Source organism: Pseudomonas sp. Sample_11, from assembly GCF_004307505.1.
GTDB lineage: Bacteria > Pseudomonadota > Gammaproteobacteria > Pseudomonadales > Pseudomonadaceae > Aquipseudomonas > Aquipseudomonas atacamensis.
In genome coordinates, this window is record NZ_RCOD01000039.1 from 1 (window position 1) to 56,731 (window position 56,731).

At 60.6% G+C, this 56,731-nt stretch carries 56 protein-coding genes and 2 tRNA genes (1 of these 58 cut by a window edge); 49 read left to right on the plus strand and 9 right to left on the minus strand.

Annotation, left to right across the window (positions count from 1 at the left end):
• Nucleotides 1-155: 155 nt before the first annotated feature.
• Nucleotides 156-231, plus strand: a tRNA-Glu gene (locus D8U60_RS09465).
• 2 nt (nt 232-233) lie between these two features.
• A tRNA-Gly gene (locus D8U60_RS09470) sits at nt 234-309 on the plus strand.
• Between the two features lie 135 nt (nt 310-444).
• Here D8U60_RS09470 and D8U60_RS09475 read toward each other — a convergent pair.
• The 4 genes from D8U60_RS09475 to D8U60_RS09490 all read right to left on the minus strand — a co-directional run bounded on the left by D8U60_RS09475 (nt 445) and on the right by D8U60_RS09490 (nt 4,499).
• Nucleotides 445-2,184 carry a dipeptidase gene (locus tag D8U60_RS09475; RefSeq protein ID WP_130899990.1) on the minus strand — a complete coding sequence of 580 codons (1,740 nt, stop codon included), beginning with the start codon at nt 2,182-2,184 and terminating at the stop codon, nt 445-447.
• 187 nt (nt 2,185-2,371) lie between these two features.
• The gene (locus D8U60_RS09480; RefSeq protein WP_016773667.1) at nt 2,372-3,010 is read right to left on the minus strand and encodes a LysE family translocator; all 639 of its coding nucleotides are present in this window, start codon (nt 3,008-3,010) and stop codon (nt 2,372-2,374) included.
• A 1-nt stretch (nt 3,011) separates the two neighbouring features.
• Nucleotides 3,012-3,782 (minus strand): 2OG-Fe(II) oxygenase, encoded by a 771-nt coding sequence (locus tag D8U60_RS09485; RefSeq protein ID WP_122700212.1) that lies wholly within the window; start codon nt 3,780-3,782, stop codon nt 3,012-3,014.
• 90 nt (nt 3,783-3,872) lie between these two features.
• A complete protein-coding gene (locus D8U60_RS09490; protein ID WP_073472234.1) occupies nt 3,873-4,499 on the minus strand; it encodes a hypothetical protein in 627 nt (208 codons plus the stop codon).
• 89 nt (nt 4,500-4,588) lie between these two features.
• On the opposite strand from D8U60_RS09490, the gene D8U60_RS09495 reads away from it, so the two are divergent.
• Nucleotides 4,589-5,587, plus strand: coding sequence for a LysR family transcriptional regulator (locus D8U60_RS09495; RefSeq protein WP_024013940.1), 999 nt, complete (start codon nt 4,589-4,591; stop codon nt 5,585-5,587).
• A 643-nt stretch (nt 5,588-6,230) separates the two neighbouring features.
• Here the strand turns inward: D8U60_RS09495 and D8U60_RS09500 are convergent.
• Both D8U60_RS09500 and D8U60_RS09505 read right to left on the minus strand, forming a co-directional pair.
• On the minus strand, nt 6,231-6,638 hold the full coding sequence (locus tag D8U60_RS09500; RefSeq protein WP_122700209.1) for a PA2817 family protein: 408 nt from the start codon (nt 6,636-6,638) through the stop codon (nt 6,231-6,233).
• A 73-nt stretch (nt 6,639-6,711) separates the two neighbouring features.
• On the minus strand, nt 6,712-9,159 hold the full coding sequence (locus D8U60_RS09505; protein WP_130899991.1) for an acyl-CoA dehydrogenase: 2,448 nt from the start codon (nt 9,157-9,159) through the stop codon (nt 6,712-6,714).
• Nucleotides 9,160-9,406: 247 nt separating this feature from the next.
• On the opposite strand from D8U60_RS09505, the gene D8U60_RS09510 reads away from it, so the two are divergent.
• The 4 genes from D8U60_RS09510 (at nt 9,407) to D8U60_RS09525 (ending at nt 12,575) form a co-directional block, all read left to right on the plus strand.
• Nucleotides 9,407-10,066: a transglutaminase family protein gene (locus D8U60_RS09510; protein WP_122700207.1), complete on the plus strand. Its 660-nt coding sequence runs from the start codon at nt 9,407-9,409 to the stop codon at nt 10,064-10,066.
• 43 nt (nt 10,067-10,109) lie between these two features.
• Nucleotides 10,110-10,733, plus strand: a complete 624-nt coding sequence (locus D8U60_RS09515; protein WP_024013937.1) for a glutathione S-transferase — start codon at nt 10,110-10,112, stop codon at nt 10,731-10,733.
• Between the two features lie 133 nt (nt 10,734-10,866).
• A complete protein-coding gene (locus D8U60_RS09520) occupies nt 10,867-11,799 on the plus strand; it encodes an ABC transporter ATP-binding protein (protein WP_095181611.1) in 933 nt (310 codons plus the stop codon).
• Nucleotides 11,796-12,575: an ABC transporter permease gene (locus D8U60_RS09525; protein ID WP_056788203.1), complete on the plus strand. Its 780-nt coding sequence runs from the start codon at nt 11,796-11,798 to the stop codon at nt 12,573-12,575. The genes D8U60_RS09520 and D8U60_RS09525 overlap by 4 nt, the downstream gene beginning before the upstream one ends.
• A gap of 152 nt (nt 12,576-12,727) precedes the next feature.
• Here D8U60_RS09525 and D8U60_RS09535 read toward each other — a convergent pair whose 3' ends face one another.
• A complete protein-coding gene (locus tag D8U60_RS09535; RefSeq protein ID WP_016770668.1) occupies nt 12,728-13,246 on the minus strand; it encodes a DUF2062 domain-containing protein in 519 nt (172 codons plus the stop codon).
• A 136-nt stretch (nt 13,247-13,382) separates the two neighbouring features.
• Here D8U60_RS09535 and D8U60_RS09540 point away from each other — a divergent pair, with 136 nt between their 5' ends.
• The 12 genes from D8U60_RS09540 to D8U60_RS09595 all read left to right on the plus strand — a co-directional run bounded on the left by D8U60_RS09540 (nt 13,383) and on the right by D8U60_RS09595 (nt 24,901).
• Nucleotides 13,383-15,617 (plus strand): DNA internalization-related competence protein ComEC/Rec2, encoded by a 2,235-nt coding sequence (locus D8U60_RS09540; RefSeq protein ID WP_130899992.1) that lies wholly within the window; start codon nt 13,383-13,385, stop codon nt 15,615-15,617.
• Nucleotides 15,618-15,718: 101 nt separating this feature from the next.
• Nucleotides 15,719-16,354 (plus strand): MotA/TolQ/ExbB proton channel family protein, encoded by a 636-nt coding sequence (locus tag D8U60_RS09545; RefSeq protein ID WP_016771007.1) that lies wholly within the window; start codon nt 15,719-15,721, stop codon nt 16,352-16,354.
• Nucleotides 16,351-16,779, plus strand: a complete 429-nt coding sequence (locus D8U60_RS09550; protein ID WP_016771006.1) for a biopolymer transporter ExbD — start codon at nt 16,351-16,353, stop codon at nt 16,777-16,779. Before D8U60_RS09545 ends, D8U60_RS09550 begins: the two co-directional genes overlap by 4 nt.
• Nucleotides 16,779-17,789, plus strand: a complete 1,011-nt coding sequence (gene lpxK / locus D8U60_RS09555; RefSeq protein ID WP_122880418.1) for a tetraacyldisaccharide 4'-kinase — start codon at nt 16,779-16,781, stop codon at nt 17,787-17,789. Before D8U60_RS09550 ends, lpxK begins: the two co-directional genes overlap by 1 nt.
• Before the next feature lie 23 nt (nt 17,790-17,812).
• A complete protein-coding gene (locus tag D8U60_RS09560; protein WP_003179363.1) occupies nt 17,813-17,998 on the plus strand; it encodes a Trm112 family protein in 186 nt (61 codons plus the stop codon).
• Nucleotides 17,995-18,759 (plus strand): 3-deoxy-manno-octulosonate cytidylyltransferase, encoded by a 765-nt coding sequence (gene kdsB, locus D8U60_RS09565; RefSeq protein WP_071173223.1) that lies wholly within the window; start codon nt 17,995-17,997, stop codon nt 18,757-18,759. The genes D8U60_RS09560 and kdsB overlap by 4 nt, the downstream gene beginning before the upstream one ends.
• A complete protein-coding gene (locus tag D8U60_RS09570; RefSeq protein WP_073472251.1) occupies nt 18,759-19,223 on the plus strand; it encodes a low molecular weight protein-tyrosine-phosphatase in 465 nt (154 codons plus the stop codon). The genes kdsB and D8U60_RS09570 overlap by 1 nt, the downstream gene beginning before the upstream one ends.
• Nucleotides 19,220-20,239 carry a UDP-N-acetylmuramate dehydrogenase gene (murB, locus tag D8U60_RS09575; RefSeq protein WP_130899993.1) on the plus strand — a complete coding sequence of 340 codons (1,020 nt, stop codon included), beginning with the start codon at nt 19,220-19,222 and terminating at the stop codon, nt 20,237-20,239. The genes D8U60_RS09570 and murB overlap by 4 nt, the downstream gene beginning before the upstream one ends.
• Before the next feature lie 299 nt (nt 20,240-20,538).
• On the plus strand, nt 20,539-21,009 hold the full coding sequence (locus D8U60_RS09580; protein WP_073472255.1) for a (2Fe-2S)-binding protein: 471 nt from the start codon (nt 20,539-20,541) through the stop codon (nt 21,007-21,009).
• Nucleotides 21,006-23,327, plus strand: a complete 2,322-nt coding sequence (locus D8U60_RS09585; protein ID WP_130899994.1) for a xanthine dehydrogenase family protein molybdopterin-binding subunit — start codon at nt 21,006-21,008, stop codon at nt 23,325-23,327. The genes D8U60_RS09580 and D8U60_RS09585 overlap by 4 nt, the downstream gene beginning before the upstream one ends.
• On the plus strand, nt 23,328-24,308 hold the full coding sequence (locus D8U60_RS09590) for an XdhC family protein (RefSeq protein WP_016770998.1): 981 nt from the start codon (nt 23,328-23,330) through the stop codon (nt 24,306-24,308).
• Nucleotides 24,305-24,901 (plus strand): nucleotidyltransferase family protein, encoded by a 597-nt coding sequence (locus D8U60_RS09595; protein WP_130899995.1) that lies wholly within the window; start codon nt 24,305-24,307, stop codon nt 24,899-24,901. Before D8U60_RS09590 ends, D8U60_RS09595 begins: the two co-directional genes overlap by 4 nt.
• A 192-nt stretch (nt 24,902-25,093) precedes the next feature.
• On the opposite strand, the gene rne is transcribed toward D8U60_RS09595, so the two are convergent.
• Nucleotides 25,094-28,366: a ribonuclease E gene (rne, locus tag D8U60_RS09600; protein WP_130899996.1), complete on the minus strand. Its 3,273-nt coding sequence runs from the start codon at nt 28,364-28,366 to the stop codon at nt 25,094-25,096.
• Between the two features lie 699 nt (nt 28,367-29,065).
• Between rne and rluC the strand changes: the two genes are divergently transcribed.
• Genes rluC through sppA form a run of 3 tightly spaced genes read left to right on the plus strand, consistent with a single transcriptional unit; the run spans nt 29,066 to nt 31,688 of the window.
• On the plus strand, nt 29,066-30,025 hold the full coding sequence (gene rluC, locus D8U60_RS09610; protein ID WP_016770994.1) for a 23S rRNA pseudouridine(955/2504/2580) synthase RluC: 960 nt from the start codon (nt 29,066-29,068) through the stop codon (nt 30,023-30,025).
• Nucleotides 30,012-30,674, plus strand: a complete 663-nt coding sequence (locus D8U60_RS09615; protein WP_041479448.1) for an HAD-IA family hydrolase — start codon at nt 30,012-30,014, stop codon at nt 30,672-30,674. Before rluC ends, D8U60_RS09615 begins: the two co-directional genes overlap by 14 nt.
• A 24-nt stretch (nt 30,675-30,698) precedes the next feature.
• Nucleotides 30,699-31,688: a signal peptide peptidase SppA gene (gene sppA / locus D8U60_RS09620; RefSeq protein WP_076563808.1), complete on the plus strand. Its 990-nt coding sequence runs from the start codon at nt 30,699-30,701 to the stop codon at nt 31,686-31,688.
• A gap of 86 nt (nt 31,689-31,774) precedes the next feature.
• On the opposite strand, the gene D8U60_RS09625 is transcribed toward sppA, so the two are convergent.
• Entirely contained in the window at nt 31,775-32,353 is a 579-nt protein-coding gene (locus tag D8U60_RS09625) for a nucleoside triphosphate pyrophosphatase (protein WP_130899997.1), read from the minus strand.
• A gap of 105 nt (nt 32,354-32,458) precedes the next feature.
• Here D8U60_RS09625 and D8U60_RS09630 point away from each other — a divergent pair, with 105 nt between their 5' ends.
• The 27 genes from D8U60_RS09630 to D8U60_RS09760 all read left to right on the plus strand — a co-directional run.
• The gene (locus D8U60_RS09630; protein WP_003204262.1) at nt 32,459-32,986 is read left to right on the plus strand and encodes a YceD family protein; all 528 of its coding nucleotides are present in this window, start codon (nt 32,459-32,461) and stop codon (nt 32,984-32,986) included.
• A gap of 13 nt (nt 32,987-32,999) precedes the next feature.
• Nucleotides 33,000-33,182, plus strand: a complete 183-nt coding sequence (gene rpmF / locus D8U60_RS09635) for a 50S ribosomal protein L32 (RefSeq protein WP_003179396.1) — start codon at nt 33,000-33,002, stop codon at nt 33,180-33,182.
• A gap of 4 nt (nt 33,183-33,186) precedes the next feature.
• Nucleotides 33,187-34,197, plus strand: a complete 1,011-nt coding sequence (gene plsX / locus D8U60_RS09640) for a phosphate acyltransferase PlsX (protein WP_130899998.1) — start codon at nt 33,187-33,189, stop codon at nt 34,195-34,197.
• Nucleotides 34,198-34,320: 123 nt separating this feature from the next.
• Nucleotides 34,321-35,259, plus strand: a complete 939-nt coding sequence (fabD, locus tag D8U60_RS09645) for an ACP S-malonyltransferase (protein ID WP_024013921.1) — start codon at nt 34,321-34,323, stop codon at nt 35,257-35,259.
• 16 nt (nt 35,260-35,275) lie between these two features.
• On the plus strand, nt 35,276-36,019 hold the full coding sequence (gene fabG, locus D8U60_RS09650; RefSeq protein WP_016770989.1) for a 3-oxoacyl-ACP reductase FabG: 744 nt from the start codon (nt 35,276-35,278) through the stop codon (nt 36,017-36,019).
• Nucleotides 36,020-36,215: 196 nt separating this feature from the next.
• Complete coding sequence (gene acpP, locus D8U60_RS09655; RefSeq protein WP_003175607.1) at nt 36,216-36,452, plus strand: acyl carrier protein; 237 nt, start codon at nt 36,216-36,218, stop codon at nt 36,450-36,452.
• A 108-nt stretch (nt 36,453-36,560) separates the two neighbouring features.
• Nucleotides 36,561-37,805 carry a beta-ketoacyl-ACP synthase II gene (gene fabF, locus D8U60_RS09660; RefSeq protein WP_038860467.1) on the plus strand — a complete coding sequence of 415 codons (1,245 nt, stop codon included), beginning with the start codon at nt 36,561-36,563 and terminating at the stop codon, nt 37,803-37,805.
• Nucleotides 37,805-38,620, plus strand: a complete 816-nt coding sequence (gene pabC, locus D8U60_RS09665) for an aminodeoxychorismate lyase (RefSeq protein ID WP_130899999.1) — start codon at nt 37,805-37,807, stop codon at nt 38,618-38,620. The genes fabF and pabC overlap by 1 nt, the downstream gene beginning before the upstream one ends.
• Before the next feature lie 3 nt (nt 38,621-38,623).
• Nucleotides 38,624-39,805, plus strand: coding sequence for an endolytic transglycosylase MltG (gene mltG / locus D8U60_RS09670; protein ID WP_130900000.1), 1,182 nt, complete (start codon nt 38,624-38,626; stop codon nt 39,803-39,805).
• 19 nt (nt 39,806-39,824) lie between these two features.
• Nucleotides 39,825-40,457, plus strand: coding sequence for a dTMP kinase (gene tmk, locus D8U60_RS09675; protein ID WP_016770985.1), 633 nt, complete (start codon nt 39,825-39,827; stop codon nt 40,455-40,457).
• On the plus strand, nt 40,450-41,433 hold the full coding sequence (locus D8U60_RS09680) for a DNA polymerase III subunit delta' (protein ID WP_016770984.1): 984 nt from the start codon (nt 40,450-40,452) through the stop codon (nt 41,431-41,433). The genes tmk and D8U60_RS09680 overlap by 8 nt, the downstream gene beginning before the upstream one ends.
• Nucleotides 41,434-41,475: 42 nt before the next feature.
• A complete protein-coding gene (locus D8U60_RS09685) occupies nt 41,476-41,832 on the plus strand; it encodes a PilZ domain-containing protein (RefSeq protein WP_016770983.1) in 357 nt (118 codons plus the stop codon).
• Between the two features lie 15 nt (nt 41,833-41,847).
• Nucleotides 41,848-42,639: a TatD family hydrolase gene (locus tag D8U60_RS09690; protein WP_110645998.1), complete on the plus strand. Its 792-nt coding sequence runs from the start codon at nt 41,848-41,850 to the stop codon at nt 42,637-42,639.
• A 352-nt stretch (nt 42,640-42,991) separates the two neighbouring features.
• Nucleotides 42,992-43,630 carry a TetR/AcrR family transcriptional regulator gene (locus D8U60_RS09695; protein ID WP_016770981.1) on the plus strand — a complete coding sequence of 213 codons (639 nt, stop codon included), beginning with the start codon at nt 42,992-42,994 and terminating at the stop codon, nt 43,628-43,630.
• A gap of 138 nt (nt 43,631-43,768) precedes the next feature.
• A complete protein-coding gene (locus D8U60_RS09700; protein ID WP_076563802.1) occupies nt 43,769-44,737 on the plus strand; it encodes a radical SAM protein in 969 nt (322 codons plus the stop codon).
• Nucleotides 44,738-44,864: 127 nt separating this feature from the next.
• A complete protein-coding gene (locus D8U60_RS09705) occupies nt 44,865-45,470 on the plus strand; it encodes a DUF4823 domain-containing protein (protein WP_024013915.1) in 606 nt (201 codons plus the stop codon).
• A 14-nt stretch (nt 45,471-45,484) separates the two neighbouring features.
• Entirely contained in the window at nt 45,485-46,045 is a 561-nt protein-coding gene (locus tag D8U60_RS09710) for a DUF1285 domain-containing protein (protein WP_073472283.1), read from the plus strand.
• 193 nt (nt 46,046-46,238) lie between these two features.
• A complete protein-coding gene (locus D8U60_RS09715) occupies nt 46,239-46,955 on the plus strand; it encodes a FadR/GntR family transcriptional regulator (RefSeq protein ID WP_039760144.1) in 717 nt (238 codons plus the stop codon).
• A 46-nt stretch (nt 46,956-47,001) separates the two neighbouring features.
• Nucleotides 47,002-47,877 carry an SMP-30/gluconolactonase/LRE family protein gene (locus tag D8U60_RS09720; RefSeq protein WP_130900001.1) on the plus strand — a complete coding sequence of 292 codons (876 nt, stop codon included), beginning with the start codon at nt 47,002-47,004 and terminating at the stop codon, nt 47,875-47,877.
• A gap of 269 nt (nt 47,878-48,146) precedes the next feature.
• Complete coding sequence (locus D8U60_RS09725; protein ID WP_130900002.1) at nt 48,147-48,965, plus strand: SDR family oxidoreductase; 819 nt, start codon at nt 48,147-48,149, stop codon at nt 48,963-48,965.
• 137 nt (nt 48,966-49,102) lie between these two features.
• Complete coding sequence (locus D8U60_RS09730) at nt 49,103-50,107, plus strand: substrate-binding domain-containing protein (RefSeq protein ID WP_016770973.1); 1,005 nt, start codon at nt 49,103-49,105, stop codon at nt 50,105-50,107.
• Between the two features lie 53 nt (nt 50,108-50,160).
• Nucleotides 50,161-51,708: an L-arabinose ABC transporter ATP-binding protein AraG gene (gene araG, locus D8U60_RS09735; RefSeq protein WP_041479431.1), complete on the plus strand. Its 1,548-nt coding sequence runs from the start codon at nt 50,161-50,163 to the stop codon at nt 51,706-51,708.
• A 12-nt stretch (nt 51,709-51,720) separates the two neighbouring features.
• On the plus strand, nt 51,721-52,689 hold the full coding sequence (gene araH, locus D8U60_RS09740) for an L-arabinose ABC transporter permease AraH (RefSeq protein WP_038861078.1): 969 nt from the start codon (nt 51,721-51,723) through the stop codon (nt 52,687-52,689).
• Nucleotides 52,690-52,961: 272 nt separating this feature from the next.
• Nucleotides 52,962-53,675 carry a GntR family transcriptional regulator gene (locus tag D8U60_RS09745; RefSeq protein ID WP_130900003.1) on the plus strand — a complete coding sequence of 238 codons (714 nt, stop codon included), beginning with the start codon at nt 52,962-52,964 and terminating at the stop codon, nt 53,673-53,675.
• The gene (locus tag D8U60_RS09750; RefSeq protein ID WP_110646001.1) at nt 53,672-54,670 is read left to right on the plus strand and encodes an ADP-ribosylglycohydrolase family protein; all 999 of its coding nucleotides are present in this window, start codon (nt 53,672-53,674) and stop codon (nt 54,668-54,670) included. The genes D8U60_RS09745 and D8U60_RS09750 overlap by 4 nt, the downstream gene beginning before the upstream one ends.
• Before the next feature lie 202 nt (nt 54,671-54,872).
• Nucleotides 54,873-56,339, plus strand: coding sequence for a cytosine permease (locus tag D8U60_RS09755; RefSeq protein WP_130900004.1), 1,467 nt, complete (start codon nt 54,873-54,875; stop codon nt 56,337-56,339).
• Nucleotides 56,332-56,731 carry the beginning of a PfkB family carbohydrate kinase gene (locus D8U60_RS09760; protein WP_130900005.1) on the plus strand. The gene runs 530 nt beyond the window's last position, so 400 of the gene's 930 nt are visible here — the first part of the coding sequence; it begins with the start codon at nt 56,332-56,334; its stop codon lies off the right edge, out of view. The genes D8U60_RS09755 and D8U60_RS09760 overlap by 8 nt, the downstream gene beginning before the upstream one ends.

Sequence of the window (56,731 nt, forward strand, 5' to 3'; positions counted from 1 at the left end):
ACGACCTTGCCAAGGTCGGGGTCGCGAGTTCGAGTCTCGTTTCCCGCTCCAATTTTAAACAGCAGTGCTTTCGGGCGGTGCTGAGTGAAACCAGAACCAAGTCTTCGGATGCGGATCTGGACACCGAAACACACACCATGTGTTCCGGGTAGCGTGTCCCCTTCGTCTAGTGGCCTAGGACACCGCCCTTTCACGGCGGTAACAGGGGTTCGAGTCCCCTAGGGGACGCCAATGCGGGAATAGCTCAGTTGGTAGAGCACGACCTTGCCAAGGTCGGGGTCGCGAGTTCGAGTCTCGTTTCCCGCTCCAATTTCACAAAAACGCCGATCAGTGATGATCGGCGTTTTTGTTTGTGCGCGTTTTGTGGCGGCAATAAAAAAGGACCTTTTCACAGGTCCTTTTTTATTTTGCGCCCGGTCATCAATGATCGGGCTCAGGCCGTGCTTACAGCTTCGGCAACTGCCCGACACGCCCCATCATTTCCGTGACGATCTGCAGATCCAGCAGGAACTGATCGACGGTCTTGAATTCGCCATCGGTGTGGCCGGTGTACTTGGCTTCAGGTCGCGCCAGGCCGAATTGCACGCCGTTGGGCAATTCGTGAACCGAAGTCGCGCCGGCGGAAGTACCGAATTCCGACTTCATGCCGAGGTTTTCGCTGGCTACGGCAAGCAGCGCCTTGACCCACTCACCCTCGGGGTTGCGATACATCGGTTCAGCCACCGAGTAATCGAACGCCACGGCAACGTGAGTCTTCTTGCTCCAGGCGTCCAGTTTCTCGGCGATCTGAGTCTTGAGCTTTTCCGGGGATTTACCCTTCGGCACTCGCAGATTCACCGCCAGTTTGAAGGTTTTGTCATCCTCACCGACGTAGGTCAGCGAGGTGGTCAGTGGCCCCATGAACGAGTCGGAGAAGCCCACGCCGAGTTTTTTGCCCAGATAGTCCAGGCCCCAGTTGTCATCGGCATAACGCGCGGCATCGGTGAACTGGTTGTGCTTGAGCGCGACTTTGCCGTCCAGGCTGTTGATGAAGCTCAGCATCCGCGCGACCGGGTTGACGCCGGACTCTGGTTCGGAGGAGTGCGCAGAAACCCCCGTCACGGTCAGTTTGACGTCTTTGCCATCAACCTTTGCCGCGACTTCGAAATCGCCGCCGTTGGCCTTGGCATAAGCGTCGCCGGCTTTTTGCAAACTGGCGGCAAGCTCGGCTGGCTTGTCGGTTACCAGTGTGACCACCGAAGCGGACGGAATCTGGTTGGTCGCTTTGCCGCCAGTCATCGAAATGATTTCCGCGCCGTTGCCTTCACCTTTGCGTTTGGCGAAGTTGGCCATGACAGTGCCGTAACCTTTTTCGGCGATCACCACCGGATAACCGCCGTCCAGCGCCATGTTGTAGGTTGGCGTCGGGTTGCGTTCGAAGTAATAAGGAATGGCATCGCCGCTGGTTTCTTCAGTGGTGTCGACCAGCAACTTGAAGTTACGCGCCAGTGGCAGTTTCTCGTCCTTGATCACTTTCATGGCGTACAGCGCCACGACGATAGCGTTCTTGTCATCCTCGGTGCCACGACCGTACATGCGATCGCCAATCAGCGTGACTTTGAACGGGTCGAGTTTGGTGCCGTCCTTCAGCACCCAGTTTTCCGGCGTCACCGGCACCACATCGGCGTGGGCATGAATGCCAACGACTTCGTCGCCTTTGCCGTCCAGAGAAATTTCGTAGACACGGTTATCGATATTGCGGAACTTCAAACCGAAGGATTCGGCGAGTTTCTGGATCTCGCCGGCAATCTTGATGAATTCCGGGTTGTCGTGTTGCTCCACGCCGTCCTTGCGGAAGGTCGGGATCTCGACGAGTTGGCGCAGGGTTTCCAGCGCGGCCTTGCCATATTTCACGCGGGTATAAATGCCCAGCAGACGGTGAATTTCATTCTGCTGTTCGGCGTTCAGAGTCTTGTTGTCGAGGAAGGCGCTGATGGACGGGTTGAGCTTATCCGTCTTGGCCAGGTCGCTTTTCGCCAGGCTGCCAAGAAAGCTACGGAAGTCCGTCAGATTCTTGCCGTCGAAGGATTTCAGAATCGCTGCACTTTGCTCGGCAGTGATGTTGGCTTGTGCGGTGCTGGTAAACGCGGTGAGGCTGGCCATGACGAGCGTGGCAGCGGCCAGTTTTTTCAGGGAAAAGACCATGTAACAGGCATTCCTTTGCTAGAGATTGGGAAAATATGTCTGACGCTTGCGGCAGAAACATTTTGCAACCTACCACCATGAGCAGGTGAAGCGGGAGTCACAAACTTGATCTGTCGCACAGAAATGCAAAAGAGGCGCACAAATGAAAAAGTCCCGGCAACTGATGCCGGGACTTTTTTTGTGCGAGTTACATCGACAGCATCAGGCGTCCGGCAAACAGAATGAGGATGACGCCCATGCTGCGCTCGAACCAGTGTCCAAGGCGCATGAACAGCAGGCGCACTTTGTTGCTGGAGAAAAACAGCGCGACGATCACGAACCACAGCGCGTTGACGAAGCACATCCACAAGCCATAGAACGCCTGGATCTGCAGCGGTGTGCTGGCGCTGATGATCGTGGTGAAGATGGCCAGAAAAAACAGCGTGGCCTTGGGGTTGGTCGCGTTGGTCAGAAAACCGGTGCTGAATGCCTTGAACAGTGACTGTTCAACCAGCGGCTCATCGGCGGTTTTTTCGCCTTCGACGCTGCTCTTCGGTTTGCTGCGAATCAGGCTGACGCCCAGATAGAGGATGTAGGCCCCACCGACAACTTTGGCGACGGTGAGCAGCCACGGCGTGGTGTGCATCAAGGCGCCGACGCCGAGCAGGGTATACAGCACGTGCACGGAAATCCCCGCGCCGATGCCCAGCGCAGTGCAGATGCCGACGAGCCGACCGAAGCGCACGCTTTGGCGGATGGTCACGGCGAAGTCCGGGCCGGGTGCAACCACGGCGAGAAAGTGGATGGTGGCCAATGCGAGAAACTCGCCCAGGTAATTGGAAAGCATGTCAGCTCCAGAAAGTCAGAGGGGAGGCATTGCCGCGATAGCCGACAAAGAACGACAGGCTCAAACGCGGATCGGCCACGCCCGGAGTCACCGAGTGCATGCGCCGCGAATTGAACATGATGAAATCGCCGGGCTGCGGTCGTACTTCGAGGGCGGGCGGCCCCAGCAGCGACGGCTCGATGCCATAACTGTCGCCGCGCATTTCGTCGAATTGATCCGGGGTGATGTGGTCGTTCCACATCTGCAAGGCGCCACCCTCGGTGGGCATGTTCAGGTAGACGTTGCAGGCGAATTGCGCCTCGAGGCTGCGCGCCTGAAAACTGTCCGGGGCGTCCTTGGCGAAGATGTCGTGATGAGCAAGAAAGCACACGCCGGGTTTGACCACGCGCGACAAGCCGACATACATCTTGCGCCCGTAGAGATTTTCCAGATGCGCGCCCGCGGGCCAGGATTCGTCGAGCATGCAGCGCAACGTGTCGATCGGCGAAGAGTAGGGCGCGCAGCGCTGGCGCAGTTCGTCGATGTTGCGAGTGGCGCGTTCGAAGTAATCCTCGATCAGCAGCGGCTGGTTTTCCGCCTCGTAAAAGGCCATGCCGATGCGGCCGATGCTCGGTGCGTTGATGTAGCCTTCAAAGCCCGGGGCGAGGATCTTGTCGCCGATCTCGATCGCCAGCGGCTCGGGCAGAAAGCGTTTGACGCGGATGGCGAGGACTTCTTCGTTGGCCAGTTTTTTTATGCACGTCTCATCGAGACGCTCGACGTCTAGCATCATTTGTTTTAGGTCCATCTATCGATAGTCAACGGAACCGGCGAGTGCGGTTCCCCGGCGTCGGGCGCTGCGCGATGGCAGCGTCCGAAATGCTCAATCCACGCTGTAGTGGACGGACAGCGTGCCTTTCTTCTGCGAAAGCGACGCGATCGTGACTGTGCCCAGATCCTTCAGGCTGCGTACGTGGGTGCCACCGCAGCCATAGGCTGGCAGCTCACCGAAACTGATTTCCCGCGCGCCCTCGCGCAGTGAAGTCAGACGCGGCAGATCGTGTTCGATCCACTGCTCGATACCGGTTTGCACGGTTGGCGCATCGACTTCTTCTGCGCCATCGCCCGGTTTGAATTGCACCCGGCCTTCGTCCGGCCAGTGGTGCGCTTTGATCGGCATCCAGCCCATGGCCTGAATGAAATGACCGATCAGGTGCCCGGCCGAATGCATGCGCGTGTTGAAGCGGCGGCGCTCTTCATCGATGCGGATGACGGTCATGCCCAGCGGCAGCGGGCGGTCGACGAAATGCACAATGCACTCCGCTTCCTGCACCACGCGCGACACCCGGCTTTCACCGATCCAGCCGGTGTCGCAAGGCTGACCGCCGCCCTGGGGGTGAAACAGGGTAGCGCGCAGCACTACGGCGAATTCGTTCTCGTGGGGTGTGCAGTCGAGGACTTCGACATTCGCCTTGAGGTCGTCACTGTGAAAAAACAGGCGAAGCGTCATATTCCATGCCCTGATCGAAGTTCTGTTTTTATTATATGAATCGTGCAATAACGTGATAATCCATTCGAACATCAAAGGACTTGTGCGTCGTGAGCATCAATCTTCCGCTGCCGCTGCTGGGTGAAATGGCGATTTTCGTCAAGGTTGTCGAGACCGGCAGCTTCTCTGAAGCGGCGCGGCAGATGGGTTCCTCACCCTCGGCGGTCAGTCGCAGTATTTCCCGCTTGGAAAAGGCGTTGGCCACGCGCCTGCTGCAACGCACCACGCGCAAACTGCGCTTGAGCGATGGCGGCGAAGAGGTGTTCAAGCGTTGCCAGGAAATGGTCAGCGCGGCCAGATCGGTGATGGAAATCAGCGGCCAGTTCACCCACGAAGCCGAAGGTCTGGTGCGGGTCAGCGTGCCAAAAGCGGTGGGGCGCTTTGTGATTCATCCGCACATGCCGGAGTTTCTGCGTCGCTATCCCAAGGTTGATGTGGAGTTGCTGCTGGAAGATCGTCAGGTCGATCTGATCGATGATCATGTCGATCTGGCGATTCGCATCACTGATCGTCCGCCGGCGGGTCTGGTCGGGCGGCAGTTGCTGACCATCGATCATTTGCTTTGCGCCACGCCGCAATACCTGGCCGAACATGGCACGCCGACGCATCCTCACGATTTGCTCAACCACAGTTGTATTTATCTGGGCGAAACGCCGAGCGATGCGCGCTGGAAGTTCAAGAAGGGCAGTAAAGCTGTCACGGTCGGGGTGCGTGGGCGTTATGCCGCCAATCACACGGGCGTGCGCTTGGGGGCGGTGTTGCAGCATATCGGGATTGGCAGTCTGCCGTATTTCACGGCGCGTTACGCATTGGAGCAGAAGTTGATTGTGCAGGTGTTGCCGGACTGGACGTTTCTTGCCTCTTATCATGGTGGGTTGTGGCTGCTGCATTCGCCGACGCGGTATTTGCCGCCGAAGTTGCGGGTGTTCATTGATTATCTGGTGGAGTGTTTGCAGAAGGAGCCGACGTTGGGTAGGCCCGGGAAATCTGCCGGTGGGAGCAATGCGGCTGTGGCGTATGAGCTGCCGGAGAGTGAGGGGTTGCTTTGAGGTTTTTTTGGTGGGACTTGGCGGCCTTGGGGCCGACCAGGTTCTTGGGGTTTTGGGTGTATATCCGTTTCTGCGGGTGTTGCGGCTGGCGGTTTCGCCCTTACGGCGAGTCACCTTTTCCAAACGCCGGAGTGCCGGCCCAGCAAAAAGGTAACCGAAAAGGCTTGCTCCTGCGTTCGGCCCTCGCAGGCTCGGGTTCCTTCGCTCCGGGACTGATCCGGGCGCAGCGGCTACGGTTTGCTTCGCTGCACCTCCTTCCGCTGTGTACGACTGCGTCGTACGGTCGCTGCGCTCCCACGCCCGGATCAATCCCTCCACTCAGCCTTCCGACGTCGCCTGTGAATCAAGATCAAAAGCGGTACTCGAGCTTGCGCTCATTGTTTTGAGTGGTGAAAAGCGTGTGGTCTGCTTTGGATCTGTGGTGGATTCGCCCCTCAGCCCAGCCCTCTCCCCGAGGAGAGGGAGCTGATTTGTGTGCTTTTCAAATTCTGAGTTCAACTCGGACTTTCACATCGACGTAACTCGCCCAAACACCTCGGTCAGTCCCCTCTCCCTCCGGGAGGCTAGGGTGAGGGTGTTTTTGATCTAGAAAAAAGGCCCGCATGGAATTACCAGTGCGGGCCTTTCGATTACCTGACGAATATCAATGCTTGCTGTCCTGCGCAGACATGGCCAGCAGTTGTTTTTCCTGGTTCCAGTCAAACGGTTCGTCGTTCTGTTCGGCTTCGTAGCGGCGTTCTTCGAGGGCCTGGTAGACGTCGATTTCTTCGTCGGAGAGGTAGTGCAGGCAGTCGCCGGCGAAGAACCACAGCAGGTCGCGCGGGATCAGGTGGGCGATTTGCGGGTAGCGGCTGATGACTTGGGTGAGGATGTCCTGGCCCAGGTATTGGCTTTCGATAGGGTCGATCGGCAGGGAGGCCAGCAGTTCGTCGAAGCGCTCGAGGAACAGGGCATGGCTTTCTTCGGGCACTTGTTCGGCCTCACCTACGGCGACCAGGATACTGCGCAGGTGGTCGAGCAACACGAGATGATCGGCAACGACGTTGGACACGAGATAAGTCCTCAAGAGCAAAACGGGCGCGGGAGTATAAAGCCCTCGCGCCGTTTTTTCACATAAACCGGGATCAGCGGACTTTGCCCGCTGCCTGGGTCAGTTCCTCTTTGGCAAAATCATCGACGTCGATCACCTTGCGGCGGGCCGCTTCGGCGTCGCGCAGGCTTTGCGCTTCGACGGCTTGCAGTACGCCGGCTTCCAGCGCGGCATCGATGGCGTGTTCGCCGGCTGCCGGTTTGACCTGGCCGCTCTTCAGTGCGGTGTGCAGTTTCTTGTGCAGCGGTTGCGCGGCATTGAGCAGGTCGCTGGCGTGTTGCAGCGCGCCCACGGCATCTTCCGCCGATTGCGGGCGGTAGCAGCCGGCGAGCAGTTCTTCGAGGGCCGGATCGCCTTTGGCGCGACCGATGACCGCAGCGACTTCGGCGCCGAGTTTGTCCGATGGGCCTTTGTGACGGCGCCCGAACGGGAAGACGATGGCCCGCAGCAGGCAGCCGAAGACTTTGTTCGGGAAGTTGCTCAGCAGTTCATCCAGCGCACGCTCCGACTGGCCGAGACTTTCTTCCATGGCCCAGCGGAACAGCGGTTCCATGTACGCCGGCGAATCCAGGTCGTGATAACGCTTGAGCGCGGCGGAGGCCAGATACAGGTTGCTCAGCACGTCGCCGAGGCGAGCCGACAGACGTTCGCGGCGTTTCAGTTCGCCGCCCAGGAGCATCATGCTGAAGTCGGCGAGCATGGCGAATGCGGCGGCCTGACGGTTCAGCGCGCGGAAGTAGCCTTGGCTGATCCTGTCGCCCGGCGCATGTTCAAAGTGACCAAGGCCGAGGTTCAGCACCAGTGTGCTGGCGGCATTGCTGACGGCGAAGCCGATGTGCTTGAGCAACAAGCCGTCGAATTCCTTGAGCGCCTGGTCTTTGTCCTGGCGACCGGCCAGGGCCATTTCCTTGAGCACGAATGGATGGCAGCGGATCGCGCCCTGACCGAAGATCATCAGGTTGCGCGACAGGATGTTCGCGCCTTCGACGGTGATGAAGATCGGCGCGCCGTTCCAGCTGCGGCCCAAGTAGTTGTTCGGCCCCATGATGATCGCTTTACCACCATGCACATCCATGGCGTGGCTGATGCATTCGCGGCCGCGTTCGGTGAGGTGGTATTTGAGGATCGCCGACAGCACCGATGGTTTTTCCCCCAGGTCCACCGCGTTGGCGGTGAGCATGCGGGCGGCGTCCATCATCCACGCGTTACCGCCGATGCGCGCCATGGCTTCCTGGATGCCTTCGAACGCGGACAGCGGTACGTTGAATTGCTCGCGAATCTGCGCGTACTGACCAGTGACGAGACTGGTGAACTTGGCCGCGCCGGTGCCCACGGCTGGCAGCGAGATCGAACGCCCGACCGACAGGCAGTTCATCAGCATCATCCAGCCTTTGCCGAGCATTTCCTGACCACCGATGAGGTAGTCCAGCGGAATGAACACGTCCTTGCCGGAGTTCGGGCCGTTCATGAACGCGGCGCCCAGCGGCAGGTGACGACGACCGATTTCCACACCTGCGGTATCGGTCGGGATCAGCGCCAGGCTGATGCCGAGGTCTTCCTCTTCACCGAGCAGGTGATCCGGGTCATAAGCCTTGAATGCCAGGCCAAGCAGGGTAGCGACCGGGCCGAGGGTGATGTAGCGCTTCTCCCAGTTCAGGCGCAGGCCGATGACTTCTTCACCTTCCCACTGGCCTTTGCAGATGATCCCGGTGTCGGGCATCGCGCCGGCGTCGGAACCGGCCAGCGGGCCGGTGAGGGCGAAGCACGGGATATCGTCGCCACGGGCCAGGCGCGGCAGGTAGTGATTACGTTGTTCGTCGGTGCCGTAATGCAGCAGCAATTCGGCCGGGCCGAGGGAGTTGGGCACCATCACCGTAGAGGCGAGGTCACCGCTGCGCGTCGCCAGTTTCATTGCCACTTGGGAGTGAGCGTAGGCGGAGAAACCTTTGCCGCCGTATTCCTTGGGAATGATCAGGGCGAAAAAGCCGTGTTCCTTGATGTGCGTCCAGGCCTCGGGCGGCAGGTCCATGGACTGGCCGATCTGCCAGTCGCTGACCATTGCGCAGAGCTCTTCGGTCGGCCCGTCGATGAAGGCTTGTTCTTCTTCGCTCAGTTGCACTTTTGGATAGGACAGCAGTTTGTCCCAGTCCGGACGGCCGCTGAACAGCTCGCCGTCCCACCATACGGTGCCGGCATCGATCGCGTCGCGTTCGGTCTGCGACATCGGTGGCAGGGTTTTCTGGAACCAGTTGAACAGCGGCGCGGTGAAGTGCTTGCGGCGCAGGTCAGGCAGCAACAATGGCGCGGCCACTACCGCCAACAGGACCCAGAAGACAAACAGCAGCCAGCCCGGCGCGTGACTGAAAATCCCCATGGCGACCAGATAGGCCGCAACGATGCCCAACGCGGGCAGCGGGGCGATGCGTCGATGGGCGAGATACGCCACGCCGACGATCAAAACCAGTATCCACAACAACAGCATATTCAGTCCTCCGTGAACCAAGGCAAATCGACCCTCCAGAGCTTAGACGGCATCTGCAAATAAGGGTGGTCAGAGCATGGTGATTGAAATCGTGGGAAACCCCGGATGGTTTTCGTAGGTTCGGTGGGCAACACGTGTGGGAAATCGTTCGTTGCTGCGCAGCTTTGCTTTCAGGTTTGGCCGAAACGTCGTTATCTCTGTGCTCAAGCTGTCGCTAGACTCGTGACTCATCCAGGAGATTGCCGTCATGCACCAGTATCTGAGCCCCGGCCGCTTCATCGATAGTGACCACCCGGCAGTGGTGGAGTTCGCCGAGCAGCATCGCGGTGCCAGTAATGATCCGCGTGAGCAGGCGATGAGTCTGTATTACGCCGTGCGCGAGGCGGTGCGCTACAACCCGTACACCTTCAGCCGTGATCCGCAAACCCTGCGCGGCAGTTACGCACTGGCAGCAGGGGAGAGTTACTGCGTGCCGAAAGCCACGCTGCTCGCCGGTTGTGCCCGGCATTGCGGGATCCCGGCGCGCATCGGTCTGGCCGATGTGCGCAATCATCTGTCGACGCCACGTCTGCTCGAGTTGCTGAAAAGCGATGTGTTCGCCATGCATGGCTACACCGAACTGTTTCTCGATGGTCGCTGGGTCAAGGCGACGCCAGCGTTCAACCAGCAACTGTGCGAGTTGTTCAACGTCGCAGCGCTGGAATTCGACGGCATCAATGACAGCGTTTTCCACCCGTTCAACCGTGACGGCGCGCAGTTGATGGAGTATCTGCTCGATCACGGCCAGTTCACCGATGTGCCGGAAACCTTCTTCTTCGAGCACCTGCAAAAGTGCTATCCGCATCTGTTCAGTGAGCAACTGCCGGTGCTGCTGGGCGATATGCAGGCCGATTTGAGTCGCACCTGATCCGGCGTATGCTGGCCGTCCACTCACTTGCAAAGAGGCGGTCATGCTGAAGATCTGGGGACGGAAAAATTCATCGAACGTCAGAAAGCCCTTGTGGGCTGCCGAAGAGCTGGGCCTGGCGTACGAGGCCATCGATGCCGGCGGCGCGTTCGGTGTGGTCGACACGCCCGAGTACCGCGCGATGAACCCCAATGGCCGGGTGCCGGTGATCGAGGATGACGGTTTCGTGCTGTGGGAATCCAACGCCATCGTGCGCTATCTGCTGGCCAAACACGCCCCGGACAGCGCTTGGTATCCGGCGGATGCGCAAGCCCGCGCCGCAGCGGACAAGTGGATGGACTGGACCACTTCCAGTTTCGCCGGGCCGTTTCGCACGGTGTTCTGGGGTGTGCTGCGTACGCCTGCCGAAAAGCAGGACTGGAAGGCGATCAACGCCGCGATCAAGGAATGCGATGAATTGCTGAACATGGCCGACCATGCCTTGATCAGCCAGCCTTATCTCTCCGGCAATGACATCGGGATGGGCGACATCCCGCTGGGCAGTTTCATTTATGCCTGGTTCGAAATGCCCATCGAGCGCGCGCCGCAACCGCATCTGCAAGCCTGGTATGAACGCTTGAAACAGCGTCCGGCCTATCAGAAAGCGGTCATGACCGCGTTGACTTGATAATTACTATCGACACACTTGACTGTACTTGTGCGGCGGCGGCAAGCACCATTGCGAACTTGCGCCGCGGTTGTTTCCCTCGCCGCCCGCCCTTATTTACTTCTTTCCTTCCTTCTTGGTGCGTAAATCCGATATGAGTTCCGCTCTGTCCATCCGGCAGCTAACCAAAACCTACGGCAACGGGTTCCAGGCCTTGAGTGGTATCGATCTGGACGTCGCCGAAGGTGACTTCTTCGCCTTGCTCGGCCCCAACGGCGCCGGCAAATCCACCACCATCGGCATCCTCTCGACCCTGGTCAACAAGACCAGCGGCACCGTGAATATTTTCGGCAATGACCTGGACAAGAACCCGGCGGCGCTCAAGCGCTCGATCGGCGTGGTGCCGCAGGAATTCAACTTCAACCAGTTCGAAAAGACCTTCGACATCGTCGTGACCCAGGCCGGTTACTACGGCATTCCGGCGAAAGTCGCCAAGGAACGCGCCGAGCAGTACCTGACCCAGCTGGGGCTGTGGGACAAGCGTGATGTGCCGTCGCGTTCGCTGTCCGGCGGCATGAAACGTCGTTTGATGATCGCTCGTGCACTGGTGCACGAACCGCGTCTGCTTATTCTTGATGAACCGACTGCGGGCGTCGACATCGAGCTGCGCCGTTCGATGTGGACCTTCCTCACCGAGCTGAATCAGAAGGGCATCACCATCATCCTGACCACGCATTATCTGGAAGAGGCCGAGCAGCTGTGCCGCAACATCGGCATCATCGACCACGGCACCATCGTCGAAAACACCAGCATGAAACAGTTGCTGGGCCAGTTGCACGTGGAAACCTTTTTGCTCGACCTGAAACACGACTTGCACGTTGCGCCGCAATTGCTCGGCTACCCGGCCCGATTGCTCGACGGCCACACCCTGGAAGTGCAGGTCGATAAATCCATGGGCATCACGGCGTTGTTCACCCAGTTGGCGCAACAGAACATCGAAGTGCTGAGCCTGCGCAACAAAACCAATCGCCTTGAGGAGTTGTTCGTGTCCCTGGTGGAGAAAAATCTGTCGAAGGTGGCGGTATGAGTTCCGAGTTCGGTCCCAACCTCGTCGCCCTGCAAACCATCGTCTACCGCGAGGTCAAACGCTTCATGCGGATCTGGCCGCAGACGTTGCTGCCGCCGGCGATCACCATGGTTCTGTACTTCGTGATTTTCGGCAACCTGATCGGCCGGCAGATCGGCGACATGGGTGGCTTCACCTACATGGAGTACATCGTGCCGGGTCTGATCATGATGTCGGTGATCACCAACTCCTACGGCAACGTGGTCTCGAGCTTCTTCGGCAGCAAGTTCCAGCGCTCGATCGAAGAGCTGATGGTCTCGCCGGTGTCACCGCACACAATCCTGATCGGCTTCACCATTGGTGGTGTGCTGCGTGGTCTGGCGGTGGGTCTGATCGTGACGATCCTGTCGCTGTTCTTCACTCATCTGCAGGTGCATCACCTCGGCGTGACCATCCTGGTAGTGGTGCTGACCGCGACAATCTTCTCGCTGCTGGGCTTCATCAACGCGGTGTTTGCGCGCAACTTCGATGATATTTCGATTATTCCGACCTTTGTGCTGACTCCGCTGACCTACCTGGGCGGCGTGTTCTACTCGATCACTTTGCTGCCACCGTTCTGGCAGACCGTGTCGCTGGCCAACCCGGTGCTGCACATGGTCAACGCGTTCCGCTACGGCATCCTAGGTGTCTCGGATATCCGTATCGGCATCGCCATCACCTTCATGCTGGTGGCGACCGTGGTGCTGTATCTCGGCTGTGCGCGGTTGCTGGTGAGCGGGCGCGGGATGCGTACCTGAAGCACGCGATATCGTGTAGGAGCTGCCGAAGGCTGCGATCTTTTGATCTTGATCTTTTGAAGCAACATCAAAAGATCGCAGCCTTCGGCAGCTCCTACAGTCGACGTCCGACAACAAAAAAACGGCCTCCCATCGCGGAGGCCGTTTTGCACTCATTTCTGCCGGCTTTTCTTGCGCCGCCGCCATTGCCGCGCCACCCACCAGCGCCAGTACAGCATCACCAGAAAGTAGGCGAGGACGCCAAGCACCAGACCGACGACCACCGAGCCCAACAAAAACGGCTGCCACAATGTCGACAGCTCACCGCTGATCCATTCCCAGGTCAGCTCGTCCGGCAGATGCCGCGCCGGCACATCCATCAGGAACGCCCCGGCCTGGTAGGTGCAGAAAAACACCGCCGGCATGGTGATCGGATTGGTCAGCCAGACCAGACTCACAGCGATCGGCATATTGCCGCGCACCATCACCGCCAATGCCGCCGCCACCAGCATCTGTGCCGGGATCGGCAGGAATGCCGCAAACAGGCCGACCGCCATCGCCCGGGCGACCGAGTGGCGGTTGAGATGCCAGAGGTTCGGGTCATGCAGCAACGTGCCGAGAAAGCGTAAGGATTTGTGTTCCCTGATGCTCGTCGGGTCGGGCATGTAACGTTTGAATAAGCGCCGGGGCATAAGGCTTCTCGGTCGGTTAAGGCGGCAAGTATGTCTGGATTCTACGAACCGCCCATTCAGACTTTGTGACAATTGTTGACGACGGTGGTGCCGCACACCCGCTATGCCTAAGGAGGGGACTCTCAAGGACGGGCATATGCGCACAGGGATGATGGCGCTGGCAGTCGGTCTGCTGGCCCCGGTTTTATTGCCGGCCTTGCCGCCGGTCGGCTTGCTGGTAGTGCTGCCAGTGGTGGCGCTGATGCTGCTGCCGTTTCGCAGCTATCCATTGGCTTTTTTGCTGTTTGGTTTCACGTGGGCTTGTTTCAGTGCGCAGTGGGCGCTGACTGACCGCTTGCCACCGGGCCTGGACGGCGAGACCCGTTGGCTTGAAGGGCGAGTGGTCGGCTTGCCGCAACACAACGATGGCGTGGTGCGTTTCGAGCTGGCTGATGCGCGTTCACGCCACGAAAAGCTGCCGTCGCTGCTGCGCCTGGCCTGGTACGCCGGGCCGGCGGTGAATAGTGGTGAGCATTGGCGTCTGGCGGTGAAGTTGAAGCGCCCGAGTGGCTTGCTCAACCCGGACGCCTTCGATTACGAGGCCTGGCTGCTGGCGCAACGGATCGGGGCGACCGGCACGATCAAGGATGGCCAGCGCCTGGCTGAGGCCCGGTATGCATGGCGCGACGGCGTTCGCCAACGCCTGCTGGCGGTGGATGCGCAAGGGCGCGAGGGCGCGCTGGCAGCGCTGGTGCTCGGCGACGGTTCAGGCCTCAGTCGCGAGGATTGGCAGGTGCTGCAAGACACCGGCACCGTGCATTTGCTGGTGATCTCCGGCCAGCACATCGGTTTGCTGGCGGCGGTGATGTATCTGCTGGTCGCCGGGCTGGCGCGTTTCGGAATCTGGCCGGTGCGCTGGCCATGGTTGCCGTGGGCGTGTGGCCTGGCCTTCGGGGCGGCGCTGGGTTACGGCTTGCTCGCCGGTTTCGATGTGCCAGTGCAGCGCGCCTGCGTGATGGTGGCGCTGGTGCTGCTGTGGCGCCTGCGTTTTCGTCATCTCGGCGCATGGTGGCCGTTATTGCTGGCATTCAATGGCGTGCTGTTGTTCGATCCGCTGGCCAGTTTGCGTCCAGGTTTCTGGCTGTCCTTCGCGGCGGTGGCAGTGTTGATCTTCACTTTCGGCGGGCGGCTGGGGGCCTGGCGCTGGTGGCAGACCTGGACCCGCGCGCAGTGGCTGATCGCAATCGGCTTGTGTCCGGTGTTGCTGGCGCTGAGCTTGCCCATCAGCGTCAGCGGGCCTGTAGCCAATCTGCTGGCCGTTCCGTGGGTCAGCCTCGTGGTGCTGCCGCCGGCATTGCTCGGCACGCTATTGCTGCCCGTGCCTTATGTTGGCGAAGGACTGCTGTGGCTGGCCGGTGGTTTGATCGACTGGCTGTTTATCGGGCTGGCGCTGATTGCCGGGCAATGGCCGGCGTGGATACCTGCCGCCATTCCATTTTGGGCTTTGGTCCTGGGCAGCCTTGGCGCGATTTTATTGCTGTTGCCCCGAGGCGTGCCGATGCGTCCATTGGGCTGGCCGCTGCTGTTGCTCTTGGCACTGACGCCTCAAGAGCGAATAGAAGAAGGGCGGGCCGATGTCTGGCAACTCGACGTCGGCCAAGGCTTGGCCATCCTTGTTCGCACCCGCCATCACGCGCTTCTCTATGACGCCGGCCCGCGTTTCGGCGAGTTCGATCTCGGCGAGCGGGTGGTGCTGCCAGCGTTACGTAAACTCAATGTGCAAGCGCTCGATTTGATGCTGCTCAGCCACGCTGACGCCGATCACGCTGGCGGCGCCCGGGCGGTCATGCGTGGCTTCAACGTGCACCGAGTGGTCAGCGGCGATCCGCCAAACCTGCCGCCGGAGCTGAACGCCGAAGCCTGCGCAAGTGGCGAACAGTGGCAGTGGGATGGCGTGCAGTTCCAGCTTTGGCAATGGTCGGCGGCCGATGACAGTAACCAGCGCTCCTGTGTCTTGCAGATCGAAGCCAACGGCGAACGCCTGCTGCTCACCGGCGATATCGACACTCATGCCGAGCGCATTCTGCTCGACAGCCCGCTGGCCGTGCCGACGCAGTGGCTGCAATCGCCACATCACGGCAGCCGCAGTTCATCATCGATGGCCCTGCTCAAAGCCTTGCAGCCCGAAGCGGTGCTGATCTCCCGTGGCCACGGCAACTCCTTCGGTCATCCGCATCCGACCGTGCTGGCGCGCTATCGCAAACAGGGCCTGCGCATCTACGACAGCGCCGAACAAGGTGCCATTCATCTGCAACTGGGCAGCTTCAAACCGCCGTGGACGATGCGTCAACAGCGGCGTTTCTGGCGCGATCCGCCGGTGGCTGGCCGTTGATCGGTGCCAGCATGAGTGCCACCTCACGGTCGTCGGGGCGGCGACTCTTAATCGCGGATCGGTATGGTAAAGTGGCGCACTTTTTCGAGGGGACTGTCACTGTGTGGGAATTGGTCAAATCCGGCGGCTGGATGATGTTGCCGATCATTCTGAGTTCCATCGCGGCCATGGCGATCGTCGCCGAGCGCCTGTGGACACTGCGCGCCAGTCGCGTCACCCCCGAGCATCTGCTGGGTCAGGTCTGGGTCTGGATCAAGGACAAGCAGCTCAACAAGGAAAAACTCAAGGAATTGCGCGCCAACTCGCCGCTGGGGGAAATCCTCGCCGCAGGCCTGGCCAATTCCAAGCATGGTCGCGAGATCATGAAAGAGTGCATCGAAGAGGCCGCCGCGCGGGTCATTCATGAACTCGAACGCTACATCAACGCGCTCGGCACCATCGCCGCCATGGCGCCGCTGCTCGGCCTGCTCGGCACCGTGCTGGGCATGATCGACATTTTCAGTGCCTTCACCGGCTCCGGCATGACCACCAATGCTTCGGTATTGGCCGGCGGTATTTCCAAAGCGCTGATCACGACCGCAGCGGGCCTGATGGTCGGTATCCCGGCGGTGTTCTTCCACCGCTTCCTGCAACGTCGTATCGACGAGCTGGTGGTCGGCATGGAGCAGGAAGCGATCAAACTGGTGGAAGTGGTGCAGGGCGACCGTGATGTCGACCTGGCCGAGGGCAAAGCGTGAAATTCCGTCGCAAGCCCCGGGAAACCGTGGACATCAACCTCGCGTCGCTGATCGACGTGGTGTTTATCCTGCTGCTGTTTTTCGTGGTGACTACCACTTTCACTCGGGAAACCCAGTTGCGCGTGGATCTGCCGGAAGCGGTCAGCGGTTCGCCTGCCGAAGATCAGCAGGTCAAACAGCTGGACGTCGCGATCAGTGCCGAAGGCGTGTTCTCGGTGAACAACAAGATTCTGCCGAAGAATGATCTGGCGACGCTGATGGAAGCCATGCAGAAAGAATCCAACGGCGACACCAACATGCCGCTGTCGATCAGTGCCGATGGCAAGGCCCAGCATCAATCGGTGATCACCGCCATGGACGCGGCCGGCAAGCTCGGTTTCAGCCATCTGCGCATGACCACGGTCGAGGCGGCGCCGAAATCCTGATGAGCCTGTCCGATCGCCTGCTCGCCGCGTGGTATCAGGGGCATCCGGCCCTGACGCTGCTGCGACCGCTGGAAATGCTGTATCGCCGTGTGGTGATCAACAAGCGTCAGCGCTTTCTCGACGGCGAAGGTGAAATCTACCAATCGCCGGTGCCGTTGATCGTGGTCGGCAATATCACCGTCGGTGGCACCGGCAAGACGCCGATGATTCTCTGGCTGATCGATCATTGCCGACGCCGTGGACTGCGCGTCGGCGTGGTCAGTCGCGGTTACGGCGCCAAACCGCCGCAACTGCCGTGGCGGGTTGAGGCCGAGCACAGCGCCGAGATTGCCGGTGACGAGCCGTTGCTGATCGTCCAGCGCACCGGCGTGCCGCTGATGATCGACCCTGATCGCAGCGCCGCCGTCAAAGCCTTGATCGCCAGTGAGCCGCTCGACCTGATTCTGTCTGACGACGGCATGCAGCATTATCGCCTCGCGCGGGATCTGGAACTGGTGCTGATCGACGCTGCACGTGGCCTGGGCAACCAGCGCTGTCTGCCGGCCGGGCCGTTGCGGGAGCCGGTAGAGCGCCTGCAAAGCGTCGATGGCGTGCTGTTCAACGGTGCCCTTGATGATCGCGACGATGGTTTCGCCTTTCGCCTGCAACCCACAGCGCTGGTCAACCTGCGCAGCGGCGAACGTCGGTCGCTCGAGCATTTTCCGCCCGGGCAAGCGCTGCATGCGGTGGCCGGGATCGGCAACCCGCAACGTTTCTTCAATACCCTCGAAGCGCTAGACTGGCGGCCGATCGCCCATGCATTTGCCGACCACGCCGAGTACAGCGTGCAGGCGTTGAATTTCACCCCGTCATTGCCGTTGGTGATGACCGAAAAGGACGCGGTGAAGTGCCGTGCCTTTGCTGCTGCCGACTGGTGGTATCTGGCGGTCGATGCCGTGCCGTCGCCAGCCTTCGTGGCCTGGTTCGACACTCAGCTGATGCGCCTGTTGCCGGATCGTCTGCTGCCTTAACTCTTTTATTTCTGGGAATGTTCATGGACACCAAACTGCTCGACATCCTCGCTTGCCCCGTGTGCAAAGGCCCGCTCAAGCTCAGCGCCGACAAGACCGAACTGATCAGCAAGGGCGCCGGCCTGGCCTATCCGATCCGCGACGGCATCCCGGTGATGCTGGAAAGCGAAGCGCGCACCCTGACCACCGACGAGCGTCTGGATAAATGACCACAGCCTTCACCGTTGTCATCCCGTCGCGGTTCGCCTCGACCCGTCTGCCGGGCAAGCCGTTGCTGGATATTGCCGGCAAACCGATGATCCAGCATGTCTGGGAACAGGCGAGCAAAAGCAGCGCGACCCGCGTCGTGGTTGCCACCGATGACGCGCGCATCGTCGAGGCGTGCAAAAGCTTTGGCGCCGAAGTGGTGCTGACCCGTGAAGATCACAACTCCGGCACCGATCGTTTGGCCGAGGTCGCGGCTAAACTGGGCCTTGCGCCTGACGCGATCGTGGTCAACGTCCAAGGCGATGAGCCGCTGATTCCGCCAAGCGTGATCGACCAGGTCGCCGCCAACCTTGCTGCCCACACCGAAGCGCGCATGGCCACGCTGGCTGAGCCGATCGAAGACGTGGAGACCCTGTTCAACCCCAACGTTGTGAAGGTTTCCAGCGATATCAACGGTCTGGCCCTGACTTTCAGCCGCGCGACCTTGCCTTGGGCTCGCGATGCATTTGCCAAGAGCCGCGAGCAGCTGCCGCAAGGCGTGCCCTATCGTCGCCACATCGGTATTTATGCCTATCGCGCCGGGTTCCTCCACGACTTCGTGAGCTGGGGGCCGTGCTGGCTGGAAAATACCGAATCCCTTGAGCAACTGCGTGCCTTGTGGCACGGCGTGCGTATCCATGTTGCCGACGCGCTGATCGCGCCGCCGACCGGTGTCGACACCGTTGAAGACCTTGAGCGGGTTCGTCGCCTGCTGGGGGCCTGATGCGCGTTCTGTTTGTGTGCCTGGGCAACATCTGCCGTTCGCCCACCGCTGAAGGCGTGTTGCGCCACAAGTTGCGTGAAGCCGGGCTGGCCGATGCGGTCGAAGTGGCCTCCGCCGGCACCGGTGACTGGCACGTCGGCAACCCGCCGGACAAGCGCAGCCAGGCGGCGGCGAAACTGCGCGGTTATGACCTGTCGACGCAACGCGCGCAGCAGGTCAGCCGGGCCGATTTCGCCAGCTACGACCTGATCCTCGCCATGGACAACAGCAACCTGCGCAACCTCAAGGCTTTGCAGCCATCCACCGGCAGGGCCGAGCTGGATCTGTTCCTGCGTCGTTATGCCGGGCTGGTCGATGAAGTGCCGGACCCGTATTACGACGGCGATCAGGGTTTCGAGCAGGTGCTGGATCTGATCGAAGCGGCCTGCGACCAGTTGCTGATCGAAGTGAAGGGCCGTTTATGAGTTTGCAGGTGCAACCGCAAGTATCTTTGCAGGCCTTCAATACGTTCGGCGTCGATGTGCGCGCGCAGCTGTTTGCCGAAGCCCACAGTGATGACGATGTCCGCGAAGCGCTGGCCTATGCCGCGTCCCATGACGTGCCGTTGCTGGTGATCGGCGGTGGCAGCAACTTGCTGCTGACGGCGGATATTCCGGCGTTGGTATTGCGCATGGCCACGCGCGGCACCCGCGTGCTCAGCGACGATGGCAGTCGCGTGGTGGTCGAGGCGGAAGCGGGCGAACCGTGGCATCCGTTCGTGCAGCACACGCTGGCCGAGGGTTTTGCCGGGCTGGAAAACCTCAGCCTGATTCCCGGCACCGTCGGCGCCGCGCCGATGCAGAACATCGGCGCCTATGGTGTCGAGATCAAGGACGTGTTTGCCGGCCTGACTGCGCTGGACCGCGAGAGCGGCGAGCTGCGGGATTTCAGCCTGGAGCAGTGCAATTTCGGCTACCGCGACAGTGTGTTCAAGCAGCAGCCGGGACGTTGGCTGATCCTGCGGGTGCGCTTCAAGCTTGATCGCGCAGCGCACCTGCATCTGGAATACGGCCCGGTCCGTCAGCGCCTGAGCGAGCAGGGCATCGAGCAGCCGACGCCCAGCGATGTCAGCCGCGCCATCTGCAGCATCCGCAGTGAAAAACTGCCGGACCCGGCGGTGCTCGGCAATGCCGGCAGCTTCTTCAAGAATCCGCTGGTGCCCGCCGCTGTCGTCACGCAGATCAAAGCGCAGCACCCGGATCTGGTGGCTTACCCGCAAGCCGATGGGCAGATGAAACTGGCCGCTGGCTGGCTGATCGAACGCGCCGGTTGGAAGGGTTTTCGCGATGGCGACGCCGGCGTGCACAAGTTGCAGGCGCTGGTGCTGGTCAACTACGGCACGGCCACCGGCCTGCAACTGCTCGACCTGGCGCAACGTATCCAGAAAGACATCGCCGAACGGTTTCATGTCGAACTGGAAATGGAGCCCAATCGGTATTGAAGCAGCTGCAAGTTTCAAGCTTCGAGCGGCAAGCTGCACTGCGTCATGAGCTATCTGCCGCTCTTGCTTGCAGCTTGTAGCTAGAAACTTGCAGCTAAAAAGCCCTGTATAAGCAGGGCTTTTTTGTTAATGCTGGGTTAACTTAGCCGCCTAACGATACCAATCATTTGCTTCACCCAAGGCGCGGTTGCGAGCTGCAATCTGCGAGCGAATCAGACGCGCCTTCACTTTGAGCTTGCAGCTTGCAGCTTGCCGCTAAGATGTAACCCATAACCACTAAAAAATATGCGGGCGTGCCCATGATTACCCTGAAACTCAACGGTCAAGACCACTCCCTCGATGTCACCGAAGACATGCCGCTGTTGTGGGCGATTCGTGACGTCGCCGGTTACAACGGCACCAAATTCGGTTGCGGCATGGGCCTGTGCGGCGCCTGCACCATCCATATCGACGGCTTGCCGGCACGCAGTTGCATCACGCCGATCGGCTCAGTAATCGGCCAGAACGTCACCACCATCGATAATCTCCACGCCGATCCGGTCGGCAAGGTCGTGCAGCAAGCCTGGCTCGACAGCGCCGTGGCTCAATGCGGTTATTGCCAGGGCGGGCAGATCATGTCGGCCACCGCTCTGCTGAAAACCAACCCCAACCCGAGCGACGCGCAGATCGAAGAAGCCATGGTCGGCAACATCTGCCGCTGCGGTACTTACAACCGGATCAAAACCGCGATCCGCCAGGCCTCCACCCAACTGAAGGAGGTGAAGGCATGAGCCGCGTCCCGAATGATTTCGCCCTAAGCAACCTCAGCCGCCGTGGTTTTCTCAAAGGCGTCGGCGCCACTGGTGCGCTGGTCCTCGCCGCGAGCTGGGGCTGGCAGGATGCGCTGGCCGATGACGCTGCGAAGAAGTTTGGCGCCGATGGCATGCCCAATGGCTGGATCGACGACCCCAAGGTTTACGTGAGCATTGCTGCCGATGGCAGCGTCACCGTGGTGTGCAACCGTTCGGAAATGGGCCAGGGCGTGCGCACCAGCCTGAGCATGGTGGTTGCCGATGAACTTGAGGCCGATTGGGCGCAGGTCAAAGTGCAGCAGGCGCCGGGTGACGAAGTGCGCTTCGGCAACCAGGACACCGATGGTTCGCGCAGCATGCGTCACTGGTACGAGCCGATGCGTCGTTGCGGCGCCGCGGCGCGGACCATGCTCGAACAGGCGGCTGCTGCGCAGTGGAAAGTGCCGGTTGGCGAATGCCATGCGCAGCTGCACAAAGTCATTCACAAACCGTCCGGCCGCGAACTGGGCTACGGCGAACTCGCCGCTGCCGCCAGTGCGCTGGCAGTACCGGCGCGTGACAGCCTGCGACTCAAGCAGCCGTCGGAATTTCGCTACATCGGTAAGGAAGGCACCAAGGCCATCGACGGTGCCGATATCGTCAATGGCCGCGCAGTGTACGGCGCTGATGTGCATTTCGACGGCATGCTCTACGCCACCATCGCTCGCCCGGCGGTGTATGGCGGCAAGGTCAAAAGCCTCGATGACAGCGCCGCACTGAAAGTCCCCGGCGTGCTAAAAGTCATGCAGGTCGAAGGCCGGCCGTTGCCGTCAGAGTTCCAGCCACTGGGCGGCGTCGCGGTTGTGGCCAGCAATACCTGGGCAGCGATCAAGGGCCGCGAGGCGCTGAAGATCGAATGGGACGACGGCCCGAATGCCAGTTATGACTCGATTGCCTATCGCAAGGAGCTTGAAGCCGCGTCGCTGAAGGCCGGCAAAGTGGTGCGCAACACCGGTGATATCGACAAATCCTTGAGCGGTGCCGCCAGCACCCTCGAAGCCTCGTACTACCTGCCGCACCTGGCGCAGGCGCCGATGGAACCGATGGTTGCTATCGCCCTTTACAAGGACGGCGTGTGCGAAGCCTGGGCGCCAAGTCAGGCACCGCAGGTCACCCGTGAGCGCATCGCCGAGCGTCTGGGCGTGCCGTTCGAAAAGGTCACCGTCAACGTGACATTGCTGGGCGGTGGTTTCGGGCGCAAGTCGAAACCGGACTTCGTCGTTGAAGCAGCGATTCTCGCAAAGGAGTTTCCGGGCAAGGCTGTACGGGTGCAGTGGACCCGCGAAGACGACATCCACAATTCGTATTTCCACACCGTGTCGGCGGAATATCTCAAGGCCGGCATCGACAAGAACGGCATGCCGTCCGGGTGGCTGCATCGCACCGTGGCGCCAAGCATCACCGCGCTGTTTGCGCCGGACATGAACCATGAGGCGGCGTTCGAGCTGGGCATGGGCTTTACCAACATGGCCTATGCGATTCCCAACGTGCGCCTGGAAAACCCCGAAGCCAAGGTACACACCCGGGTCGGCTGGTACCGCTCGGTGTCGAACATTCCCCACGGCTTTGCGATTCAGAGCTTCGTCGACGAACTGGCGCACAAGGCCGGTGAAGATCCGCTCAAGTACCAGATCAAATTGCTCGGCCCGGACCGGCAGATCGATCCACGCACCTTGAGCGAAGAGTGGAACTACGGCGAATCGCCCGAGCGTTACCCGATCGACACCGGGCGCATGCGTACGGTGCTGGAAACTGCCGCCAAGGCCGCCGGTTGGGGGCGCAAACTGCCCAAGGGTCGTGGTCTCGGTCTGGCGGTGCATTACAGCTTCGTCACCTATGTGGCGGCGGTGATTGAAGTCGAGGTCAAGGACGACGGTTCGCTGATCGTGCACAAGGCCGACATCGCCGTGGACTGCGGGCCGCAGATCAACCCTGAGCGCATCCGTTCGCAGTTCGAAGGTGCGTGCGTCATGGGCCTGGGCAACGCCGTGCTCGGTGAGATCAGCTTCAAGGACGGCAAGGTCCAGCAGGACAACTTCCATATGTACGAGGTCGCGCGCATGTCGCTGGCACCCCAGGAAGTCGCGGTGCATCTGGTCACGCCGCGGGGTGACGTGCCGTTGGGTGGCGTTGGTGAGCCGGGTGTGCCGCCGATTGCTCCGGCGCTGTGCAATGCGATCTTCGCCGCCACCGGCAAGCGTATCCGCAATCTGCCGGTGCGTTATCAGTTACAAGGCTGGCAGAAGGCGGAGGCGTAAATGGACAGCGTCGATCTCAACGTCCTGCGCAGCGTCCTCGAGTGGCGCCGCGCCGGACAGCGGGTGGTGCTGTTCAGCGTGGTGCAGACGTGGGGCACCGCGCCGCGCTCGCCCGGCGCCATGCTCGCCTTGCGCGAGGACGGCGTAGTGATCGGTTCGGTGTCGGGCGGCTGTGTCGAAGATGACCTGATCGCGCGGCTGCACGACGGCCGCATTGCCACCGATGGTCCGCCAGTGCAGATGATTACCTACGGCGTGACCCGCGAGGAGGCCGCGCGTTTCGGCCTGCCTTGCGGTGGCACCCTGCGCCTGACCGAAGAGCGCGTCGGTGACCCCGCGTGGGTGGCCGAGCTGCTGCAGCGTTGCGAAAATCATGAAATCGTTGCTCGAGAACTGAACATCGAAACCGGCGAGGTGCGGCTGGCTCCGGCGAGCAAGTCCGATTCGCTGGTGTTCGACGGCAAGACTCTGCGAGCGATTTATGGTCCGCGCTGGCGCTTGTTGCTGATCGGTGCCGGGCAGTTGTCACGCTACGTCGCCGACATGGCGCGGCTGCTGGATTTCGAAGTGCTGATCTGCGATCCGCGCACCGAGTTCGTCTACGGCTGGGAAGAGCAGCATGGCCGTTTCGTGCCCGGCATGCCGGATGAGGCGGTGCTGAACATCCAGACCGACGAGCGCACGGCGATTGTCGCCTTGACTCACGATCCACGCCTGGACGACATGGCTTTGCTCACCGCGCTCGACTCGCCGGCGTTCTACGTCGGCGCGCTCGGTTCGCGGGTCAACAGCCAGAAGCGCCGGGAAAACCTCGCTCAGCTAGGCTTGTCGCAAGCATCGATTGATCGCTTGCACGGGCCGATCGGCCTGCACATCGGCAGTCATTCGCCGGCAGAGATCGCCTTGTCGTTGCTGGCGGAAATTGTCGCGATCAAGAACGGTGTGGAGCTGAAACAGAAAAAACCGCTGGAGGGTGCATGAGCCAATCCATCGCAGTGATTGTGCTGGCGGCGGGCGAGGGCAAACGCTTTCGCCAGATCGCCGGCCCCGACAAAGACAAATTGCTCGCTGACTGCACAGGGCGTGATGGCGCCGTGCGCTCGGTCATCGAGCAGGTGCTGGTGAACCTGCCGGCCAGTCTCGACAAACGTGTACTGGTCACCACCGAGGCTCGACCGCAGGCGATGCGCATGGCTCAGGCTTACGGCTGCGACGTGGTGTCGATCGAATCGACCGGCATGGGCGACAGCATTGCCGCAGGTGTTGCCGCTTGCCCGGGCGCTGATGGCTGGTTGATTGTGCTCGGCGATATGCCGTTTATCTTGCCTTCGAGTATCGAGCGAGTGCTCGCGGCGATGGCTGATGACGCGGTGAGCGTGCCGGTGCTGGGTGGGGGGTTTGGTCATCCGGTGGGGTTTGGTCGTTCGTTTGGCGCGCAATTGCAGGCGCTGACCGGTGATCGTGGCGCACGGCCGTTGTTTGCGCAGGGTAGGGTGGTGGAAGTGGCGGTGGATGATCCGGGGGTGTTGTGGGATATCGATGTGCCTGAATCTCTGGTATTTCCTCAGCCCTGAGCCGTGTTGAAATTCCCTTGTGGGAGCGAGCCTGCTCGCGAATGCGCTGGTTCAGTTACATGAATATTGTCTGACCCAGCGCTTTCGCGAGCAGGCTCGCTGCCACAAAGGTTGTGGATGACGCTGGTATTTCAGGCAATAAAAAGCCCCGCCAGGCTTTCACCGGGCGGGGCTTTTTAATGGCTTCAGGAATTACACGAGTGGTTTAGGCTCGTGCTCTTTTTCCTGGGCTTCTTCGCGCTGTTCAACCGCGTCCTGAACGGAGCGTGGTGCTTCAGCGATCACCGCTTCAACCGATGCTTCTTCCGCGACCGGGGCAGGGGCTGCCTCGACCACTTCAGCCGCAGCGGCTGGTTCGGCAGCCACTGGCGCTGCAGCGGCAGCCAGTTCGGCTTCCTTCTGCAGACGCTCGGCTTCACGCTTGCGACGACGCACTTCACGCGGGTCGTTTGGCGCGCGGCCGTTCGGCGTCAGGGCGCTGACCGGAGCCGGCGTTTCAACCACTGGCGCTGGCGCTTCGACTGCGGCTGGTGCTTCTTCAACCTGAGCTTCGGCAACCGGAGCTTCAACCACTGGTGTCGGCGCCGGCTCTGCTGCTGCAACTACTGGCTCGGAAACCATGGCTTGCGGCACTTCGGCTTCAGCGACTGGCGCTGGGGCTTCGGTGACGGCTGGCTCGGCAACCCAGTTGAACGCAGTCTGCTCTTCGCGAACTTCACGCACGGTTTTGGTCACGTTTTCGCTGACGGTTTCTACCGCTGGCTCAGTGATGGCCGTTGGTGCTTCGACGACAGCTTCCGGCTCGGCAGGCGCTTCAACCTGAGGCTGAGCTTCGCGGACCGGAGCGACTTCGATTTCCGGTGCAGCAGTCGCTTCCACTGGAGTGGTGGCTTCGACAACCGGCGCTTCGACTGGAGCAGTTTCCAGTGTGGCGGCGGTGGCGCGTTCAGCCTGCTCGTGAGCTTCGGCTTCTGCCGGAGCGCTGATGGTGCTGCTGGCAACGGCGGCGGTGACGGCCAGGCCAGCGGCCAGATCGGCAGTGCTTGGCTCGCCAGCGTTTTCAGCGGACTCGGATTCTTCCGAACCTTCGATCACGTTGCCGTTGGCATCACGTTGACGCTCGCGACGGTTGCTGCGACGACGCTGGCCACGGGAGCGACGACGTGGACGATCGCCTTCGGCGTTATCCTGACCGTCTTCCGGCAGTTGCTCTTCGTTGTTGCTGTTCACTTCTTCTTCAGCGACGGCAGCAGCGGCCTGCTCGGCACGCGGTTGACGCTCTTCACGCGGTGGACGCGGAGCGCGTTCTTCGCGTGGCTGACGGGCCGGACGCTCTTCAGCGGTCACGGCAGCAACAGCTGCGGCTGCGGCTGGCGCGGCGTCCAGCGGCTCGCGCAGTTCACGCACGCGTTCTTCACGCTCGCCACGCGGCTTGCGATCTTCACGTGGGGCACGCGGTGCACGTTCTTCACGCGGGGCACGTGGTGCGCGCTCTTCGCGGGCTACCGGCGCTTCGCTGCGGGTTTCACGCGGCTCGCGGGCTTCACGTGGCTGGCGCTCTTCGCGCGGCTCGCGTGGTGCGCGCTCTTCACGTGGAGCACGTTCTTCGCGCGGCTTGCGTTCTTCATCGCGGCGACCGTTACGGTTGCGGCTCTGCTGACGACCGTTGCGACGCTCTTCGTTACGCGCTGGACGCTCGGTGGCAGCCGGTTTCGCAACCGCGACCGGTGCGGCTGGCTCTTCCTTGGTGGCGAACAGGCTGACCAGCGACTTCACCAGGCCCTTGAACAGGCTAGGCTCAGGTGCGGCAACCGGTGCAGGAGCAGGTGCGGCAGGTGCAACTTCAGTCGGCACCGGTGCATTGGCACGGGCCGGCGCGGTTTTCACTGCAGCTTCCTGGCGAACCAGAGTGCGAGTCGCAGCGGCTGGCTGGACTTCTTCGACTTCGGCAGCGGCGGCAGCGATTTCGTAGCTGGACTGGTTGGTCGCGGCTTCCGGGCTGTCGTCACGCAGACGCTGAACTTCGAAGTGCGGCGTCTCGAGGTGATCGTTCGGCAGAATGACGATACGGGCACGGGTGCGCAGTTCGATCTTGGTGATCGAGTTGCGTTTTTCGTTGAGCAGGAACGCAGCGACCGGGATCGGCACTTGCGCGCGAACTTCGGCGGTGCGGTCTTTCAGGGCTTCTTCTTCAATCAGGCGCAGAATGGCCAGCGACAGCGATTCAACGTCACGGATGATGCCGGTGCCGTTGCAACGCGGGCAGACGATGCCGCTGCTTTCGCCCAGCGATGGACGCAGGCGCTGACGGGACATTTCCAGCAGGCCGAAACGCGAGATGCGACCGATCTGCACGCGGGCACGGTCAGCTTCCAGGCATTCGCGGACTTTCTCTTCCACGGCGCGCTGGTTCTTGGCCGGGGTCATGTCGATGAAGTCGATGACGATCAGGCCGCCGATGTCGCGCAGGCGCAACTGACGGGCGATTTCTTCGGCGGCTTCAAGGTTGGTCTGCAGGGCGGTTTCTTCGATGTCGCTGCCTTTGGTGGCGCGCGCCGAGTTGATGTCGATGGACACCAGGGCTTCGGTCGGATCGATGACGATGGAGCCGCCGGAAGGCAGTTCGACGACGCGCTGGAATGCGGTCTCGATCTGGCTTTCGATCTGGAAACGGTTGAACAGCGGCACGCTGTCTTCGTACAGCTTGATCTTGCTGGCGTACTGCGGCATCACCTGGCGGATGAAGGTCAGGGCTTCGTCCTGGGCCTCAACGCTGTCGATCAGCACTTCGCCGATGTCCTGGCGCAGGTAATCGCGGATGGCGCGGATGATCACGTTACTTTCCTGGTAGATCAGGAAAGGCGCGGAGCGATCCAGCGAGGCTTCTTTGATGGCGGTCCACAGTTGCAGCAGGTAATCGAGATCCCACTGCATTTCTTCGCTGCTGCGGCCCAGGCCGGCAGTGCGCACGATCAGACCCATGTCGGCCGGAGCAACCAGGCCGTTCAGCGCTTCACGCAGTTCGTTGCGCTCTTCGCCTTCGATGCGACGGGAGATGCCGCCGGCACGCGGGTTGTTCGGCATCAGTACGAGGTAACGACCGGCCAGGCTGATGAAGGTGGTCAGGGCGGCGCCCTTGTTGCCACGTTCTTCTTTCTCGACCTGAACGATGACTTCCTGACCTTCGCTCAGGACGTCCTTGATGTTGACGCGGCCTTCTGGGGCTTTCTTGAAGTATTCGCGGGAGATTTCTTTGAGGGGCAGGAAGCCGTGGCGCTCGGAGCCGAAATCGACAAAGGCAGCCTCAAGGCTTGGTTCGATGCGAGTGATACGGCCTTTATAGATGTTGGCCTTCTTCTGCTCGCGTGCACCGGATTCGATGTCCAGGTCGTAGAGGCGCTGGCCATCTACCAGTGCAACACGCAACTCTTCGGGTTGAGTTGCGTTAATCAGCATTCTTTTCATGTAGTACCGTCGGTTTCCGGGCTGCCGGAAACGGCGTTCGGCACACACGACTTCTCACGGTCGGTGTCAGGTGCGTCGGGAGTGGTTGGCCATTCCCGTGTCCAGCGATGTGCGGCCAATTGGGCCGATACCGCGACGTACGCGTCCTGCTTGCTGTGGCTACTTAAGCACTCAGTCAGGAGGAGGAATCAACCAGCGGCTGTGGACGAGATGAAGCGTCTTGATCAAAGCTTGTTGCTACACAGTCCGGCGGTTGTGCATCTCCACCCTACACGTATCCCTGATAATTCGGGTGCTGCCGCGCGCAGAATCCGCAGCGGGTTGGCATTTACCGTGAGCTCCGAAAGGGGAGGTCACGCATCATGGCTAATTCAGGCGATGTTTCCGAAGCAATCGCTCGGGGTCATTCGCAGTCGACTGCACTTTGTGAACTGGCCTTGAATGTTGCCTGCCGGGCGAGTGAGAACTCTGCTCGGCGGTGTAATTCAGGCCTCATGTCACCTGCGCTCGTTACAACCGCAAACTCCACCGTTACGTAGCGAAAGCCCCGTAGGACGGCCTCGCGCCCTGGTGAATTGCGTTGGTCAGGGCCGGTCTTTGACCGTGGTTCCGCTGTCCAGGCCGCTTTTGGCGGCGTTCGCGACTATAGCAGCAATGATTAAGTGCTTCAATTCCATAAAAATTGTTATCATCCGCGGCATGACAACTACTGCCCCTTCGACTCCAGGCGTTCAACTGCTTGAAGTCTCGCCGGAGTATGCCGGCCAACGAATCGACAACTTTCTCCTCGCCCGGCTCAAAGGCGTGCCCAAGACCTTGATCTACCGCATTTTGCGCAAAGGCGAAGTGCGTGTGAACAAAGGTCGGATCAAGCCCGAATACAAGCTGCAGGCCGGCGATATCGTGCGCGTGCCGCCGGTTCGCGTGCCTGAGCGCGACGAACCGGTGCCGCTGGCCCAGGGGCTGTTGCAGCGCCTGGAAGCCTCGATCGTCTTCGAAGACAAAGCCCTGATCGTGATCAACAAGCCCGCCGGCATTGCGGTGCATGGCGGCAGCGGGCTGAATTTTGGCGTGATCGAAGCCTTTCGTCAGTTGCGTCCCGACGCCAAGGAGCTGGAGCTGGTTCACCGTCTCGACCGTGACACCTCCGGCCTGCTGATGATCGCCAAAAAACGCAGCATGTTGCGCCACCTGCACGAGCAGTTGCGCGGCGATGGCGTCGACAAGCGCTACATGGCGCTGGTCCGTGGCAACTGGGCAACCTCGATCAAGCAGGTTCGTGCACCGTTGCTCAAGAGCAATCTGCGTTCCGGCGAGCGCATGGTTGAGGTCAATGACGAGGGCAAAGAAGCCCTGACGCTGTTCAAGGTGCTGCGCCGCTTCGGCGATTTTGCCACCATGGTCGAGGCGAAACCGGTCACCGGTCGTACCCACCAGATTCGCGTGCACACCTTGCATGCTGGCCATTGCATTGCCGGTGACAGCAAGTATGGCGACGAGGATTTCACCAAGGAAATCCGCGATTTGGGTGGTAAGCGTCTGTTCCTGCACGCTTACATGCTGACCGTGCCGCTGCCCGACGGCGGCAAGCTGAATCTGCAAGCGCCCGTCGATGAAATGTGGGCCAAGACCGTGGAGCGATTGAGTGCGCCCATCTGATTACAAGCTGTTGATTTTCGACTGGGACGGCACCCTCGCCGATTCCATTCATCGGATCGTCGAGGCGATGCACTCGGCGTCCGGGCGTTCCGGTTTCGAGCTGCGCGATGACTTCGCCGTCAAAGGCATCATCGGTCTTGGCTTGCCGGAAGCGATTCGCACCCTATATCCCGAAATCAGCGACGCAGAAATGCTCGCGTTTCGCGAGTACTACGCCGATCACTACATCGCTGCCGAAGCCGTGCCTTCGCCGCTGTTCGAGGGCGTGGTCGAGTCGATGGCATCGTTTCGCGAGCAGGGTTATCACCTGGCGGTAGCGACGGGCAAGAATCGTCGCGGACTGGATCGGGTGCTCAAGGCCAATGGCTGGGAAGATTATTTCGATATCACCCGCGCTGCCGATGAAACTGCCAGCAAGCCACACCCTCTGATGCTTGAGCAGATTGTCAGCCACTGCGGCGTACGCCCGGAGCAGGCGTTGATGGTCGGTGATTCGTCGTTCGATCTGCTGATGGCGCGCAACGCGGGGATGGATTCGGTGGCGGTCAGTTATGGCGCGCAATCGATCGAGTCCCTGCAACAGTTCGAGCCGCGCCTGTCGATCGACCGTTTTTCTCAATTGCACGCCTGGCTGGGTCAGCGGGCTTAATACGTTTTTGCTGGGGTAGATGGCATGACCGACGAATGGAAAGCACCGGCCAAGGCAAGTGCCGACGACGGTGACGCGAAAAGCTGGAAGCTGTTGGAAAAGACTTTGCTGGCCGGCGTGCAGGAACAACGCCGTTCGCGGCGCTGGGGGATTTTCTTCAAGCTGCTGACGTTTGTTTATCTGTTTGTTGCGCTGCTGCTGTTCACGCCGCTGATGGACATGGAAAAAAGCGCCACCCGCGGCCCGAACTACACGGCGTTGATCGAGATCGATGGTGTAATCGCCGACAAGGAGCCGGCCAGCGCCGACAATATCGTTGGCAGCCTGCGCGCGGCGTTCGAAGACAAAAAGGTCAAGGGCGTGGTCCTGCGCATCAACAGTCCGGGCGGCAGTCCGGTGCAGTCCGGCTATGTCTATGACGAGATCAAGCGCCTGCGTGCGCTGCATCCGGAGATCAAGCTCTACGCGGTGATTTCCGATCTTGGTGCTTCGGGCGCCTATTACATCGCCAGCGCGGCGGATCAGATCTACGCCGACAAGGCCAGTCTGGTCGGCTCAATCGGCGTGACAGCAGCGGGTTACGGTTTTGTCGGCACCATGGAAAAGCTCGGGGTTGAGCGTCGCACCTACACCTCGGGTGAGCACAAGGCATTTCTTGATCCGTTCCAGCCGCAAAAGCCTGAAGAAACCGCCTTCTGGCAAAGCGTGCTCGACACCACGCACAAGCAGTTCATCAACAGCGTCAAGCAGGGTCGTGGTGATCGCCTGAAGGACAAAGAGCATCCGGAGCTGTTTTCCGGGCTGGTCTGGTCGGGTGAGCAGGCGCTGCCGCTGGGTCTGATCGATGGCTTGGGCAGTGCCAGTTCGGTGGCGCGTGATGTGATTGGCGAGAAGGAACTGGTGGACTTCACCGTGCAGGAATCGCCGTTTGATCGCTTCTCGAAAAAGCTCGGCGCCAGCGTGGCCGAGCAGTTGGCGATGTGGATGGGTTTTCACGGGCCGTCGTTGCGGTAAGACGGTTCAAGATCAAAAGATCGCAGTCTGCGGAGGCTCTTGCACGGATCGATGTAAGAGCTACCGAAGGCTGCGATCTTTTGCTTTCAAGGGATTTGCACACCCTCGACCAACAACATATCGATCAGGCGAATCAGCGGCAGGCCGATCAGGCTGGTGGCGTCCGGGCCTTCGGTCGATTGAAACAGGCTCACGCCGAGTCCCTCGGCCTTGAAGCTGCCGGCGCAGTCGTACGGTTGCTCGATGCGCAGGTAGCGTTCGATGCGCGCCTGATCCAGCTGACGCATGTGCACGGTAAACGGCACGCAGTCGACCTGGCATTGCCCGGTGTGGCTGTTGAGCAGTGCCAGGCCGGTCAGGAATGTCACGCTCGCGCCGCTCGCCGCCATCAATTGCTCGCGAGCCTTCTCGAAGGTGTGCGGCTTGCCGATGATCTGTTCGCCGAGGACGGCGACCTGATCCGAGCCAATGATCAGATGAGCAGGGTGGCTGTCCGCCAGGGCGCGGGCTTTTTCCTCAGCGAGGCGTTTGACCAGATCGATCGCGGACTCGCCCGGACGTTGGCTTTCGTCGATGTCCGGCGAGCTGCAGACGAACGGCAGGTGCAGGCGGGCGAGCAATTCGCGGCGATAAGTCGAGCTTGAAGCGAGTAATAAAGGCAGCATGGACGTCTCCTGGGGCAGGTGCGGATTCTAGCGGAGGCGCGCAAGTGACGGACAGGGCACAATTTCCTTTGACATGGGTGGGTGCATCCCTATAATGCTGCGCCTATGTTGAATGACCCGATTCCACCTCACGTTGACCCGCGCAAATTGGCTGACCGTGGCACCACCCTTCAAGGTGAACTGCTGCTGGCCGATTTGAAGAGACTTTGCGACCCGCTTTCCGACGATGTCGGTACGGTGCAGGCCAAATTCGTTTTTGAACGAGATGAACGTAAGTCTGTGGTCATCCACAGCTTTATCGACACCGAAGTCAAAATGGTTTGCCAGCGTTGTCTTGAGCTGGTCACCCTGCCGATCCACAGCGAATGCAGTTACGCGGTGGTGAAGGAGGGTGCGAATACCCAGTCGTTGCCGAAAGGTTATGACGTGCTGGAACTGGGCGAAGATCCATTGGATCTGCAGTCACTGATCGAGGAGGAGCTTCTGCTCGCCTTGCCCATTGTGCCTGCTCATCATCCGGAAGAATGCCAGCAGCCGGCGGGAGCAGATGAGCCCGAACCGAGCGAGGACGAGGTAACGCGGTCCAACCCGTTCAGTGTATTGGCGCAGTTAAAGCGTGACCCAAACGTTTAGGAGTTAATCAATTATGGCTGTTCAGCAGAACAAAAAATCCCGCTCTGCCCGTGACATGCGCCGTTCGCACGACGCTCTCGAGGCTAGCACCCTGTCTGTAGAAAAAACCACTGGTGAAGTTCACCTGCGTCACCACGTATCGCCAGAAGGCGTATACCGTGGCCGTAAAGTGATCGACAAGGGCGCTGACGAGTAATCACTTGTCTGCTCAAGTCATCGCGATTGACGCAATGGGCGGGGACTTCGGTCCCCGCAGCATTGTTCAGGCCAGTCTCGCTTGCCTGTCTGCTACACCCTCGCTGCACCTGACCCTCGTCGGTCAACCCTCCCTTCTTGAAGAACTGATCCACGGCCAGTCGGCTGCAGATCGCGCGCGCCTCACGATTGTTGCGGCCAGCGAAGTCATCACCATGGACGAGAAACCTGCCCAGGCCCTGCGTGGCAAGCCGGATTCGTCGATGCGTGTGGCCCTCGAACTGCTGCGCGATGGCAAGGTGCAGGCCTGTGTCAGTGCCGGCAATACCGGTGCGTTGATGGCCTTGTCGCGTTTCGTGTTGAAGACATTGCCGGGCATTGATCGTCCGGCCATGGTCGCGGCCATTCCGACGCAGACCGGTTATTGCCAGTTGCTCGATCTGGGCGCCAACGTCGATTGCAGTGCCGAGCATCTGTTGCAGTTCGCGGTGATGGGTTCGGTGGCCGCGCAGACCTTGGGCATCGCCCGTCCACGTGTTGCGTTGCTGAACATCGGCACCGAAGACATCAAGGGCAATCAGCAGGTCAAACTGGCCGCAACGCTGTTGCAGGCTGCGCGCGGGATCAACTACATCGGCTTTATCGAAGGCGACGGCTTGTATCGCGGTGAGGCCGACGTGGTGGTGTGTGACGGCTTCGTCGGCAATATCCTGCTCAAGTCCAGCGAAGGTCTGGCGACGATGATTGCCGCGCGCATCGAGGCGTTGTTCAATAAAAACTTGGCCTCGCGCGCTGTCGGCGCTCTCGCGCTGCCGTTGATGAAGCGTCTGCAAGCTGATCTGGCCCCGGCGCGACATAATGGCGCAAGCTTTCTCGGCTTGCAGGGCATCGTTGTGAAAAGCCACGGATCGGCCGGGGTGCAGGGCTTTCAGAGTGCCATTCAACGGGCGCTGATCGAGATTCAGGAGAACCTGCCCGAGCGTCTCCACGGTCGTCTGGAGGAACTGTTGTCTTAGGCGTTTTCGTCGGACAATGCTTAAATGTGACCGCCCGGTTCAAAGGGCCATCCAAACTGTCAGTTTCTGGCGTCCCCAACGGGGCGTTATTTTCCGACGACAAGATCATTAGGGGCTTGTTACATGTCTGCTTCCCTCGCATTCGTCTTTCCAGGACAGGGTTCGCAGTCCCTCGGCATGCTGGCCGAGCTGGGCGCGCAACATCCGCTGATCCTCGAAACCTTTCAAGAAGCCTCTGCTGCGCTGGGCTATGACCTGTGGGCACTTACCCAGCAGGGTCCGGAAGAGCTGCTCAATCAAACCGACAAAACCCAACCGGCCATTCTGACCGCTTCGATCGCCCTGTGGCGTCTGTGGCTGGCCGAAGGCGGCGCGCGTCCGGCATTCGTCGCCGGCCATAGCCTGGGTGAATACAGCGCGCTGGTTGCTGCCGGCAGCCTGAGCCTGGCTGACGCGGTCAAGCTCGTCGAGCGCCGTGGTCAGTTGATGCAGGAAGCGGTGCCGGCCGGGCAGGGCGGCATGGCCGCGATCCTCGGCCTGGAAGATGCCGACGTGCTGGCTGCCTGCGCCGAAGCGGCGCAAGGCGAAGTCGTCAGCGCGGTGAATTTCAACTCGCCGGGCCAAGTGGTGATCGCCGGTGCCAAGGCCGCCGTCGAGCGCGCCATCGAGGGTTGCAAGGCCCGTGGTGCCAAGCGCGCCATGCCGTTGCCGGTGAGCGTGCCGTCGCACTGCGAGCTGATGCGTCCGGCTGCCGAGCGCTTCGCTGAATCCATCGCCGCCATCGACTGGCAGGCGCCGCAGATCCCCGTGGTGCAGAACGTCAGCGCACAAGTGCCGGCCGATCTGGAAACCCTCAAGCGCGACCTGCTCGAACAGCTCTACAAGCCAGTGCGCTGGGTTGAATCGGTACAGACTTTGGCCGCCAAGGGCGCGACCAATCTGGTCGAGTGCGGCCCGGGCAAAGTCCTCGCTGGCCTGAACAAACGTTGCGCCGAAGGCGTTTCGACTTCCAATCTCAATACCCCAGACGCCTTCGCTGCCGCTCGCGCAGCGCAGGCCTGAATCAGGAGAAACTTGCATGAGTCTGCAAGGTAAAGTTGCACTGGTTACCGGTGCAAGCCGCGGTATCGGCCAGGCCATCGCGCTGGAACTGGGTCGTCAGGGCGCCATCGTTGTCGGCACCGCGACCTCCGCTTCGGGCGCCGAGCGCATTGCCGCGACCCTGAAGGAAAACGGTATCCAGGGCGCCGGTTTCGAACTCAATGTCACCAGTGACGAATCGGTCAGCGCCGTGCTGGCAGGCATTCAGGAGCAGTTCGGTGCGCCGGTGGCGATTCTGGTCAATAATGCCGGTATCACCCGCGATAACCTGATGATGCGCATGAAAGACGACGAGTGGTACGACGTGATCGATACCAACCTGAACAGTCTGTATCGCCTGTCCAAGGGCGTTTTGCGTGGCATGACCAAGGCGCGCTGGGGTCGAATTATCAGTATTGGCTCGGTGGTGGGTGCCATGGGCAACGCCGGCCAAGTAAACTATGCAGCCGCCAAGGCCGGTCTGGAAGGTTTCAGCCGGGCGATGGCGCGTGAAGTCGGTTCGCGTTCGATTACGGTCAACTCGGTAACCCCAGGGTTCATCGACACCGATATGACCCGCGAGCTGCCTGAAGCACAGCGTGAAGCCTTGCAGACGCAGATTCCGCTGGGTCGTCTGGGGCAAGCTCAAGAGATCGCGTCCGTGGTCGCTTTTCTTGCATCCGACGGTGCGGCATACGTTACCGGGGCTACAATCCCGGTGAACGGTGGGATGTACATGTAAGTAAAATGTGACGGATTGCTTCAAAAAAATGTCATACGAGCTGTCTAAAATCCGTTATAAAGCTGCAATCTATTTATAGGCAGAGGGTCGCAGGGTTTGAGGAGTGAAGCTTTCAGTTGAAAAACTGAAAAGGCTTTCTATACACTTACCCACTGGCCAGCTGCCTGAATTTGTCCATTAGGAGTGAAAACAAGGTATGAGCACCATCGAAGAGCGCGTCAAGAAAATCGTTGCCGAGCAACTGGGTGTTAAAGAAGAAGAAGTGGTCAACACCGCTTCCTTCGTAGAAGACCTGGGTGCCGACTCCCTTGACACCGTTGAGCTGGTGATGGCTCTGGAAGAGGAATTCGAGACCGAAATCCCTGACGAAGAAGCTGAAAAGATCACTACTGTACAAGCTGCAATCGACTACGTTACCAGCCACCAGGCGTAACAGTTTGTAATCGTTGCTTGCTGTCATGGAAAAACCGCACTGCCATCATGGCGTGCGGTTTTTTCTTTAGGCCTGATGCAAAGTCGTCATTTGAAAAAGGAGAGTGCTGTGTCGCGTAGACGCGTCGTAGTCACCGGTATGGGTATGTTGTCGCCACTGGGCACGGATGTGCCGAGCAGTTGGCAGGGCATTCTGGCTGGCCGCAGTGGCATTGGTCTGATCGAACACACCGACCTTTCTGCCTATTCGACCCGCTTCGGTGGTTCGGTCAAAGGCTTCAATGTCGAGGAATACCTGTCGGTCAAGGAAGCGCGCAAGCTCGACCTGTTCATTCAGTACGGCCTCGCCGCAGGCTTTCAAGCCGTGCGCAACGCCGGTCTGGAAGTCACCGATGCCAACCGTGAACGCATTGGCGTGGCCATGGGTTCGGGGATTGGCGGTCTGACCAACATCGAAGAGACCAGCCGCACCCTGCACGAGACCGGTCCACGACGGATCTCGCCGTTCTTTGTGCCTGGCTCGATCATCAATATGATTTCCGGTTTCCTGTCGATCCATCTGGGCGCACAGGGACCCAATTACGCCATCGCCACCGCGTGCACCACCGGTACGCACTGCATCGGCATGGCGGCGCGCAACATCATGTACGACGAAGCCGACGTGATGATCGCCGGCGGTGCGGAAATGGCCGCCTGCGGTCTGGGCATGGGCGGCTTCGGCGCGTCCCGTGCGCTGTCGACCCGCAACGACGAGCCGACCCGTGCCAGCCGTCCATGGGACAAGGGCCGTGACGGTTTCGTCCTGTCCGACGGTGCTGGCGCTCTGGTTCTCGAAGAGCTCGAACACGCCAAGGCCCGTGGCGCGACGATCTACGCCGAGCTGATCGGTTTCGGCACCAGTGGCGACGCGTTCCACATGACCTCGCCACCCGCCGATGGCGCCGGTGCCGCGCGCTGCATCACCAATGCCCTGCGCGATGCGAAAATCAACGTCGACCAAGTGCAGTACATCAACGCCCACGGCACCTCGACCCCGGCCGGCGACCTTGCCGAAGCCAATGCGATCAAGTCGGTGTTCGGCGATCACGCCTACAAGCTGGCGGTCAGCTCGACCAAGTCGATGACCGGCCACCTGTTGGGTGCGGCGGGCGCGGTCGAAGCGATTTTCAGCGTGCTGGCGATCAACAGCCAGGTGGCACCGCCGACCATCAACCTTGATGAGCCGGACGAAGGCTGCGATCTCGATTTCGTCGCGCACACCGCGCGTAACATGGACATCGATGTCGTGCTGTCCAACTCCTTCGGTTTTGGCGGCACCAACGGCACGCTGGCGTTCCGCCGGTTCGCCGGCTGATGGACAGCTGGGTCGACGGTCAACCGGCTGACGCGCTGTCGCTGAAAGATCGCGGCCTGGCTTACGGCGATGGTCTGTTCGAGACCATTGCCGTGCGCAGTGGACAGCCGGTCCTGCTGGATCGACACCTGACGCGCCTGGCCGATGGCTGCGCGCGTCTGGCCATTGCGACCGATCTCGAGCTGGTTCGCCATGAGCTGCTCAGCTATGCCGCTGCGATGGGCGAGGGCGTGCTCAAGCTCATCCTCACGCGTGGCGACGGCTTGCGCGGTTATGCGCCCGATCCTGCGGCGCAGGGCCGACGCATTCTGCAAGGCAATCCGCCGGCGGCTTATCCCGCTGCCCATGCCGAGCACGGCATCCGCCTGTATCCCTGCAACACGCGTTTATCTACGCAGCCGTTGTTGGCCGGGCTCAAACATCTGAATCGACTGGAGCAGGTACTCGCCCGCGCCGAATGGCAGGACAGCGAGCATGCCGAAGGCTTGATGCTTGATCAGGCCGGGCGCGTCGTTGAGGGCGTGTTCAGCAATATTTTCCTGGTGCGCGACGGTGGTCTGATCACGCCCGACTTGAAGCACTGCGGGGTCGCAGGTGTGATGCGCGCGGAAATATTGTTTCAGGCCGAGTCGCTGGCCATCCCCACGCAAATCGCCGATATCAGCCTCGAACAGCTGCAATGGGCTGATGAATTGTTTGTCTGCAACAGCGTTTATGGCGTCTGGCCGGTACGCGCCTGTGCTGCACTGAGCTGGCCGGTTGGCCCGCTCACCCGTAAACTGCAAACCATTGCCCGCGCGCTACTGGATGCTTGATTCGTGAGACGTAAACTTTTGCTGCTGCTGGAAACCGGACTGGTTCTGGCAGGGCTGCTGTTGGGCGCCAGCGCCTGGAAAATTCATTCGGCACTGGAACAGCCCCTGAACATCCCGCAGGAACAACTGCTGGATGTGCCGAAAGGCTCTACACCGACCCGTACCTTCCTTGAACTCGAAACCGATGGCGTCATCAAGGACGCGTTCTGGCTGCGCGTCTACTGGCGCTTCAATCTTGCCGGCACGCCGATTCACAGCGGCGAGTACCGCATGCAGCCGGGCATGACCGTCAACGGTCTGATCGATTCGTGGAAGCGCGGCGACGTGGTTCAGTACAGCCTGACCCTGGTCGAAGGCTGGACTTTCCATCAAGTGCGCGCCGCCCTGGCCAAGGACGACAAGCTCGAGCAGACCCTCACCGGCCTGAGCGACAGCGACGTCATGGCGAAGATCGGCCACAAGGGCTTGTTCCCAGAAGGCCGGTTTTTCCCGGATACCTATCGCTTCGTGCGCGGCATGTCCGATGCCGAGCTGTTGAAGAAAGCCTTTGACCGTCTCGACGAAGTGCTCGCCAAAGAGTGGGCGCAGCGTTCTGCCGATGTGCCTTACAGCGAACCTTATCAAGCGCTGATCATGGCCTCGCTGGTCGAGAAAGAGACCGGCGTTCCGCAGGAGCGCGGGCAGATTGCCGGCGTCTTTGTACGGCGCATGGCGCTGGGCATGCAGTTGCAGACCGATCCGACAGTGATTTATGGCCTCGGTGATCGCTACACCGGCAAACTGACCCGCGCACATTTGAAAGAGCCGACGCCTTACAACACCTACGTGATTCCAGGCTTGCCGCCGACGCCGATTGCGATGGTCGGGCGCGAAGCGATTCATGCTGCGCTCAATCCGGTGGAAGGCAGCAGCCTGTATTTCGTCGCCCGTGGCGATGGCAGCCACGTGTTCTCCGATGATCTGGATGCGCACAACAACGCGGTGCGCGAATACCAGCTCAAGCGCCGTGCCGATTACCGTTCCAGCCCGGCACCAGTAACCGCGCCGGCCACCGATGAGGCCATTCCGGCGGCCTCGCCGAACACCGCGCCCGAGGCGCTGCCCGAAGTGCCATCGAAAGCGCCGCCGCAAGATCCGGCGCCAGCCCAAGAACCGGACGCCGCTACACCACAGAACGCGCAATGACTTTGATGAAGGACTGCCTGTGACTGGCTTGTTTATTACCCTGGAAGGCCCGGAAGGCGCGGGCAAGAGCACCAATCGCGAATACCTCGCCGAGCGCCTGCGCGCCGCCGGTATCGAAGTGCTGCTCACTCGTGAGCCCGGCGGTACACCGCTGGCCGAACGGATTCGTGATGTCCTGCTGACCCCGGCCGACGAAGTGATGCACCCGGACGCCGAGCTGTTGCTGGTGTTCGCCGCGCGCGCCCAGCATCTGGCAGAGGTGATTCGCCCGGCGCTGGCCCGTGGCGCTGTGGTGCTGTGTGATCGTTTCACCGATTCAACATACGCCTATCAGGGCGGCGGTCGTGGTTTGTCGCTGGAACGCATCGCCACGCTGGAAACATTCGTGCAGGGCGACTTGCGGCCCGATCTGACACTTATTTTCGATCTGCCCGTAGAGATCGGTCTGGCCCGCGCCAGTGCCCGTGGCCGACTGGATCGTTTCGAACTCGAAGGCCGGGCGTTTTTCGAAAACGTGCGCAATGCGTTCCTGAAGCGCGCCGAAGCCGATCCTTCGCGCTATGTGCGCATCGATGCTGGTCAGCCATTGGCCAAGGTCCAGCAATCACTGGACACCTTACTGCCGAATCTGCTGGAGCTGGCCCGTGGCTGAGGCCTATCCATGGCAGGACAGCCTCTGGCAGCAACTGGCCGGACGCAGTCAGCATGCCCACGCGTACCTGCTGCACGGTCCCGCCGGTATCGGCAAACGTGCTCTGGCCGAACGCCTGATGGCCAGCCTGCTGTGTCAGCGTCCTACGCCTGAGGCGTGCGGCGAGTGCAAATCCTGCTTGCTGCTCAAGGCCGGCAGTCATCCGGACAATTACATCCTGGAGCCGGAAGAGGCGGACAAGGCGATCAAGGTCGATCAGGTTCGTGATCTGGTCAGTTTCGTCGTGCAGACCGCGCAGCTCGGCGGGCGCAAGGTGGTGTTGATCGAGCCGGTCGAGTCGATGAACATCAACGCTGCCAACGCCTTGCTCAAAAGCCTTGAAGAGCCGTCCGGCGATACTGTTCTGCTGTTGGTCAGTCACCAGCCGAGCCGTTTGTTGCCAACCATCAAGAGCCGTTGCGTGCAGCAGGCCTGCCCGCTGCCGGGCGAGGCGATGAGCCTGCAATGGCTGGCCCAGGCGCTGCCGGATTGCGCGGAAGACGAGCGCGTCGAACTGCTGACGCTGGCCGCCGGGTCGCCGCTGATGGCGGTCAGCCTGCAATCGCAAGGTGTGCGTGAACAGCGCGCGCAAGTGGTCGAAGGCGTGAAGAAGTTGCTCAAGGGCCAGCAATCGCCGACGCAACTGGCGGAAGAATGGAAAAGCATTCCGATGTTGCGTCTGTTCGACTGGTTCTGCGACTGGTCGAGCCTGATCCTGCGCTATCAACTGACTCAGGACGAAGCCGGCCTCGGCCTGGCCGATATGCGCAAGGTCGTGCAGTACCTGGCCCAAAAGAGCGCGCAGGGCAAAGTGCTGGATATTCAGGACTGGATTCTCGCCCAAAGGCAGAAAGTGTTGAGCAAGGCCAACCTCAATCCGGCGCTTTTGCTGGAAGCATTGTTGGTGCAATGGGTGGGATTGCCTGGTCAAAGATAAGAATGTGTACCTAGACTCTGAAGATCAGCAGTGGAGGTGAACATGATTGAACCTGTCAGCCCGGGGCCGCGTAACGGCATCTTGTCCCTGACCATCAAGGACAAGTCGGTGCTTTACGCCGCCTACATGCCGTTCATCAAGAATGGTGGTCTGTTCATCCCGACCAACAAAAGCTACCGGTTGGGCGACGAGGTGTTCATGCTGTTGCACCTGATGGACGAAGCGGAAAAAATCCCCGTCGCCGGCAAAGTCGCCTGGATCACCCCCAAAGGTGCACAAGGCAATCGCGCCGCCGGTGTCGGCGTGCAGTTCAATGACGGCGACGACACTGCGCGCAGTCGCATCGAAACTCATCTGGCCGGAGCGCTGAAATCCGACCGTCCCACTCATACGATGTAAGTTGCAGTCCTTTTTATGCTCGTAGATTCCCATTGCCACCTTGATCGTCTCGACCTCGCCGCCCATGACGGCTCGCTGGATGCCGCACTCGCTGCGGCCCGCGAGCGTGGGGTCGGACACTTTCTGTGCATCGGCGTCAGTGCCGACAACGCCGCCGACGTCAAAGCCCTCGCCGAGCGGTATGCCGATGTTGATTGTTCGGTCGGCGTGCATCCTCTTGATGTGCAGCCGGGCGCGGCACCAGCGCTGGACTGGCTGCTGCACGAACTTGATCACCCGAAAGTGGTGGCGATCGGCGAAACCGGTCTCGACTATCACTACGAGCCGGAAGCCGCCGAGTTGCAGCAGGAGTCGTTTCGCCTGCATCTGCAAGCGGCACAACAGACCGGCAAACCGGTGATCATCCACACCCGTGGCGCCCGTGCCGACACCCTGGAACTGCTGCGCGAAGCGGCGCTGCCCCAGGCGGGTGTGTTGCATTGCTTCACCGAAGACTGGGACATGGCCAAAGCGGCGCTGGACATGGGCTATTACATTTCCCTCTCGGGCATCGTCACGTTCCGCAATGCCGACGCCTTGCGTGATGTGGCGAGCAAAGTGCCGGCCGATCGCCTGCTGGTGGAAACCGACTCGCCGTACCTCGCGCCGATCCCGTATCGCGGCAAGCCGAACCTGCCGCAGTACGTGCGCGAAGTGGCGGAGTTTCTGGCGATGTTGCGTGGTGAAAACTACGAGCGCTTTGCCGAGCAGACCACAGAAAACTTCAAGCGTCTGTTCCCGCTGGCGAGTGTTAAATCTGCCGTATGACGGCTGGCCAAATCGCAGGCAAAAAAAAACCCGGGTTCTGGGGGGTGAATCCGGGTTAAGACCATTAGGAGTAAAACAAAGGCACGCGGTCCGTTGGTACCTTTACCGGCGCGACACTTGGGGGAGATGTCGCCCGACAGTTCAAGTATTGATCAGTCTGGCGTGCAGTCCAGTGAGCCGGTCGGGGTTTTTAAACAAATTTGGAATACGTTTGCTTCAGTTGAGTTCTCATTGCACCCGAATCGTTCTCGAAATGAACAAGAAACACAGATTTGGTCGATGAACCGTGCTTTTTTGCGCAAGTTAGGCATAATACGCGGCTTCGAATTTTGACCCTTCAGACCTTTTTCTTATGCATAAAGAACCTCGTAAGGTCCGTGAATTTCGTCGCCGCGAGCAGGAAATTCTCGATACCGCGCTCAAGCTGTTCCTCGACCAGGGTGAAGACAGTGTCACCGTCGAGATGATTGCTGATGCCGTGGGTATCGGCAAAGGCACGATCTACAAGCACTTCAAATCCAAGGCGGAGATCTACTTGCGCCTGATGCTCGACTACGAGCGCGATCTGAACGAGCTGCTGCATTCGGCCGATGTCGACAAGGACAAGGAAGCGCTGTCGCGCGCCTACTTCGAATTCCGCATGCGCGACCCGCAGCGCTATCGCCTGTTCGACCGCCTCGAAGAGAAAGTGGTCAAGGGCAATCAGGTGCCGGAGATGGTCGAGGAGCTGCACAAGATCCGTGCCTCGAACTTCGAACGCCTGACCCTGCTGATCAAAGGTCGCATCAGCGAAGGCAAGCTCGAAGATGTGCCACCGTACTTCCACTACTGCGCATCCTGGGCGCTGGTGCACGGCGCGGTGGCGCTGTATCACTCGCCATTCTGGAGCAACGTGCTGGAAGATCAGGAAGGCTTCTTCCAGTTCCTGATGGACATCGGCGTGCGCATGGGCAACAAGCGCAAGCGCGACCCGGAAACGCCGAGCACATAAGTCATTCAGCGGGCTGATTGCGCCGTGTTTTCACAACATGGCGCAATAGCACAGGAATATACTCAGGCATAGGGCTTGCTAAAACCTGATTTCTCAGTCAAGTTTTGCTCGCTCGATTTTCTTTCGCCGGAGTGTTTCATGATCGTTGACCGTCAAGGCAGGCGTTTTCGCAATCTGCGCATCAGCCTGACCTCTGCCTGCAATTACGCCTGTACCTACTGCGTGCCCAACGGCAAGCGGTTGGTCGCTGCGCAGGATGAACTGTCGGCCGAAGCCATGGCACGCGGCGTCGAATACCTCATCGAAGCGGCCGGCATCGAGCGCCTGCGCATCACCGGCGGCGAGCCACTGGTCAGCCCCAAACTCGAATCGTTCATGACTGCCGTCGGCCAGATGGGCCTCGACGACATCAGTCTGACCACCAACGGTCAACTCCTCGCGAAAAAACTGCCGCTGCTGGTCGATGCCGGACTGCGCCGGATCAACGTTTCCCTCGATACTCTCGATGCCGCTGCTTTTCGCAGCATCGCTCGTGGCGGTGATCTGGCCAGCGTGCTCGATGGCATGGATCAGGCTGCCGCAGCCGGGATGAAGATCAAGGTCAACATGGTGCCGTTGCGCGGGCAGAACCTCGATCAGGTCATGCCGCTGCTTGATTACTGTCTGGAACGCGGCTTCGAACTGCGCTTCATTGAGCTGATGCGCATGGGCCACCTGGCCAAGGATTCCAATGCCTTCCTGCAGCAGTTCGTCAGCCTTGAGCAGTTGCTCGGCCTGATCGGCGAACGTTATGAATACGCCCAGACCGACGCACCGGTGGACGCCACGGCTGTGCGCTATGCGATTCCCGGTCGCGGCAATTTCGGGGTGATCGCCAACGAAAGCGTGCCGTTCTGCCGTACGTGTTCACGCTTGCGCCTGTCGTCGACCGGTTGGCTGCATGGCTGCCTGTCGTCGAGCAACCGCCACTATGTCGGCGATCTGCTCGACAAGCCGCGCCACCAGGCGTTGCCGGCGCTGCAACGTTTGCTGGTCAAGGCGTTGGGTGACAAGCAGGAGGTGGCGTTCTCCGGTGGTGCGACCGTCATGAAGATCATAGGCGGCTGATTAACCGCCTTCGCGAGCAGGCTCGCTCCCACAGGGAACGCCTTTCAAGGAAAATGCCGAGCTGGCGCAAAAGCTGCATCCAACGGCCATTCGCCGGTTTTCCGACACCGGCTTCTGGAGGAATAGGATGCGTAGCCTGGTTTTGCTGCTGGCCGTTTTGGCGCTTGGTGGCTGCATGAATGTCAGCGATATGGCCGAAGGCACTCGTTATCACATGAGCGATGCGGGGCTTCTGGACCACAGCGACAGCCGCCGGGTGAACAATATCCGCATTCAGCCGGACTCGTTCATCTTCATCGCCCAGGGCGCGTTCGCACCGCCGGGTGGTTCCTATCCACGGCCGAACGTGGTCGCCGAAGAAGCCTTCAAGGGCTTTGTCGAATATTTCCCGATGGTCCGCCGCGCCCGTGCGCCGGAAGGCCTCGATCAAGCCATGGGCGAAGCCCGTGATGCCGGCGCGCATTATCTGCTGTACACACGTTTCGCCAAGGCTGACGACCGCATCGGCAACTCTGACGAGTGGCTGGACCAGGAAGCCGTGGATCGCCTCGGTATCGATGGCGGCGTGATTCAGATCATGTTGATCGAGACCAGCACCCAGTATTTGATTGATACTGCACGGATCAAGAGTCGTGGCGGTTTACTGACGTTCCATGACTCCAAACCCGAAGACCTCATCGGTCCGCCGCTGGCGCAATACGCACGCAGCCTGCTGGGGATCGGCGACCAGTAATCAAGGAGTACGCCATGAGTGACCCGCAAACAGCCAATGACCTGCTGGGGCAGATCCCCAAGACCAAAGGCCTGCCACCGGTGCATTTGTGGAACCCGGATTTCTGCGGCGACATCGACATGCGCATCGCCCGCGACGGCACCTGGTACTACCTGGGCACGCCGATCGGGCGCAAGCCGATGGTCAAACTGTTCTCCACCATCATCCGCCGCGACGGCGATGATTATTTCCTGATCACCCCGGTGGAGAAGGTCGGGATCAAGGTCGATGACGCGCCGTTCGTGGCGGTTGCCGTTGACGTGGAGGGGGAGGGCGAGGCGCAGGTTTTGCGCTTTACCACCAATGTCGAGGAAACCACCGAGGCGGGGGCAGAGCATCCGCTCCGTGTCGAGATTGATCCTGAGACCCAGGAGCCTGCGCCTTATGTGCATGTGCGCAGCAACCTTGAAGCGCTGATTCACCGCAATGTGTTTTACCAGTTGGTGGAACTGGCGGTGAGCCGCGAGATCGATGGTCAGCGCTGGTTGGGCGTGTGGAGCGGCGGCGAATTCTTTCGCATCGGCCTGGAACCCTGACACAACATCAAAATGTGGGAGCGAGCCTGCTCGCGAACGCGCTGTATCAGTCGCCAGCAATGTTGACTGACACGACGCTTTCGCGAGCAGGCTCGCTCTCACAATGGTTTGTGCAAGCTGAAAAAAATCCGATTGACTGTTATTCGTATGATGATTAGCGTAGGCACCCATCGCGATTCGCCTTGAGGTGTACATGTCCAGCAGCTTTCATGCGTCGACCGTTGACTGGCTGGGTAGCTGGATTGCAGCCGGTCAGGTCAAGCCGGGGCAGACCATCAAGGTCGAGGCGGATCTGGGCGAACAGCTTGGTGTCAGCCGCACGGTGATTCGCGAAGCCATCAAAACCCTCGTCGCCAAAGGCATGCTCGAAGTCGGGCCGAAAGTCGGCACGCGGGTGTTGCCGGTCCGGCGCTGGAATCTGTTCGATCCGCAAGTGGTCGGTTGGCTATCGCGCAACGGCTTGCCGGAAAACTTCGTCGATGACCTGCTGGATTTGCGCCGCACCATCGAGCCGATGGCGGTGCGCTGGGCCTGTGAGCGCGCAACGCCGGAGCAGATCGAAGCGGTGCAATTGGCCTTCAACGCACTGGAACGTGCGGTCGACAGTGGCATCGATTACAACCGTGCCGACCAGGCCTTCCACGAATGCATTCTTGCCGCCAGCCATAATCAGTTCATCGAACAAATGGTCCCGGCCCTCGGTGCGTTACTGGCGGTGTCGTTCGAAGTCTCCGCCGCCGACCCCGATGAATTGCGCCGCACCTTGCCGATCCATAAAGACATGGCCGATGCCATCGCCGCGCGCGATTCGACCCGTGGCGTGTGGGCGTGCATGACCTTGATCGACAACGCCGACCTGGCGATAAAACGCTTTTACCCGAAAGTCATGGCGGACCGCAAAGCCAGCTGAAACCCAGCCCCCTGTATGAAAACAACAAGAACATGAAGGATTCCAGATGACCTGCACCGCCCTGACCCAACATCGCGCGCAACTCGGCGAGGGCCCGTTCTGGGATGCGCCGACCCAAGCGCTTTACTGGGTCGATATCGCCGGTAAACAAGCGTTGCGCCTGATCGGCCAGAACGTGCAGATCTGGCAGATGCCCGAGCACATCTCCGCCTTCATTCCCTGCGCCAGCGGCGATGCGCTGGTGACATTGAGCAGTGGTGTCTACCGGCTCGATCTCGATTCGCCCGGCCTTGAGCCACGCTTGACGCTGTTCTGCGTTGCCGACCCGCAACCGGGCAACCGCCCCAACGAAGCCCGTTGCGATGCCTTGGGCCGGTTGTGGTTGGGCACCATGCAAAACAACATCGGCGAGCACGGCGAGGATCTGCCGCTGGTGCGCCGTTCCGGTGGCCTGTTCCGTATCGATCCTGATCAACGCGTGACACCGCTGCTGCTCGGTCTGGGCATTCCCAATACCTTGTTGTGGAGTGACGACGGCACCACGCTGTTGTTTGGTGAAAGCCTCGACAGCACGCTCAATCGATATTTCATCCGCACCGACGGCAGTCTTGATGCGCCGCAGGTGTTTTACTCGTCCGATCAACACGGTGGTCCCGATGGCTCGGCGATGGACGCCGAAGGCTACGTGTGGAATGCACGCTGGGACGGCAGTTGCCTGTTGCGCCTGACGCCGGACGGGCAGGTGGACCGCAAGATTGATCTGCCGGTCAGTCGCCCGACCAGTTGCGTGTTTGGTGGCGAAGACTTGAAAACCCTGTTTATCACCAGTGCCAAGAGCCCGCTGAATCATCCTTTTGACGGTGCGGTGCTGAGCATGCGCGTTGATGTTGCAGGAAAACTCTGTACGCGTTTTGCTGGCTAGATCCCAAAATATGGGATGCAAAATTATATATTGAGATTATTTGGCGGTCGGGTTTATAGTCGGCTCCAGCAGTAACACCACTCACACTTAAAAAGAACAAAACAGGTGAAGTGATGCAGCGAATTCTTCTCGCCCGCGCAAGCGGGATCCGCCTTTCGCCACGGCTCAATGCCGGCGGCGACGCTTGCCTGTTTGTTTTCCCCAGCCGTCAGAACCGGACATCCACGGATGCCCGGTTTTTTTGCGCCTGCGTGCAGGAGGCCTGAGCCATGGCTGAAGCGCTGAGATTGCCACCAGTGCCGCCGCCGCCGAAAGGCGAGCGCCTGAAAAACAAGGTCGTGCTGTTGACCGGGGCCGCTCAGGGCATCGGCGAAGCCATCGTCGCCGCCTTCGCCTCGCAGCAAGCCAGATTACTCATCAGCGATATCCAGGCCGACAAGGTCGAGCAGGTCGCCGCTCACTGGCGCGATCAGGGCTATGACGTGCAGGCGCTCAAGGTCGACGTATCGAATCAGCAGGATCTGCATGCCCTGGCCCGACGCGCCGTGGAATTGCATGGCCGCATCGATGTGCTGGTCAACTGCGCCGGGGTCAATGTGTTCCGCGATCCTTTGCAGATGACCGAAGAGGACTGGCACCGCTGTTTCGCCATTGACCTGGACGGCGCCTGGTATGGCTGCAAAGCGGTGCTGCCGCAGATGATCGAGCAGGGCGTGGGCAGCATTATCAACATCGCCTCGACCCATTCCAGCCACATCATTCCCGGTTGCTTCCCGTACCCGGTGGCCAAGCACGGCTTGCTCGGCCTGACCCGTGCACTCGGCATCGAATACGCGGCCAAGGGCATTCGCGTTAACGCCATCGCGCCGGGCTACATCGAAACGCAGCTGAACGTCGATTACTGGAATGGCTTTGCCGATCCGCATGCCGAGCGTCAACGCGCCTTTGACCTGCACCCGCCCAAGCGCATCGGCCAGCCGATCGAAGTCGCAATGACGGCGGTGTTTCTGGCCAGCGATGAGGCACCGTTTGTCAATGCTTCGTGCATCACCATCGATGGTGGCCGCTCGGTGATGTACCACGACTGAATAAAACGGATTTCCAGCGCTGAACTACGCTTGAAATCCAATCATCATACGATATGACTATTTTCAAACAGCTTCACTGAGAACACGCTTCAACGCTTTTCAAACCTTGCTCAAAAAAAATAACAAGGAGTCATCTGATGAAACGTCGTTTCGGGATTCGTACCCTGTGCAGCACTGCCCTGGCGGTCACTGCGTTCAGCCTGAGCAGTGCGCTGCTCGCCGCCGACGCGGTGAAGATCGGTTTTCTGGTCAAGCAGGCCGAAGAACCGTGGTTCCAGACCGAATGGGCTTTTGCCGAAAAAGCCGCCAAGGACAAAGGCTTTGAATTGATCAAGATCGCGGTTCCGGATGGCGAGAAGACCCTCTCGGCCATCGATAGTCTGGCCGCCAACGGCGCCAAGGGCTTCGTGATCTGCCCGCCGGACGTGTCCCTCGGCCCGGCCATCATGGCCAAAGCCAAGATCAACGATCTGAAAGTGATTGCTGTCGATGACCGTTTCGTTGACGCCAACGGCAAATTCATGGAAGACGTGCCGTACCTGGGCATGGCCGCGTTTGAAGTCGGCCAGAAGCAGGGCGCCGCCATGGCTGCCGAAGCGAAGAAGCGTAACTGGGACTGGAAAGACACCTACGCGGTGGTCAACACCTACAACGAACTCGACACCGGCAAGAAGCGCACCGACGGTTCGGTCGATGCCCTGAAGAAGGCCGGCATGCCGGAGGACCACATCCTCTTCGCCGCGCTGAAAACCCTCGACGTACCGGGCAGCATGGACGCCACCAACTCGGCGCTGGTGAAACTGCCGAGCGCGGCGAAAAACCTGATCATCGGCGGCATGAACGACAACACCGTGCTCGGCGGCGTGCGCGCCACCGAAGCGGCAGGCTTTGCCGCGAGCAACGTGATCGGCATCGGCATCAACGGCACCGACGCCATCGGCGAATTGAAAAAGCCTAACAGCGGCTTCTTCGGTTCGATGCTGCCAAGCCCGCACATCGAAGGCTACAAGACCGCCGAGATGATGTACGAGTGGATCACCGCCGGCAAAGAGCCGCCGAAGTACACCGCCATGGATGACGTCACCCTGATCACCCGCGAAAACTTCAAGCAAGAGCTGGAAAAAATCGGCTTGTGGAACTGAGGCAGCGACGGCCCGGGCAGCCGGGCCGTTTTTCGGTGTGAAGAGGTGGCTTTATGCACGCGCAAGTACAGACACAAGAACAACATGGCGCCAGCGGCAGCCTGCGCTTCAACGGGATCGGCAAGACCTTTCCCGGCGTGAAAGCGCTCGACGGCATCAGCTTCGTCGCCCACCCCGGCCAGGTTCATGCCTTGATGGGCGAGAACGGCGCGGGCAAATCGACCCTGCTGAAAATCCTCGGTGGCGCCTACATTCCGAGCAGCGGCGAGCTGCAGATCGGCGAGCAGGCGATGGCCTTCAAGTCCACCGCTGACAGCATCGGCAGCGGCGTCGCGGTGATTCACCAGGAACTGCATCTGGTCCCGGAAATGACCGTGGCCGAGAATCTGTTTCTCGGGCATCTGCCGGCCAGTTTCGGCCTGATCAATCGCAGTGAGCTGCGCCAGAAAGCCTTGAATTGCCTGAAAGGCCTGGCCGACGAAATCGATCCGCAAACCAAGGTCGGGCGCTTGTCGCTGGGTCAGCGGCAGTTGGTGGAAATTGCCAAAGCGCTGTCGCGCGGCGCCCACGTTATCGCTTTCGACGAACCGACCAGTAGTCTCTCGGCACGCGAGATCGATCGCTTGATGGCGATCATCGGTCGCCTGCGCGACGAAGGCAAAGTGGTGCTCTACGTGTCCCATCGCATGGAAGAAGTCTTCCGTATCTGCGACGCCGTCACCGTGTTCAAGGACGGCCGCTACGTGCGGACCTTCGATGACATGAGCCAGTTGACCCACGATCAACTGGTGACCTGCATGGTCGGTCGCGACATTCAGGACATCTACGATTACCGTCATCGCCCGCGTGGCGCCGTGGCGTTGAAGGTCGATGGTTTGCTCGGCCCGGGCCTGCGTGAGCCGATCAGTTTCGAAGCGCACAAGGGCGAAATCCTTGGCTTGTTCGGGCTGGTCGGGGCAGGGCGCACCGAGCTGTTTCGCCTGCTCAGCGGCCTGGAGCGCAACACCGCTGGCCGTCTCGAACTACGCGGCCATGAGCTGAAACTGCGCTCGCCCCGTGACGCGATTGCCGCCGGCATTCTGCTCTGCCCGGAAGATCGCAAGAAAGAAGGCATCATCCCCCTGGCCAGTGTCGCCGAGAACATCAACATCAGTGCCCGCGGTGCGCATTCCGGCCTCGGCTGCCTGATTCGCGGCTTGTGGGAAAAGGGCAACGCCGACAAGCAGATCAAGGCCCTGAAAGTGAAAACCCCGCACGCCGGCCAGCAGATCAAGTTCCTTTCCGGCGGCAATCAGCAGAAGGCCATTCTCGGCCGCTGGCTGTCGATGCCGATGAAAGTCCTGCTGCTCGACGAACCGACCCGTGGCATCGACATCGGCGCCAAGGCCGAGATCTACCAGATCATTCATAACCTCGCCGCCGACGGTATTTCGGTGATCGTGGTGTCCAGCGATCTGATGGAAGTGATGGGCATTTCCGACCGCATCCTGGTGCTGTGCGAAGGCGCCTTGCGCGGCGAAGTCAGCCGCGACCAGGCCAATGAATCCAACCTGCTGCAACTGGCTTTGCCACGCCACCGCGCTGACGGCGTGGCGAACTGAGAGGTGACTATGATGACTACGCAAAACGAAACTCTGCCGACCGAGCGCAAACCGCTGGACCTGCGGCGCTTCCTCGATGACTGGGTCATGCTGCTGGCGGCGATCGGCATCTTCGTCGCCTGCACCTTGCTGATCGACAACTTCCTCTCGCCGCTGAACATGCGTGGCCTGGGCCTGGCGATTTCCACCACCGGCATTGCCGCGTGCACCATGCTTTATTGCCTGGCGTCCGGGCACTTCGACCTCTCGGTCGGCTCAGTGATCGCCTGTGCCGGCGTGGTCGCGGCGGTGGTGATGCGTGACACCAACAGCGTGTTTCTCGGGGTCAGCGCAGCACTGGTGATGGGCCTGATCGTTGGTCTGATCAACGGCATCGTGATTGCCAAGTTGCGCGTCAATGCCCTGATCACAACGCTGGCGACCATGCAGATCGTTCGCGGTCTGGCCTATATCTTTGCCAACGGCAAAGCGGTCGGTGTGTCGCAGGAATCGTTCTTCGTCTTCGGTAACGGCCAGCTGTTCGGTGTGCCGGTGCCGATCCTGATCACCATTGTCTGCTTCCTGTTTTTCGGCTGGCTGCTGAACTACACCACCTACGGGCGCAACACCATGGCCATCGGTGGCAACCAGGAAGCGGCGTTGCTGGCGGGCGTCAACGTTGACCGGACCAAGATCATCATCTTCGCCGTGCATGGTTTGATCGGTGCGCTGGCGGGTGTGATTCTGGCCTCGCGGATGACTTCCGGGCAGCCGATGATTGGTCAGGGTTTTGAACTGACGGTGATTTCTGCCTGCGTATTGGGCGGGGTTTCGCTGAGTGGCGGCATCGGCATGATTCGCCACGTGATTGCCGGGGTGTTGATTCTGGCGATCATCGAGAATGCGATGAACCTGAAGAACATCGATACGTTTTATCAGTATGTGATTCGTGGTTCGATTCTGTTGCTGGCCGTGGTCATTGACCGCTTGAAACAACGGTAACGTCAAAAGCTACCCCTCACCCCAGCCCTCTCCCAAAGGGCGAGGGGGCCGACCGAGGTGTCTTGCGTTCTACATCGACCTGAAATATCGGGTCGATTGTGGATTCGCTAAAGCAACATCAGTTCTGCGCATTTCCTGAGCACTCCCCAATCAGTTCCCTCTCCCTCCGGGAGAGGGCTAGGGTGAGGGGCTCTTGATTTTGCTCTCTCCACCGGTCACCTCGCTCAAATTTTTGTTGCCCGCCACGCACCGTTTCGGTTATCAATTTGTACATGATTAGACAGGTACGATTCGACAAGAAGCAAAGGGTGGTCGACGAGCTCGTCCGACGCATCGAGAGCGGCCTCATGGAGGACGGCTTTCTGTTGCCCGGCGAACATCAGTTGGCTCAAGAATTCCAGGTCAGCCGTGGCACCTTGCGTGAGGCGCTGGCCGAACTGAAGCGGCGTAATTACATCGCCACGCAGAGCGGTGTCGGCTCCATCGTCACTTTCGACGGCGTCGCGCTCGACCAGCGTAGCGGCTGGGCACAGGCATTGGCCGACAGCGGGGCGCTGATCAATACCGAAGTGTTGCGTCTCGAAGCCGTGACGCGGCCAGATCTGCTGGTGCGTTTCGGCACCGATCAATTCATCACCCTCGACCGTCGCCGGCGCGCCACCGACGGTACGCTGGTGTCTCTCGAACGATCCTTGATGCCGGCTAACGGCGGCCTGGAAAGCCTGCCCCGCGTTGGCCTGATCGACAATTCCCTGACCATCACCCTGGCCGCCTACGGCTACATCGGCGAGCGCGGCGATCAGTGGATCGGCGCCGAGCCGCTGAAAGCCGAAGACGCCGAGCTGCTCGGCCGTCCGGTCGGCACGGTGTTTCTCAAAGCCCTGCGCACCACCTACGACCGGCAGAACCGTTTCATGGAGCAGGTCGAAAGCCTGCTCGACCCGGTGCACTTTCGTCTGCACCTGCAATTCGGAGAATCGAAATGACCGCGCTCAACCGTGCGCTTGGCGCTTTCTATGGTCTGGCCCTGGGTGACGCGCTGGGCATGCCGACGCAATCGCTCGATCGTGAAACGATCAAGGCGCGCTTCGGCCAGATCACTGATCTGCAGGACGCCGGCCCACTGCAACCGATCGCCGCGAACATGCCCAAAGGCTCCATCACTGACGACACTGAACAGGCGATCCTGGTCGGCGAGTTATTGGTCGAAGGTCACGGCCGTATCGAGCCGGCGGTTCTCGCCCAGCGCTTGATCGAATGGGAAGCCGAGATGCAGGCCAAAGGCTCGCAGGACTTGCTCGGCCCGTCGACCAAGCGCGCCATTGAAATGATCCTCGCCGGGCATTCCCCGGAGGAAGCCGGGCGCTACGGCACCACCAACGGCGCGGCGATGCGTATCACCCCGGTGGGCATTGCCGCGAACGTGGCCGATCCGCAGCGCTTCATTGCGGCGGTCGTGCAGGCTTGCCAAGTGACGCATAACACCACGCTGGGGATTTCCAGTGCGGCGGCGGTGGCGGCGGTGGTCTCCGCTGGCATCAATGACGTCGATCTCGGCGAGGCGCTGAACCTCGGCCAGCAGATCGCGCAGCAAGCCGAAGCGCACGGGCATTGGGTGGCTGGCGGGCGCATCGCCTCGCGCATCAGTTGGGCGCGCAGCATCAGTGTCGACAGCGACAAGGCGCTGCTGGCGGATCTGCTCTACGACGTGATCGGTACTTCGGTGGCGTCGCAGGAGTCGGTGGTGGTTTCATTCGCCCTGGCCCAGCAAGTGGCCATCGGCGAGATGACTGCATTCGAAGCGCTGTGCATGGCCGCCAGCCTGGGCGGCGACACGGATACCATCGCGGCGATTCTCGGCGCCATGCTCGGGGCTTGCCTGGGGCTTGAGTGCTGGCCGCAGCCGATGATCGAGACGGTGAAAGCTGTTAATCATCTCGAGCTTGAGCCGTTGGTGCAGGGGCTGTTGGCCTTGCGTTGACTGGCTGGCCTCTTCGCGAGCAGGCTCGCTCCCACAATTGGAATGCATTTCCTTGTGGGAGCGAGCCTGCTCGCGAAAGGGGCGGCGCATTTCTAAAGAATTCACACAGCAATGGATCGCACAGACAGGCCTCGGAAGGCCGGTTGTCTTGTCGTTTTGCATCATTGCCACAACCACAAAAAAGGCAAACAGGAGCATCTTCATGAGTTCATCAACCGCCGGGCAAAGCGTCGGGCAATTGGAAACCCGGGGCATCGAGCCGGTGCCGGAAGCGGAGTGCAACGGTCATCCGCTGCAACTGTTCTGGGTCTGGTTCGCGGCCAATATTTCCATCCTCGGCCTGCCGCTGGGCGCCACGCTGGTGGCGTTTCGCGGGCTGGCGATCTGGCAGGCGATCATCGTCGCGATTCTTGGTGCCGCCGGTTCGTTTGCCGTGGTCGGGATCATTTCGATTGCCGGGCGTCGTGGCCGCGCGCCGAGCCTGACGCTGTCCCGGGCAATTTTCGGCGTGCGCGGCAACATCGGCCCGACGCTGGTTTCGCTGATGTCGCGTCTGGGTTGGGAAACCGTCAACACCACCACCGCGGCGTTCGTGCTGCTGTCGCTGTGTTCGATCCTGTTCGGCTCGCCGGTCGAGGCGAAAAGTGCGCCGGTACAGACGCTGATCTTTATCGCCATCTTCGTCCTGCTGACCTTGTCAGTGTCCGGCCTCGGCCACGCGACTTTGCTGGTGATCCAGAAGTGGGCGACGTACGTGTTCGGTGCGCTGAACATTCTCGTCGGTGGTTTTCTCTGCGCGACGATCGACTGGAGTGCGGTGTTCAACGCCGCGCCAGCACCGCTGAGCGCAATGATCATCGGCATCGGCACCATGGCCGCCGGCACTGGTATCGGTTGGGCCAACGCCGGTGCGGACATGTCGCGCTATCAGCATCGCAGCGTCAAGGCTGTGCGCCTGGTGGCGTCGGCGGCGTTCGGCGCGGGCATTCCGCTGGTGCTGCTGATCACTCTCGGCGGCTTGTTGTCGGTGGGCAACAATGATCTGGCGTCGGCGACTGACCCGATCGTGGCGATCCGCGACATGCTACCGACGTGGATGGCCGTGCCGTATTTGATCACCGCGTTCGGCGGTCTGCTGCTGTCGAACAACCTGTCGGTATATTCCGCCGGCCTGACCACGCTGACCCTGGGCCTGAAGGTCAAACGCGTCTACGCGGTGGTGGTCGACATCGTCGCGATCTTCGCCGGCTCGATTTATTTCATGCTGATCGCCGACAGTTTCTACGGCCCGTTCATCACCTTCATTTCCCTGTTGGCAGTGCCGATCACTGCCTGGGTCGGGATCTTCGTGGTCGACCTGATTCACCGTCACTACTACAGCCCCAAAGACCTGCTCGACGTGAGCCCGAGCAGCGCCTACTGGTATCGCGGCGGCATCGAGTGGCGCGCATTCGGCGCCTGGGCGATCGCCATCGTCCTCGGTTTCAGCTTTACCACCATCGGCACCACGACGGAGAACGTCTGGTTCAAGGGCTTTCTGTCTGACTCCTGGCTGGGCCACAACGGCCTCGGCTGGATCGTGACCTTCGTCGTCGCCGGTGGCATTTACCTGGTCCTTGGTGGCGCGAAAGATCGCCGCGCCGCGCAACCCGAGAATGCTCATGCCTAAGATGTTGCACACCGGCCAGGTCATCATCGACCTGGTCATGGCCGTGGATAAACTGCCGCAGATTGGCGGCGACGTGCTGGCGCAGTCGGCAGGGTTCGAAGCCGGCGGCGGCTTCAACGTGATGGCCGCTGCGGTGCGTAACGGTCTGCCGGTGGTTTACCTCGGTCGCCATGGCACGGGGCGTTTCGGTGACCTGGCGCGCCAAGCGATGCAGGCGGAAGGTATCGGCATCGGCATCCGCGAACCGGCCGAGCGCGACACCGGTCTGTGTGTGGCGCTGACCGATGCGTCTGCTGAACGCAGTTTCATTTCCTACATCGGCGCTGAAGGCGAGGTGACCGAGGACGATTTGAACAGCGTGGCTGCCGAGCCCGGCGATTACGTTTATCTCA

Bases quoted from the DNA above. Each gene is read 5' to 3' on its own strand.
- D8U60_RS09750 (WP_110646001.1), top strand. From the start codon at position 53,672: ATGACCGCGCTCAACCGTGCGCTTGGCGCTTTCTATGGTCTGGCCCTG.
- kdsB (WP_071173223.1), top strand. From the start codon at position 17,995: ATGACCACAGCCTTCACCGTTGTCATCCCGTCGCGGTTCGCCTCGACC.
- D8U60_RS09505 (WP_130899991.1), bottom strand. From the start codon at position 9,159: ATGCTGTTGTTGTGGATACTGGTTTTGATCGTCGGCGTGGCGTATCTC.
- D8U60_RS09730 (WP_016770973.1), top strand. From the start codon at position 49,103: ATGAAACGTCGTTTCGGGATTCGTACCCTGTGCAGCACTGCCCTGGCG.
- D8U60_RS09535 (WP_016770668.1), bottom strand. From the start codon at position 13,246: ATGCCCCGGCGCTTATTCAAACGTTACATGCCCGACCCGACGAGCATC.
- D8U60_RS09520 (WP_095181611.1), top strand. From the start codon at position 10,867: ATGAGTTCCGCTCTGTCCATCCGGCAGCTAACCAAAACCTACGGCAAC.
- D8U60_RS09490 (WP_073472234.1), bottom strand. From the start codon at position 4,499: ATGACGCTTCGCCTGTTTTTTCACAGTGACGACCTCAAGGCGAATGTC.
- D8U60_RS09745 (WP_130900003.1), top strand. From the start codon at position 52,962: ATGATTAGACAGGTACGATTCGACAAGAAGCAAAGGGTGGTCGACGAG.
- rne (WP_130899996.1), bottom strand. From the start codon at position 28,366: ATGAAAAGAATGCTGATTAACGCAACTCAACCCGAAGAGTTGCGTGTT.
- araH (WP_038861078.1), top strand. From the start codon at position 51,721: ATGACTACGCAAAACGAAACTCTGCCGACCGAGCGCAAACCGCTGGAC.
- D8U60_RS09525 (WP_056788203.1), top strand. From the start codon at position 11,796: ATGAGTTCCGAGTTCGGTCCCAACCTCGTCGCCCTGCAAACCATCGTC.
- D8U60_RS09480 (WP_016773667.1), bottom strand. From the start codon at position 3,010: ATGCTTTCCAATTACCTGGGCGAGTTTCTCGCATTGGCCACCATCCAC.
- D8U60_RS09710 (WP_073472283.1), top strand. From the start codon at position 45,485: ATGAGTGACCCGCAAACAGCCAATGACCTGCTGGGGCAGATCCCCAAG.
- D8U60_RS09685 (WP_016770983.1), top strand. From the start codon at position 41,476: ATGATTGAACCTGTCAGCCCGGGGCCGCGTAACGGCATCTTGTCCCTG.
- D8U60_RS09540 (WP_130899992.1), top strand. From the start codon at position 13,383: ATGCGCACAGGGATGATGGCGCTGGCAGTCGGTCTGCTGGCCCCGGTT.
- D8U60_RS09755 (WP_130900004.1), top strand. From the start codon at position 54,873: ATGAGTTCATCAACCGCCGGGCAAAGCGTCGGGCAATTGGAAACCCGG.
- fabG (WP_016770989.1), top strand. From the start codon at position 35,276: ATGAGTCTGCAAGGTAAAGTTGCACTGGTTACCGGTGCAAGCCGCGGT.
- pabC (WP_130899999.1), top strand. From the start codon at position 37,805: ATGGACAGCTGGGTCGACGGTCAACCGGCTGACGCGCTGTCGCTGAAA.
- D8U60_RS09475 (WP_130899990.1), bottom strand. From the start codon at position 2,184: ATGGTCTTTTCCCTGAAAAAACTGGCCGCTGCCACGCTCGTCATGGCC.
- rluC (WP_016770994.1), top strand. From the start codon at position 29,066: ATGACAACTACTGCCCCTTCGACTCCAGGCGTTCAACTGCTTGAAGTC.
- D8U60_RS09700 (WP_076563802.1), top strand. From the start codon at position 43,769: ATGATCGTTGACCGTCAAGGCAGGCGTTTTCGCAATCTGCGCATCAGC.
- D8U60_RS09595 (WP_130899995.1), top strand. From the start codon at position 24,305: ATGAGCCAATCCATCGCAGTGATTGTGCTGGCGGCGGGCGAGGGCAAA.
- D8U60_RS09570 (WP_073472251.1), top strand. From the start codon at position 18,759: ATGCGCGTTCTGTTTGTGTGCCTGGGCAACATCTGCCGTTCGCCCACC.
- D8U60_RS09725 (WP_130900002.1), top strand. From the start codon at position 48,147: ATGGCTGAAGCGCTGAGATTGCCACCAGTGCCGCCGCCGCCGAAAGGC.
- D8U60_RS09485 (WP_122700212.1), bottom strand. From the start codon at position 3,782: ATGATGCTAGACGTCGAGCGTCTCGATGAGACGTGCATAAAAAAACTG.
- D8U60_RS09560 (WP_003179363.1), top strand. From the start codon at position 17,813: ATGGACACCAAACTGCTCGACATCCTCGCTTGCCCCGTGTGCAAAGGC.
- D8U60_RS09510 (WP_122700207.1), top strand. From the start codon at position 9,407: ATGCACCAGTATCTGAGCCCCGGCCGCTTCATCGATAGTGACCACCCG.
- sppA (WP_076563808.1), top strand. From the start codon at position 30,699: ATGACCGACGAATGGAAAGCACCGGCCAAGGCAAGTGCCGACGACGGT.
- murB (WP_130899993.1), top strand. From the start codon at position 19,220: ATGAGTTTGCAGGTGCAACCGCAAGTATCTTTGCAGGCCTTCAATACG.
- D8U60_RS09585 (WP_130899994.1), top strand. From the start codon at position 21,006: ATGAGCCGCGTCCCGAATGATTTCGCCCTAAGCAACCTCAGCCGCCGT.
- D8U60_RS09705 (WP_024013915.1), top strand. From the start codon at position 44,865: ATGCGTAGCCTGGTTTTGCTGCTGGCCGTTTTGGCGCTTGGTGGCTGC.
- acpP (WP_003175607.1), top strand. From the start codon at position 36,216: ATGAGCACCATCGAAGAGCGCGTCAAGAAAATCGTTGCCGAGCAACTG.
- rpmF (WP_003179396.1), top strand. From the start codon at position 33,000: ATGGCTGTTCAGCAGAACAAAAAATCCCGCTCTGCCCGTGACATGCGC.
- araG (WP_041479431.1), top strand. From the start codon at position 50,161: ATGCACGCGCAAGTACAGACACAAGAACAACATGGCGCCAGCGGCAGC.
- D8U60_RS09630 (WP_003204262.1), top strand. From the start codon at position 32,459: ATGTTGAATGACCCGATTCCACCTCACGTTGACCCGCGCAAATTGGCT.
- D8U60_RS09715 (WP_039760144.1), top strand. From the start codon at position 46,239: ATGTCCAGCAGCTTTCATGCGTCGACCGTTGACTGGCTGGGTAGCTGG.
- D8U60_RS09625 (WP_130899997.1), bottom strand. From the start codon at position 32,353: ATGCTGCCTTTATTACTCGCTTCAAGCTCGACTTATCGCCGCGAATTG.
- lpxK (WP_122880418.1), top strand. From the start codon at position 16,779: ATGAGCCTGTCCGATCGCCTGCTCGCCGCGTGGTATCAGGGGCATCCG.
- D8U60_RS09580 (WP_073472255.1), top strand. From the start codon at position 20,539: ATGATTACCCTGAAACTCAACGGTCAAGACCACTCCCTCGATGTCACC.
- D8U60_RS09695 (WP_016770981.1), top strand. From the start codon at position 42,992: ATGCATAAAGAACCTCGTAAGGTCCGTGAATTTCGTCGCCGCGAGCAG.
- fabD (WP_024013921.1), top strand. From the start codon at position 34,321: ATGTCTGCTTCCCTCGCATTCGTCTTTCCAGGACAGGGTTCGCAGTCC.
- D8U60_RS09590 (WP_016770998.1), top strand. From the start codon at position 23,328: ATGGACAGCGTCGATCTCAACGTCCTGCGCAGCGTCCTCGAGTGGCGC.
- D8U60_RS09720 (WP_130900001.1), top strand. From the start codon at position 47,002: ATGACCTGCACCGCCCTGACCCAACATCGCGCGCAACTCGGCGAGGGC.
- D8U60_RS09515 (WP_024013937.1), top strand. From the start codon at position 10,110: ATGCTGAAGATCTGGGGACGGAAAAATTCATCGAACGTCAGAAAGCCC.
- D8U60_RS09690 (WP_110645998.1), top strand. From the start codon at position 41,848: ATGCTCGTAGATTCCCATTGCCACCTTGATCGTCTCGACCTCGCCGCC.